We start from the raw sequence: 57671 nt of genomic DNA, 5'->3' as shown, positions 1-57671 counted from the left end.
GATAGCCTCGCTTATAAATATGTAGGAGGCGCCAATGCCTGGGCCGGCTTCAGCATGGATGAAAAAAGAGGCATCGTCTATGTGCCAACCGGATCTGCAGTGTATGATTTCTATGGAGGAAAACGATTGGGTAATAATCTCTATGCCAATAGTATCATCGCCCTGGATGCAGGAACCGGCAAACGCCTCTGGCATTACCAGACTGTTCACCATGATGTATGGGACCGGGATCTGCCAACTGCTCCGGTGCTATTAACCATTGAAAAAGATGGGAAAAAAATTGGTGCCCTGGCACAAGTCACCAAAACTGGTTATACCTTCCTGTTAGATCGTGTAACCGGGGAACCGATTTACCCTATTGAAGAAGCTGCCGTTCCGGTTGATTCCGATTTAAAAGGAGAAGTCCTCTCTCATACCCAACCGAAACCGGTTTTCCCGGAACCCTTTGTACGGCAAGGAATAACCGAAAACGATTTGAATAGCATAGTACCACCCGCCTCACAAGATAGTATCCGCAAACGATTTCTTTCCACTAGGCATGATCATATGTATGCTCCGCCATCCAAACAGGGAACGATTATTTTCCCCGGCTTTGATGGAGGTGCTGAGTGGGGCGGACCAGCCTATGATCCAACATCCGGATTGCTCTATGTGAATGCGAATGAAATGCCCTGGATCCTGACACTGATAGATAAAAAGGCGGAGTCGGAGAAAAAGGAAACGCTTTGGGAGGCGGGTAACCGAATTTACAATGGCGCCTGTATTGCCTGTCATGGTGCCGAGCGAAAGGGCGCGGGTAATTATCCTTCCTTATTGGGTATTGAAAACCACTACAAGCAATCTGATTTGATAGCACTCCTGCATGCCGGCCGGCGTATGATGCCTTCGTTTGCACATCTCAGTGAGTCGGAGAAAAAAGCAGTAGCGGTTTATGTGCTGGGAGATAAGCAGGCAGGCAGCACTGCATTTGAAAGACCTTCCCAACCAGGCGATCCCTATTTTAATCTCCCCTATGTTGGAACCGGTTATCATAAGTTGCTGACGCCGGAAGGGTATCCCGCCGTATCACCACCCTGGGGCACGTTGAATGCGATTGATCTCAACACCGGCAAAATTGCCTGGAAGAAAACACTGGGCAGCTATCCCGAGCTAAAAGCAAAAGGCATTGAAACAGGTACTGAGAATTATGGTGGTCCGGTTGTAACAGCAGGCGGACTCGTATTCATAGCAGCCAGTAGTGATAGCAAGATCCGCGGATACAATAAAAGAACAGGAGCGATTTTATGGGAAGCTGATTTACCGGCACCTGGCTTTGCCACTCCATCTGTTTACATGGTTGATGGCAAACAATACCTTGTCATCGCCTGCGGTGGTGGCAAACTCGGCAAGAAAGGACATGATGCGTATGTCGCCTTTGCGCTCCCCTAGCCCCACCGGACGGGTGAGGTTAAGACACTTTCATTCTTCTCCGGATACGGCTGAGTGATTCAGGCGTAACACCCAGGTAACTGGCAATATGATACAACGGCACCAGCTGAAACAACTCAGGTTTGGTTTCAATCAGGTTTTCATAGCGTTCTTCCGGACTTGAATCCAGGAACTGATGCAGTGATTTTTTATAACTGGAATATTGCTTTTCGGTTTCCATCCGGCATAAGGATTCCAACCGGGGGAAACGACGATACATTTCCTTTTCCACTTCATGCGTAAATACCGATACAATACATTCGGAAACGGTTTCCCAATTCACGGAACTGGCCTCCTGGTTCAGTTTATCACCACCATCGAACAAACTGTCGCCGGCAGTGTGAAAGCCGATTGTTTTTTCTTCCCCGTCTTTGTTATAATATTCGCGGACGCAGCCTTTGAAAAGATGATAGGAACAAAACAGCCGCTGTCCCTGACGTATCAGGAACTCTCCTTTTGGAACGCGCCGGACTTCAATATTTTCCGCAAAAAAATCTTTCTCTTCCGGCAGGTTATAAGGTGATTGCAGCAGCGATTGCTGAATTGCTAATACCTCTTCATCTACCTGATTGGCGGCGCTTGATCTGGATGAAAAATTTACAGGTTGCATGGTTCATGACTGATACTGTAAAATTAATCAAAGCGAATGATAACATTTCCTTTCTTCTGGCCGCTCATCACATAGTTAAAGGCGGCTGAAATATCTTCCAACAAATAGTTTCGGTCAATCAATGGCGTAAAAGCCCCTTTTTCAATCAGTTCATGGATAAACTGCATGCTTTTGTTAATAGAAAAAGGCAATGGAAACCGTACTTTTTTTCCAGGCATCAGAGGAGCTGCCAGTGCTAAGAAAGGATTCTGCCAATACGGCCCCAATTCTGAGGACACATACACACCAATCGGTTTAAGCAGCCGTTTGCACTTGCCAAAACTGCTTTTCCCAACAGCATCAAAAACTGCATCAAATTGTTCATCGAATTGAGTGAAATCTTCCTGCGTATAATCAATAACATAGTCAGCTCCCTGTTTATAGAGATAATCCACAAAAGCTGTTTCACAAGTAACAACTACACGTAGCTTTTTGTGTTTCAGAAACTGAAGCGCTGCATTCCCAATTGCTCCGGTACCTCCATTCACCAGCACAGCGTCACCTTCTTTGAGCTTGAGTTTATCAAGAAAATAATAAGCATAATGAGCTCCTTCCAAACTGGCTGCCGCCTGTTCAAACGTTATATGCTCCGGTTTTTTTAAGATGGCTTTTGATACCGGCACTGCAACATATTCAGCATGTGTTGCCAGGCCTACGTCAAAAAACCCATATACCATATCCCCAATCTGAAATTGTTCCACCTGCTCACCACAGGCTACTACAATCCCCGAAAAATCAGTACCTGTTATGGGTTTGCGGGGTTTGAATAAACCTGCAAACAGGCGAATCGCATAAGGCTTTCCGGTTAGTACCCCACAATCAGATCGGTTCACGGTGGTGGCTTTGACTTTTACCAACACTTCATCCGAACGTATTGAAGGAATTGGTACTTCACGCAGCGTTAGTTCATTAGGCGAGCAGTAATTGTATCGTACAGCAGCTTTCATTCAAAATATTTCATCAAGTTAAAAATAAATACGGTAGAGCAGATTAGGAAAGGCAGAGGACTGGCGCATATAACCAACTGAACCCGGCTCCGAAGGATCATAAAACTCCGTTAAGCGGGCCCTGTTATTGGTGATATTATCAATGTTGAGAAAGATTTCGTGGGTAGTCCGGCGAATATCAATTTTATAACTGAACGATACAGTCAGGTGGTACAGATCATCCAGCCCATTTTTATACGCCCTGGAATAATCAAAAAATTGATTGTTAGCAGGATCCACTACAAGATTACCAGATGCATCGCGAAGCAGTGGGATATGTTTCTTACCCCCACCAAAGAATAAGCGGCTGTTAATAGCAAAAGTTTTATTCTGCTTTTTTCCCAGTTTCGGAAATTCCTTTCCGAACAAAGCATTCACCAGGTAGTTGCCATTGAAACGCGTATTGCGCTCTATGCCATCCAGCGCTTTATAGGTAGAATTATAAACGGAGGCATTGATCAGGTAATAGTAATTGCGATTGAAAAATCGTTCCAGGGTAAGTTCAATACCGTAGTTGCTTCCTTTTCCTTTGTTAACCAGATCAACGTATTGAAAATCGAGCCCTTCATTGATGGTGCTGAAAATATTGGTATCGGCATTCGCAACCGGCAGGTTATACAACTGCTGATAATAAGCTTCCATTTTGACCAGCAGATTTTTACCGAGTTTTCTTTCATAACCCACAACAAAATGATTGGCTTTCAATAAACCAAGGTCTTTATTGGGTTCAGTAACCTGCCCGATTTGGTTTTCAATCCGCGTGAAATAATGATGAATGCTTTCCAACGCACTATGATTGCCATAACCCAGGCTCCAGGTGGAACTGCGATTGGGTTTATAGTTCATGGCAAAACGTGGCTCAATCGTTGATTTTTTATTCAGCAATACGTTCATGTTGTGAACACCGGCAACCATGCTGAAAGCCTCATTGATTCGAAACTTCCAGTTGATAAAGTTCCGTATCGTGGATAGGTTATCAGTAAAATCAACCAGGGTGGTACGGACGGAACTACTGTCTTTCAACATCGACTGGTTGAAATCATACTGCTGCAATCCGTATTTGGTGCCCAGTTGAATTTTATGACGGGCATTGAATTTGTGGTTATAGGTCATCTCTGCCCGGTAGGTTGATTTTTTTATTCCTCCGTCAAAATTCAGCTGGTTCTTTCGTGTGGAATCTTTGACATAGTTTCCATTATCATCGTAGACCTTAAACAGAAAGCTTTCATAAACGGCATCATCAATTCCTTCGCTTGAATACGTGAGGGCAGTGAACAAATGACTGTTTCGGTTAAGGGTAAGCGTATGGTTGATGCCCAGGTTGAGCAGATGTGATTTCTTTTTAAAATCCTCTCCTGTTTTATTCCGGATAAAACGATTGCCGGGTGTTTGCCAGAGTGCTGGAGTGACATCATTAAACCGAAAATTACTGATACCGCCCAATCCATAAATTGAAAAGGTACCGAGTTTATTGGTGGGCAGCACTACTTTGAAAGCAGCATCCTGAAAATTCAGCACACCATCTATATCATCGAAGAGACCAAGGTTGTCCAGCAACGATACAGTGGAGTAACGATAGTTCACCAGGAAAGAACCTTTGTACCCTTTTTTAAATGGTCCTTCGAAGGTCAGGTCTGTTCCGATTATACCAATACTGGCGATGGATTCAAATTTCTCATTGTTTCCCGCCCGGAGTTTTACATCGTACACACCGGAGAGCGCATCGCCAAATTCAGCAGAGAAAGCACCGGTATAGAAATCGGAATTGGCGAGCAGGTTATTATTGAGGGTACTGATGGAACCACCAACTGAGCTCTGATCCGCAAAATGGTTGGGGTTGGTGATTTGTACACCTTCCAGTCGCCATTGCAGGTATTTGGGAGAATTACCCCGTACAATAATATCATTGCTACCGTCCTGCGTGTTGTTAACACCAGCGAAGTTGGAAAGAATGCGAGAGGGATCATTGAAGCCTCCTGCATATCGGTTGGTTTGTTCGGGTGAAACGGACCGGCTGCTGACCAGCGACATCTCATTGGATGCCTGTCCCTTGTTTTTGTCGATGGTTACAAGTACTTCTTTTAAGCTCGTTGCTGCTTCCTGAAGACTGAGCGACAGCACTAGTTCTTTACCTGCTGTCAATACCAGGTTAGGTAGCACCAGTTTATCGTATCCAATGGAACTGGCGGATAAGGTATAACGGCCAATGGTTAGTGCTTCAAACCGGAAATTACCCTGGGCATCTGTGATGGTACTTAACCTATTGTTGTTTAGTTCAATTTGTATGGTTACTCCCTGCACGGGTAATTTGCTATCCGTATCGACTATGGTACCACGGATTGTTTGTTGGGTTTTTTGTGCAAAACTGTTGCCGGCCAACAGTAAAAGAAAAAGAAACAGCGATGAAAAATATTTCATGAAAAAAAGGTTTAAGAATTTGTAGCACAAAACAAGTTCTTAAACCTTGGCTATTCCTTGACCTTGGGTAAGTTCGAGCCGGAGAGAAAACGATTTATTTGTTCATCCTTTGTGAGAATTCAATAAACTGGTGCAGGAACTTATCAAGCCGTTTGGAATAGGATTCGTCGATCAGAATTCCATCTGCATCAAACAGCGATTGAACTTTTGGCGTAATAAGAAAAGCCGGCATCAGCAGTCCGCCTACTTTAAGGCAAAAATGTTGCAAGGCCATAGCTGCATTGGTACCACCCAGGGCTCCTGCCGAAACTGCGATAATACCCATCGGTTTATTATTATATTCTTCAAAGAAATGATCGAGTGTGTTTTTTAGCGCACCTGAATAGCTGCCGTTGTGTTCGGGAGAAACGATAATAAAAGCATCCGCCTGATCAAATTCTTTTTTCCAATGATGCATGTTTTCAGTGGGATTGGGATGATTGCGATAAATAGATTCGAGCAAGGGCAGGGGCTTTTCACGAACATCCAGCAATGCAGGTTGGATATTTTCTAGAGGCTCCAGTCGCTTCAGAACTTCCAATGCTATTTTATGCGATTGCCGATTAGGGCGGGCACTGCCCGAGATTATAATAATTTTCATACTTGTGTTTTACATATTTCGTACCAACAGAATTGTCGTAAACTACCTTTCAAATGGCAGTTTTACCCCTCTTGAAAGATACAATCAACCTGTAAGTTTGTAATCAAACCTTTTATCCATGATCGAATTACAACCAACTAATGCACCCAAAGCCACCCGCAAAGAATGGCTGGGATTGCTGGTGATTGCCCTTCCATGTATGGTCTACTCGATGGACCTGACAGTGCTGAATTTAGCCATCCCGGAACTGAGTGCGGATCTGCATCCCAGCAGCGAACAACTCCTCTGGATCATGGATATCTATGGTTTCCTGGTAGCCGGTTTCCTTATTACCATGGGAAACCTGGGAGATCGTATCGGCAGAAGAAAACTCCTGCTGATTGGCGCCGCTTTTTTTGGCGCGGCCTCTTTACTGGCTGCCTTTGCCAACAGCGCCGAAACCCTGATTGCCGCCCGCGCTGTTTTAGGTATTGCAGGTGCTACCATTGCGCCTTCTACCCTTTCTTTAATCAGCAATATGTTCCAGGTGCCGGAAGAAAGAACCAAAGCGATTGGACTCTGGGCCTTGGGATATGCTGCCGGTGGTGCGCTCGGTCCGCTTGCCGGAGGGTTGCTCCTGCAATATTTCTGGTGGGGATCTGTTTTTCTCATTGCGATTCCCGTGATGCTTTTGCTCTTGATTACCGGTCCGATTTTGCTTCCTGAATTCAAAGATCCACAGGCGCGTAAACTTGATTTACGCAGCGCCTTTTTATCCTTAGCTGCTGTACTGCTGATCATTTTTGGCCTGAAGGAAATTGCAACCTATGGCATCAGTGGGGTTGCCATCGCATCCATACTGGCGGGTGCAGGTATTGGTCTTCTCTTTATCCAACGACAGGCTAAACTCGCAGATCCATTAATTGATATCGCCCTTTTTCGCATTCCCAGTTTCAGTAGTTCACTCACGTTATATGGCGTGGGTTGCTTTGTGATGTTTGGTTCCTTTTTTTACACCTATCAGTATATGCAACTGGTACTCGGACTCACACCCCTGGTTGCCGGCTTATGGGCACTGCCTTCTTTTGCAGGATTTATGTTGGGCGCCACACAGGGACCAAACCTCTTGAAACGATTATCACACGCACAACTAATGGCGCTTTGTTTGTTGTTGGCTACCATTGGCTTTAGCATCATTGCGCGACTCGATGCACAGAGCTCCGTACTATGGACAGTTGTGGCGATGTTCTTCACTTCCATCGGCTTTGCACCTGTTGTTACCATGGCTACGGATCTCGTTATTGGGTCCGCCCCACCTGAACGCGCAGGTGCTGCAAGCGCCATATCAGAAACCAGTGCCGAGTTCGGAGGCGCCACCGGCATGGCTGTTCTCGGCAGTTTGGGAACCGCGGTCTACCGGCAATACATGTTCAGTAAATCTTTTGAAGGAATACCAGCAACATCTGTGCAACAGGCCAGACAAACACTGGGTGCTGCCGTGAATGAAGCAAACAAGTTAGGAGCAGACGGAGCCAGTTTATTAACCGCCGCACAAAATGCTTTCATCAATGCCATGCATGTAAGCGCCTGGGTTAGTATTGGGATTTTATTTCTCCTGATTTGGCTGGCGCTGAGAACCTTGCCTGGCCGCGTTGCGCAGGTGAATCAAACCGTGTAAATTTTTTTGCTGCCAATTCCCCCTGCAACCAGATCTGTTCAATTTTGAGGATATTCCGCAGGGTCGGAAACAAGTGCATCAGTACAAGCAGGTAGGCTACTACATCCCCTGCTGTCAGGCTGCTTTTTGCCGCATCCCAACGTAGTATCAGCATTACAATTGCCAGCATTACATATAGCAGCAGCGGATTGAGTGCACGTAAAAAGCTTTTATGAAAATGATACGAACGCAGGATGTTCAGCAGTTTCGTTTCTTTCGCGCGATATTTTTTTTGAGACTCCCCGCTTGCTTCGGCTTCCTCCTCCAGCAGCGACCTGCTAACCTGATTGAATAAACTGCCCTGGCGTTTTCGTTTCTCCTCCCACACGTTTTTATAAGAATGATGGTACTGCCGTTGTATTAGATAAAACACGATTACCGATAAGAGGACAGTAATCGTCAGCACTGCATTCAGTGAATACAACACATACAATGCCATCGCGAAAAACAAAAGGTCCTTGGTCAGGCCAATCACCCCTTTCACCAGCCATTGCTGCATGTTCTTAGCTTCATTGCTATAAGCCAATAAAGCAGCTGAATGAGGTTGCTGTCCCGCTTGCTTTTGTGACAGGTGCTGCTCAAAGAGCTGCGACCGGAGTTGACTCACGAATCGTTCACCCAGGAGCGCAGCCTGGTATTGATGCAGCCAGCTAAAAACAAACCGTATCAGCAACAAACAAAAAAAGAAGATAAAAAAGGAAACCAGGTTTTCCGGCAGTCTGATCCCCAGGAGTTGAAGCGCTTTTGTTTTACCCCCTCCCGCTGAAAACACGATTTCCAGGTATTTTCCTATACTGAGCGGAACAATCAGCGCGAAATAGCTGGCAAGTAAACTGCATACCAGCAATGCGATGGTTTCCTTTTTGTGCTGCTTTATAAAAGCCCACCAAACGGGATTGGTTTGCATCTTGTTGTTGGATTAAGCGATGCTGCCAAGAGGTTCTTTAATCAACTGCAACAGTTCTCCTGCAGCCAGCTGGTCGATGGTGAAGATGGGCAGGTTGAGCTTGCTTTTTACTTCTTTGATGAGCAGCGGACTGGCTGTAAAGAGTCCACTCAGGGCGGCCGGATGTATATTCATTTCCTGCAAGGTTTTTACTCCCTGTACCGCAGAGAGGCTATCACCCGCGGAGAATACAACAGCATCTACCCCACTCATAAACCTGGATTGCGTGAGCAGCATTTCTGTTTCCCGCTGAAAGAGTCCGTCTGCAATTTCAATGACCACATAATCCAGCTCCCTGGCATTGATTTTCATGAGCAGGGTTTCATGAAGATCCAGTAATTCATCCAGCTCACATAAATACGTGGAAGGAAAGCCCATAGCGCTGAAATCAGTCACTACATCCGCACCGTTATCATAGTTAAGATCACAATCCTTCGTATATACAGTACCGGTGAGTTTAATAAATCCTGTTTTTAAGCCGTTTTTCTTCAGGCCACGTACCAGGTGTGCGGCGGTGGTTGTTTTACCACTATCCATCGACGAACCAATGGAGAGGATGATATTGGTCAGCGTTTGTGCAACACCGGTATACGGTAGCAGCTCTGGTTTCCTTACTTTTTTAGTATTGAGAATTTCTCCCCGGGCATCTACTGCATACCCGATTAGTTTCAATTGAGTAGGCCCGATGCTGGTGAATTTTTGATGCATGCTGTGAATAATCCCTACGGTTCCACCGGCTCCGAGTACCTGGTACTCCTGAAAATGATTCATTTCTACATACCCTTCAAATTGTCCGGTGGCATACCGGGTTCCAAAAGCGGCCATGATATGATCACCCGGATAAATCGCAGCATTTCGTTTATCTGCTCCCTGGATGGTTTTGTGTTTGCCAATACTGACTACTTCAAATACTGCTATGTCGCCAACAGTGGGATTATGAAAATGAACCAGGTCCTGATCTACGAGGTACTTATTTACATCGCGACAGATATAGGATTTTTTTATTCTCTTTTCCATATAGAGGCTTTTTTAAGGTGAAGATTTTTATTAGTTGAAGAGTGGATTTAAATTGATCTGTGCACTTAATCCGATGGTGTTGAAATTGTCAAAGGGTCTGAGGGTTCGGTTGCGTACCGGATCATAGACATTCATCTTTCTCGTGTCCGCACTCATAAAATTGAATTCCTGTTGCCGCATGTAGTAAAGGCTAAGATTGAGGTACTTATTCAGTTTTGAATTCAGGTTCAGGATGAGCCGGCTGCGATGTAACCCATCAGGAGGTTGCCTCGCAATCAGCTGTTTGGAATCATTGTAATACCGGATGGGATTACCGCCTATATTATAAAACAACTGATAGGTTACCGATGGCGAAAGGTTCAGAAAATCCAATCGCTTTCTTAGTCCCAGGCGCGTGGCGAAACCAATCCTGTGACGAAACCTGTTTTCATTTTGTGAATTGGTTTCCAGGCGGATGGAATTGGTCCAGTTTATTTTCTTCGTTAAGCGATACGTATGTGCTGCGCGAATGAATGCTCTTGTTCTTGTTTCTGCTGACGCCCCTCCTGTGAGAAATTGCAGGTTGCCGTATACATCCCAGCGTTTGCTTAGTTCGTATCTTAACTGCAACCCCGACTGGTAAAAGATATTGTTGAACTTGTTGTTCAAATCATAGGCACGCAGATGACTCGCCGTCAGATCCAATTTATCTGAAAGAGAAACAGCCACACTTATAGCATTTCTACTTTGCCACTGTGCTTGAGTTTGTAACCATGCGAAAGAAAAAAGCAGTGCTAATAGCAGCAGTATTGATTTCCTGGGTTTTGATCCGTATAACATAGGCTGTTTTGAATTGGTTGCCAAAACGGATCAGCATGTAACCGGGAAAGAAAAATTTAGATCAAATCGATTCATTCAGTCGATTCAACGACCTGTTTAAAGTTCTGACTGTAATGCCCAGGTAATTAGCGAGGTCATTTTTTGGTAGACGGATTTGTTCCTGTTTCAGTAATAAAAGCAATCGTTGTAGTGTTACCTCCGTTGTATTAGTTTGCTGAAAGGCTGCTTTCAGTGCAGTGTTTATCAATCGGATGGCTAAGGAGGCGACTACCAGTTCATTGAATTCCGGATCCTGTCTCATCAATTGTTGAAAATAGGTTTTATCTAATTTAAATAAAGCAACAGTCGACATTGTCTGAACCTCTGCTAAACTATAGCTATCCAGGATTGCTTCGATTTCACCTATTATCTCTCCCCTTCCAAGGAACTCCAATAAGTATGATTTTTGATTCGTTTGTTTTATTGAACATCGGCAAATTCCATCCTTTATAATATAAACAGCGTGTACCGCTTTATCCTGGTTAAGTAAGAAAAGATCTTTATTAAGTTCAAGATAGGACAGCCGCTTACTTTCTTCTCCGGTATTTAATAACCTGGAGATATAAGCCAATAGCTTATCGTTCTGCAGAATCATATGTGGGACAAATGTCCCGAAATATAGCATTCGTTCCATCTAATTTTGTAAGCAACTGGTAAATGAAAAAGATAAGCTTCCTGATATTAACAACCTTTTTGTTTCAAGGACCTGTTGTAGTGGGACAATCTTCCCTTGCCCTGATGCCCAAAGTAGAGTTACATCTTCACCTGGACTGCTCCCTAAGTTATGAGGTGGTAAAAATCCTCCAACCCGGTATTTCGTTCGACGACTATACGGCAAACTTTATCGCACCTTCAAAGTGTACCGATTTGGCGGATTATATCAAACGGGCTGTAAGTGGAGTTGAACTGATGCAGACCAAAGAATCACTTCAACTTGTTACCCTCGACCTGTTTAAACAGCTCAAGGCGGACAATATAGTATATGCTGAAATACGATTTGCTCCTTTACTGCATACAAACAAAGGCCTGTCTCCTGTTGAAGTGGTGGAGACAGTTTTATCCGCTATGAGAGAAGGAATACAAACCTATAATATAGAAGCAGGTTTGATTTTGTGTACACTACGCCATTTTTCAGAAAGTCAGAGTTTGGAAACAGCCAACCTGGTTCATAAATACCGAAATAAAGGTGTAGTGGGATTTGATATTGCGGCAGATGAAGCAGGCTTCCCTATAGATAATCATATACAAGCATTTCAATTAGTTAATAAGGCCGGTATACCCTGTACTGCTCATGCCGGAGAGGCTAAGGGTGCTGCAAGTGTTTGGGAAACCATGAAAAATTTGCGTCCAAAAAGAATTGGTCATGGTGTTAGAAGCATCGAAGATCCTAAGCTGATTGAGTATCTAAAGAAACAGGATATTCATTTAGAAATCTGTCCCACCAGTAATGTACAAACCAATATCTACCCACGCATACAGGATCATGTTGTGGACCAACTTTACGATAAGGGAGTATCTATCAGTATCAACACGGATGCGCGTACGATTTCTAATATTAGCCTTACTGAAGAATATACTACCCTTGCCAGGCAGTTCAATTGGGGATCGAAAGAATTTTTGAAGACTAACCTGGAAGCCATTCGTCACTCCTTTGCTTCTAAAGAAATTAAAGAAAGGATTGAAAACAAATTAAAAAATACAAAGTAATTTATTTTCTTAACTCATACATAAGTCCTGCCCTTTTCATCCGGATAAAAACTAAAAGCGGGATCAGATTGAATCACCTGTTTGGAATGCACTTCAACAGCAGATAAAGGCCCCCTGAATCCGGCACCGGTATCCACATTCCAGAGATTGGCTTTGTTCACCGGAGTACTGATATTATAATTGGTAGTGGGCGTATGACCGATATAAATTTCACTGAATAGTTTCAATCGCTTGGGATAAAAGATAGAATCTTTGGGGAGTTGCGGATCCAGCGCAAGCGCCAGTTCCCACAAGGTGCGATCCCAGGAATAATTACTGGAATAGGTTTCTTTAATCGGCCCGTGCATGGAAGCAAAGCCCGCGTGTATGTACAGTCGGTTATCTTCATCAATCCAGTACATGATGGTGCTGTTATAAAAGGATTGATGTTGTACTAATCTTTCCTTTGATATGTTTTTATAACTGTTAACTGTAGCTGCACCTTCGCCATCTATCCAGTCCTGTTTGGAAAGATTTCCATTCAACCATTCACTGCACCAGGTATCATGATTGCCCCGGATAAAAATGCAGTTGATGCTTGATTTGAGTTGAAGCAGATAATCCACCACTTCCGCAGATTGCGACCAGCCATCAACATAATCACCGAGAAAAATCAGCGTATCTTTTTCAGTAGGTTGTATGCGATCAATGAGTTGAACCAATGCTTTGTAGGCACCATGAATATCACCGATAACAAATGTCCTGTTCATACGAGTCATAAATTTTTTTAAAAAAAGTTTACCGCGTTATTGGTAATATCGAAAAAACTATACCATCTTTGCACTACAAATAAAATTACATGCAATCACGGAAACAACATATTGAAATACTAAACGGATTTACTCCAAGTGAGTATCGTACCGTTGCCGGGGCATGTATTGCTGTACACTTATAACAAGTTATAAAAATACTGAAATAGAAGCCCCGCCTGGATTGCGGGGCTTTTTTATTGGAAAAAAATGAAACGGGAGAAACAACATAGAAAATTTATCAGCTGGCAGAGTTGGCAGGATGCGAATAGCAATTGCCTCCGCATGCCAGTAGAAATAAATCGCAACCGATGGAGAGACTGTTGTATGAAGTAGATACTATCCATACAGGAGTAGAGAACCCGGTCGCGATAAACGACCGGGTTTTTTATTATGATTTAAACCAAAATGAAATGGAACAGTTATGGAGAAAATTAGACGGAACACGGATCCGCCTGCCGATAGAGGAAGAGATCCGAATGATGATCCTTCGTGAGCAAGCAGCGGGACATGAATTGAAATTATGCATCGGAACCGATAGCCAGGTAAAAGGTAAACACACGCAGTTTGCTACTGTGATTGCTGTGATCCGAAAAGGAAAAGGAGGGTTTATGTATATACTGCCCGAAAGCACGCAATGGAAGATGAGCATCAAACAAAGAATGTTACTGGAAGTATCCAAAAGCATTGATGCGGCGTATAGAATATGTGGTGTTTGCACGAAGTACAAGGTGGATATGGAATTGCATGCAGATATCAATACCAATCCGGGATTTAAAAGCAACGATGCTTTAAAAGAAGCGATGGGTTATATCATGGGGATGGGATTCGCATTCCGTGCAAAACCCCATGCGTTCGCAAGCTCCAGTTGTGCCAACAAACTGGTTCAATAAATAGGGTTCCCAAAGGGAAGAGGGGATCATCTGTTGCAAACAAACCAGGTGAGGGTATTTAGAGCCCCACAGTGCAGCCGTAGTAACGCGCTGTATGCTGTTGTTGTAATGGTGTTCATTCCCTTTTCGCTAAGTGTCGAAGGTTCGATTCCTTCCCCTCAAACGGTAGCTCAGTGGTAGAGCTTTAGCCCTTTTGCGCAGGTTCGAATCCTGCTCACGATTCAGATCGTGATAGTTCAGTGGTAGAACACAACACTTCGGATGTTGGAAAAAAGAAGTCCATCGCTTCTATAAAAAGATGACCATTTAAAAATCAGGAGAACAGCCGCTGGTTGGTAAAACAACTATCCGGTGTAGGCCAGCAGTGCTGGTCATTCCTTTCAGCAGTAGTTCACTTCAGTTGTTGCGAAGCATCCGACCTGCCGGATGATAGCAGCAAGCGAACTGTTCATACCTAAGAAAGGAATTACCAAACTCCGCTAAGCCGGATGGCTGTTCCCTGGTTTTTATCAACCAAAACAAAAAACCAAAACAATGAAACAAGTAAAAGTAAATGCCTACGAAGTAGGATTGGTATTCCGGAAAGGAGCTTTGCAAAAAGTATTGGAGCAAGGTACCTACTGGTTCTGGAAAGGAGAACAGGTATATGTATACGATACTACCAGGGAGTTCATCGCACCTGTTGAGTTGAACATTCTGTTAGCGAATGAACAACTGGCAGCGATGCTGGAATTGGTGGAAGTAAAAGATACGGAGCTGGTGTTGCAATATGTGAACGGCATCCTGAAGGCGGTATTAAAGGCCGGAAGATATACCTTCTGGAAAGGGCCCGTGAACTATGCTTTCGTAAAAGTGGATATCAGCAAAGTTGCTATCGATCCTGGTTTCGACCGGATGGTGTTAAACCACGCGTTGCTGGCGCCTTATGTGCGGACCTACACCATCGAGAACTATGAAAAAGGAGTCTTGTTCATGGATGGAAAGTTCGAAGGTTTCCTGGAAAGCGGGATCTATCATTGGTGGAAAAACCCTGTGGTGATCCAGGTGGCGAAAGTGGATACCAGGCAATTGCAGGTGGAGATCAACGGACAGGAAATTCTGACAAAGGATAAAGCTGCGTTGCGGTTAAACGCCTGGGCGCAATACAAAGTGCTTGATATCGAAAAAGCCTTGTTGCAGAACAAGGAATACGAACGGCAATTGTATATCAGCATCCAGCTGGTATTGCGGGAATATGTGGCAGGCTTCGGCTTCGATGAGTTGCTGGAGAAAAAAGAAGCCATCGCACCCTATATGCTGGAACGGATCAAAGACAAGGCGGAAGCACTGGGTGTGGAAGTCGTTGGATTCGGGATCCGGGATATCATCTTACCTGGCGATGTGAAAGAAATCATGAACCAGGTATTGGTGGCCGAAAAAAGGGCGCAGGCCAATACCATCATGAGACGGGAAGAAACCGCGAGCACCCGATCCTTGTTGAACACCGCGAAGCTGATGGAAGAAAACGCGATGTTATGGAAGCTGAAGGAGATGGAATACGTAGAAAAGATCGCGGAAAAAATCAGCACCATCACCGTGAATGGCAATGGCAAGCTGGTGGAACAGTTGAAAGAATTGTTCACGCCTAAATAAACAAAACCGGGACTGGCAGGATCAGTTCCGGTTTTTGATTATAATATTCTGAAAATGATTAAATAATTCAATCTCAGTATTTTTGTCCACCTTTTAAAAAGGTTAACTTTATCTATATGGAAAAGAAAATTCATCAGGGGAAAAACATTTCCCGGTTCCGTCAAATGCTTGGAATGAAACAAGATTTGCTGGCGTCAATAATGGGTGATGATTGGACCCAGTTGAAGATTTCCAGGTTAGAGGCAAAGAATGAAATTGAAGAAGGAATTTTGGATGAAGTGGCAAGAGCATTAAAGATACCGGTTGAAGCAATAAAGAACTTTGATGAAGAAACTGCCATAAGCATTGTTGCAAATACTTTTACAGATTTTAAAGACAATGCAGTTGCTTCCGCAATGAATTATTATCCTTCATTTAATCCAGTCGATAAAATTGTTGAGATATTAGAGCAGGCAAATAAAGAGAAGAACGAAGAAATTGCTTTTTTAAGAAAGGAAATAGAGGAACTAAAAAAAGCAAAAAAGTAAACCCACCTGGGCTGGGATCTGTATCACTTGTAGTTCAAAAGAAAGTGAATCTTTCAAAGCCGATCTCCCAACTAAAGAACTGATTTTAAAACTCCCTCCGTGAGCCGATTGAGCCGATTGAGCCGATTCAAGTGAATCGTAAGTGGATGATTATCTATTCATTAGCAGTTCAATACTGTAGGAAGCTCGAAGGAAGGTCGTAGGATCTCTGTAGGAAATGAAGAAATAAGAGGTCGTCATAACTTTTCGAATAAACGAATTCAAGCTTCAAAAATGTATATAAATCATTTAAAATCAATATATTAAGTTTTATTTTTGATTCTTCTCACACTTTTAAAAATGTTCCAATGAAAGGAAGTAGATCAGCTCAAATCCTCCAAAAATCAGCTCATCCCCGCAAATAATCGGCTCATCGGCTCAATCAATCGGCTCAGAAATCCGGACTTTCGCATTACTGAGGCCTGAATTAAGGGGTTTGAATTATGCTGGAAAACAAACTGGGTTAGAGGGTCTTGTAAAAATAAAGCAGCGCTTTAGATTTTATAAAGTTGAATTTTACTTTGCAACATATTAATAATCAGAATCATATCGAACAAGATAAGTTTAAGAGCGCGTTTGACGTTAGGATGAGGTTTGGATGAGGTTTCTATGAGGTAAGGAAGAGCTACCCCCTTTTTCAACTATTGTCCCTTTTGGTGAAAAGCTGTGGGCCTTTCCCTTTCCTATTCTATGGCAGTAAATAATTACTGATCGGAAAACAGTTGATATTATCTATCTGCTTGTAAGAGTCTGTACAATAGATCGCATCAATTCCTTCCAAAACAGGACCCTTGCTAAAGATCCCATGGCTGACAACAAGAATTACCTTGTTTGCTCCCAATGATTTCAACAGTTTGGCAGTACCAATAAAAGTTCCTCCTCCATCGCAGAGATCATCCACAATAAAGCAGAAGAAACCTTGCAGATTGGATGCGGTGGTTGTGAAGTTGGTAAGCGTTCCTGTTTTCACGTCTCTTTCTTTCATACACTCTACTACCTGATCGATACCGAGGTAATTAGCCAGCGAATGAATTTTTTTCAAGGCACCGGCATCCGGAGAAACGATACAATGTTTTTCAGCCGGATTAGTTTTCCAGTAATGTGCCAGAGCATCTTTTACAAAGGAGTGATTGTTCACAGCATAGGATCGGTTAAGCAGGGCCGTGCTCACTTCCGAATGCGGATCAAAAATCCGGATCTTCTTAAAATTGGCAGTGTTCAGCATACCGGCGATTACTTTTAATGTAAACGGTTCGCCATCTGTCATCACCCGATCCATCCTGGCTGCAAGCAGGTAACTGATATGCAATTCTATCTTTTCAAATTCATGATAATCCAGGATGTTTTTTATCAATAACACCAGCAACAGTTCATTAGCAGAGCTAATGCGCGAATAAATCGCAATAGGTGCTGCTTTATCCAGGGAATCAAGGGCAACCGGATTGATTTTTATATGAGGTTGGCCATCCGGAAAAACAATGCGTTCAAAGGGTACGGATGATTTTTCCGGATAGATAAGATTGATGGTATTCATGACAATTAGTTGTACAGTTGATCCAATAATTTTTTCCTGATATCAGCCAGCGATTGGTGAGCCACTAGTTTTCCATCTTTAAAGACAGTTTTTAACTCGCCGGTCTTTTCTTCTTCCCAGGAGCATTCATCTTTGACTTCAAGTTTGCCGGTGCTAGCATTGCGATACACTTGAAGTAAGCCCTTTGCTGATTTTTTAGTTCCATCATCTGTTTTGGGATCTTTAAAGATGGCTCTTCCTTCACCATTTACTTCCCCATACGTCGCCTTCATGGCAAAACCAAAGGTGTCGCGGGTCACGTATTCATAGGTAAAAGAGCCGATGCCAAGCACCACATTGTAGCTTGCAAAGCCTTTTTCCTTTAATCCATTTAGTATGCTGACTTGTCGGTCGGGTGTAATACTATCACCATAGATCAAACCGATATGCGGGTCGAGCAGACGATATCCCTTTTCAGTTATCGTACCACCAAATGTTTCCCAGAGACATTCAATTGCGCCTTTGAAAGCCGGACTGCCAGCTGGTGCATCCGGATCGCCAACAATAATTTTGACCGGGTCGCCGCTATCGGGACGAATAACCACTTTACCCTCGCGGGATAAAATAAGTTCTTTTAATGCTGGCAGAAAGGAGTTGATGACCTGCCAGAAATCCCAGGTATCACTAACAATAGAAACGATTCCGGTTGGATAGACCTCTTCAATTAGTCGCCGGAACGTGCCCAGTTCATCACCTTGTGTTCCCATACACATCACACTGTGTTCGGTAGCTGCAACTGAACCACCAATTAGCTCCTGCTCTGCGTTTGCACCGTAGTACTCTTCCAGGAAATCAATAGCAGGAATGGTATCGGTTCCGGAGAAAGACAAAAGGTGTGCAGCTCCGCTAAGTACTGCATCTTCAATACCACTCATACCCCTGAAAGAGAAATCGTGCCCTTGCCAGGGAATAAAACCTTTGTCAGCACCAATCGTTTCATCTGCGAAACGGGTAAAGGTTTTTAAATATTGATAGGCAGTAGTTGCAGAAGTGCAGGGTTTCCAGAGAACAGCACTCATAACGGTTTCCAACATATTGGTAAGCCAGAAAAATTCAGGTTGGGTGTTTCGGATCGTGAAAACCGGAACGCGCATGGGTACCAGGCTACCTTCAGGAACGGCTTTGATTTCCAGCGGCAGATAACCAAGGTCATGCAGGGCTTCAATATGATCATAGCTAATGCAATCCTTACCCAGGTAGTTATCAATTCTTCTTTTGTAGCTATTGACGATTTCGGATTTGGGTTGATTGAAGAAGCCATCATTGAACTGCCGAACCAGGTATTCCAGAATGAAATATTGAAGTCCGAAGAATACGATTTCCTGGATTTCGCTGTTCCTGGATTTACGGGGCGTGAGGTTGGAATATACCAGTGTAGTTCCTTCAGGGTACTGAAATTTGTGCCCCACTTTGTAGCCATCTTTAAGGATAAGGGGAGAGTAGTTCATGCTTTTGAATTGGGAGTGATGGATAGGTTAAATTGATTGGGATGAATTGCTTTATTAAAAATGTAGAGATCGGGATGTCGGTTTTGTGCGCCGGTTTTCTTTTGTCCGGTTGGAAGAATGATATGGGAGTCCAGGATCTTTCTTCTGAAATTTCTTCTGTCCAGTTTGGTATCCAGGACAGCTTCAAAGAGATGATGCAATTCCGGCAGGGTAAAGTCCTGGTCGAGCAGTTCAAATCCAACGGGGTGGTATAAAATCTTTGCCCGCAGGCGCTCTACTGATTTCCGGACAATGGCGGCGTGATCAAATCCGAGGGAAGGCAGGTCGGCAAGCGGAAACCATTTCACATCATTAGCCATTTTGCCGGCAGTGAGCTGGTAGTTTTCAGGATTGACGAGCGCAAAATAGGCTACGGAAATAACCCTGCCCCGGGGATCGCGGTCGGGTTCATCAAAGGAGTAGAGTTGTTCCAGGTAAATATTCGTGAGACCGAGTTTGGTTTCCAGGATACGCTGGCAGGTTTCCAGGAAACGTTCCTCGAGTTGGAGGAATGCTCCGGGCAGGGTCCATTGGTTTTTGAAAGGAGCTTCCTTCCGGTTCAGCAGCAATACCGAAAGGGCCTCCTTATCATAGCCAAATACCACCAGGTCTACGGCCAGCGACGGATTTTGGTAAGACGAAAATGCGGCGGTCACTGTATGCGTTATTATGACGCAAACAAAACACAATTAATTGGAATTGGCAAGTTTTGGGGAGGAATATTTATAAATGCGGGGAAAATTGGCAGTATTCACCGCAAATCATGCGGCGAATGGCTATTTACCTTGTTACTGGCATCCGAGGCCAGCAGGGTAGACTGCTGGGCCGGGCCCATTGAGTCCAGCAGTTAACTCTGGCCAGTGTATTGAAGAAAGCCAGCTTCTGAGAAAAACATGCCATTACCAGTTTGAATCCGCGCCAGCGATTGATGCTGAATAAACTCCTGGATGGTTTCGAAGGAATACAAAACAGCTCCAAATGGTCGAAGATTTAATAATCTAGGTGAATCCGCTATATTCATTGATCCAAATGCTAAGAAGTAAGAATGCTGAATTATTATTTTAAAGACTCCATTCAAAGCTTTCTAAAAAAAAGTACGGAAAAAATTATTGGTGCGATTACGATTTCAAATCAATTTGATTCCACTCAACTTCAAAATAAATCCTGGGAGCAACAAATTCCAATTCTAAAAAAAGCCCTTAGTGATTTTGATGGCTCTGTTTTCTTCGAATTTTCCATTCCCAGAATGGGTAAAAGAGTTGATTCAATAGTGATTATTGAAGGTGTAATTTTTGTAATTGAGTTTAAAGTGGGAGAACAAAAATACCTTCAACACCAAATTGAGCAGGTTTGGGATTATGCGCTTGATCTAAAGAACTTTCATAAGCCTAGTCATACTGCTGTCATTCTACCCATATTAGTTGCAACAGAAGCAAAAACATCATTTATTGAAACGGGATTCACTTCCCATAACGATAATCTTTTGCGTCCTGTAAAAACAAATATAGAAGGATTAAGAGATGCTATTTCTAATACTTTACATTCTTATAAATCATCAATTCAATTATCCAGTGATGATTTTGCAAATGGAACCTATTCACCAACTCCAACAATAATCGAAGCGGCTGTTTCACTTTATAATAATCATTCCGTTGACAATATAACAAGGAGTGATGCAGAAGTTAAAAATCTAACGTCTACTACGAATACTATTTCAACAATTATTGAGCTTGCAAAAAAGAATCACCAGAAAATAATTTGTTTTGTAACAGGTGTTCCCGGAGCAGGTAAGACACTGGTGGGATTGAATGTGGCTACTCAACATTTAGATAAAGAGAAAGGAAACTCTAGTGTTTATCTTTCAGGAAATGCCCCACTGGTTGCTATTCTTCAAGAGGCACTAGCAAGAGATCAGGTAATTAGAGAGCTGGATATAGGGAAAAGAATTACCAAAAAGGAAGCAAGGCAAGCTGTAAAATCATTTATTCAAATCATCCACCACTACCGGGATGAATACTTGAGAGATGCTAAAGCCCCCTTTGATCATGTTGCGATCTTTGATGAAGCACAAAGAGCTTGGGATAAGGAACAAACTGTCAAGTTTATGCGGCAGAAAAAGAACCAACATGATTTTGACTATTCTGAGCCAGAGTTTCTGATTTCCTGTTTGGATAGACATCCAGATTGGGCTGTTGTAATTTGTTTGGTTGGCGGAGGACAAGAAATCAATACTGGAGAAGCAGGAATATCAGAGTGGTTGAACGCTATAAAAAATACGTTTTCTAACTGGCAAGTATACATTTCTGATAAACTAACTGATTCTGAATATGCAGCTGAAACGGCAATAACACAACTTCAACATAACTGCTCGGTGACATTTAACCATGATTTACATCTTAGTGTATCCATGCGTTCTTTTAGGTCTGAAAATCTTTCTTTGTTTGTAAAAAATATCCTGGATTTGAATCATCAAGATGCTAAAGAGATACATGAAAAAATTCAGGATAAATATCCAATTGTGCTGACTCGAGATTTGTCGAAAGCAAAAAAATGGCTGAAGGAAAAAGCGCGGGGTAGTGAGCGCTATGGAATAATTGTTTCATCGCAAGCGCAAAGACTAAAACCCCTAGCTATTGATGTAAAGTCTCAAATCAATCCGGTGAATTGGTTTTTGGATGGAAAGGACGATGTTCGATCCTCCTACTATCTGGAAGATGTGGCTACGGAATTTCATGTACAGGGACTTGAATTGGATTGGGCTTGTGTTACTTGGGATGGAGATCTAAGATATGCGCATGACGGCTGGAAAACATTTGCATTTAAGGGAAGTAAGTGGCAAAACATTCACAACATTGAAAGAAAAAAATACCTGATTAATGCGTATCGTGTTTTACTTACAAGGGCAAGACAGGGCATGGTGATCGTAGTGCCGGAAGGAAATACTGAGGATCCAACCCGCAAAGCAGAATATTATGATGCTACTTTCAATTATTTGAAAAGTATTGGCATTAGATACCTTGAAAACTAGATTTAGGATATTTTAAGGCATAAAAAAAACCCAGCATTTGCTGGGCATTTTCCGTGGTGTGGGCCGGAATCGAACCGGCGACACAAGGATTTTCAGTCCTTTGCTCTACCAACTGAGCTACCGCACCATACTGACTGATTTATCATCAATCGGGACGCAAAAATAGGGGGATTTCAACAAAATACCTCGGGTTATCAACATTTTTTTTGGGAAGGAGGTTTTTATCGCTTGATCCACAGCTTCATCGTATGCGGCGCCGGCTCATCTCCACCAAAATATGGATACAACAAATACCCATTGATAGAACTGCTCGTTAGCCCCCGGCTCATGATGGTAGATACTCCCTTATACTGAAACTCATAGCCAACCGGACTCAACTTAATCAGCATCCTTGCCGTATCGCCAATCGCCACCTCCCCCAGCTTCACAAAACTGCGCTTGCCTTCCGCATAACAATAGGCAAACAACTCAATCTTCTCCTTCTTCCACCTCCAGCCCACCCGCGCACTGTTCTGATGATGCTTCACCCCATTGTCGCTGAAGCCCATCAGCTTGTTGATATCATCCTGGTTCCTGGGATTTTTGGTCTGGTACCGGCAGGTACTGTCGAATCGTACAGAAAAGGCAATAGAATCTCCTGTTACCTTTTCTATGGGATTCTCTGTTGCATAATGCGCGCCTGCCAATATGGTATAGGTTTTAAATCCGGCACCAACTGTTGCCCCTGTATTGGGTAGGGTTTCTTCGGATTCCTGCGTGGGGTTCTCCCCGGTTTTGCTGCAGGCAGTCCAACCAACCACCAGCAGCAAGAACCAAAGGGATTTTCTTATCTGTGTCATAAACGATATAGGGTACCGGCTCTTAACGCCATCCATTTTATGGATGGTATTCACAACCCCCAACATGGCCGCTTTCACGACTCATTTTTTACAGGATTCTACCTATACATGCAATACCAAAACCCGCTATCTTCATTGCCTAAACCAGCTCCGTGAATTTTTCTGAAGACCAGGTCCTTGCCCTTGCCCCCGATGATGCCTCACGTAAAGCCGGCAGCGCACTTGCGAGTCCGGGTAAATGGGTCTCCAAAGGCAAAAATGATCTCGCCCTCTGGGGTGAATGCCAGGGTAGTGGCAGCAAACCCTACCAGACCCAAATCGATCTGCAATCCATCGCCTTCAAATGCTCCTGCCCCAGCCGAAAATTTCCCTGCAAACATGGGATCGGCCTCCTCTTATTGAACAGCAGACAACCTGCGCTCTTCACCGACTCCGCCACCCCCGATTGGGTATCAGACTGGATTGGTAAACGCCAGGAAAAAGCAGTCCAGAAAGAAGCCGCCCCCGCCAAACCGGTTGATGAAGCGGCCCAGGCCAAACGCCAGCAGGCCCGCGAAGAAAGTATTGAACAGGGTATCGATGAACTGCTGACCTGGATGAAAGACCTGGTTCGAAACGGCATGCTTTCCCTGCCTGAAAAAGGTCCCGCTTTTATGGAAGAAATCAGTCGCAGGATGATTGATGCCAAAGCTCCCGGTCTCGCCAACCAGCTTCGCCAACTCAGCCAGATCAATCTCTACCAGGAGGGATGGCAATCCCGCTTCCTCGAACAACTTGCCCGGATCTACCTGATCGCCAAAGGTTTTCAACACCGGGAGGCTATCAACCCCTTGCTCAAAGAGGACCTCAGTACTGCTGTCGGGATCTCGATTTCACAGGAAGAACTAAAACAACAGTCCGGCATTACCGACCAGTGGCTGGTGATCGGCAAGCAGCTTCAGGAAGAAGATCAGTTCACCACCGATCGCAGCTGGTTATATGGCCTCCAGTCGGGTAAGTATGCCCTGGTGCTGCAGTTTATTGTACGCGGACAAGGACTTCAATTCTCTCTTTCAACCGGCATGCTGCTCCAGGCTGAACTGGTTTATTTCCCCTCCGCAGCTCCCCTGCGGGCGCTTATAAAATCACAGCAACCCATCAAAGAAAGGCCACCCATCAAGGGTTTCAGCGGATGGCAGGAACAACTGCAACACCGGGCAAACTCCTTTGCAAGGCTGCCTTTTCAGTTGGAGATGCCAGCCCTGGTACACCAGCTTCGCCCGGTTCAATACCAGGGTGCCTGGTGCCTGCAGGACCAGGAAAATCGCCTGATGTCCCTGCCCGATGGCTATCCTGCGCTCTGGAAATTACTGGCCCTGAGTGGAGGGGCGCCCCTGGACCTGGCCATTGTGCAGAAAGAAGACAGGGTAGAACCTCTTAGCGCTTTTTATCAACAGGAATTCATTGCTCTATAAATCCGTCGCATGAACAGCTGGAATCAATTGCTTCAAAACGCCCTGATCGGCACAGAAAAAAAACCGCCTGAACCGGCTGCCCTTAGCACCGATGAGGAGCTGGTCCCTGCCCTGCAATCCATTGCTGGAAATACTGACCTGGATGCGGAAGAACAATTGCTGCAGGCTACGGCCCTGCTGTTTAATTTTCGGCAAGCCGGACAAACAGCCCAGGAACTCAAAGAAATGGAGTACTCCATCGCGGAAGCAGAAACCCTTCCGTATTGTTCGGCTGCTGCAAAGGATACCCTGCGCGAATTGTTTGAATACCAGGCACTGGGACTTTTTTATTATTGGATAAGGCATTGCGCTGCAGCTAAACGGATTGCTCCCCCGGAGCTGGTACCCCTGCTGCTGCAACTGGCTGCTAAAAATCCGGAACTGCGTGATCCCATTCGGGTGATCACCGGTAAGCGGGGTGAATGGCTGGCGCAACTCAATCCCGATTGGCAGGAGAGCAAAAGCCTGAGTCTGGAAGAGAGCTGGGAACAGGGTACTACCGACCAACGCGTAGCAGCACTCCGGCAACAACGAATGGAAAATCCAGAGATCTCCCGTTTATGGTTAACCGAAAGCTGGAGCAAGGAAGCCGCCGCCGTAAAACAAAAACTACTTGAAGCCTTTGATACTGCCTTAAGCGATGCGGATCTGCCTTTCCTGGAATCCTGTCTGAAAGATAAAAGCCAGAAAGTGCAGCAACAGGTGCTGGAACTGATCAGACAAATTCCGGAATCGGAGCTGGTTAGTGCCTATGCGCAGGTGGTTCGTTCTTCTCTGGTTATCCGAAAAGAAAAAACCCTGCTGGGCTTGTCTTCAAAACTTAGCTGGGAAGTTAAAACGCCGGTTGAGATCCACCCGGACTGGCGCAAGCAGGGACTCGAAACCGTTAGTAATTCCAAAGAGTTTACAGATGAGGAATACATCCTGTTTCAACTGCTGCACTGGGTGCCTCCTACCCTGCTGAATGAACTATCCGGATTGGGTACGATTGAGCTGATACAGGCACTACAAAAGGAGAAACTCAAACAATGGCTGCCGGCCATCGCGTCAGCAGCTGTGCGGTTTCGAAACCAGGACTGGATCAACACCCTGGCCGAGCAGTCCGATAGTTTTTTACCGGTACTCATTGTCGCATTGCCGCCTGCTAAACAGGATGCCTATGCGAAAACCTGGTTTACAGGAAAGGAGGAGTTCTTTATTCCGGTGTTTGTAAACAGGGAAACCGAATGGCCGGCTCCTTTGGCCCGCCAACTCATGAATTATACTGCTGCTAACCCCTATCAATACACGAAATCTTTTTACCAGCAGCTCATGCACCTGCTTCCTCTCGAAGGAGCCTCCTGGTTGGATCAGTTCGATCCCCCGGAAGGATATCAACGACACTACTGGCAATCGATTAAAGAAGAAATCCAACCTCTTTTTGACCTTAAAAAACGCATTCAACAATCATTTAACGCCTAACTATATGTCCACCATTTTACGTCAACATGCTGAACAGCTTTTCGCCGAAGAACTGGAAGCCCTGCAAAAAACAGATAGCGGTAAACGTCCGGCTAACTGGAAACTGAGTCCACAGGCCGTGGTTACCTACCTGATGGGAGGCAAACTCTCCAATGGTTTTGAAGTGAGTCCGAAGTACATCGGGCAACGCCGCCTGATGGAAATTGCAGTTGCCACCTTAACAACAGATCGCGCCTTGCTGCTCTATGGATTACCGGGCACGGCGAAAAGCTGGGTCAGTGAACACCTGGCTGCTGCTATCAGTGGCGATAGTACCCTGATCATCCAGGGCACAGCAGGTACCAGTGAGGAATCCATCCGCTATGGTTGGAACTACGCAAAGTTGCTGGCGGAAGGACCATCTGAGAGAGCCCTGGTGGAAACACCAGTGATCCGGGGCATGAAAGATGGTAAGCTGGTGCGCATGGAGGAACTTACACGTATCGGCGCTGATGTACAGGATACCCTGATCACGATTCTCTCAGAGAAATCCTTGCCGATTCCGGAATTGAATACTGAAGTGCAGGCCGTGCGTGGTTTTAATATCATCGCGACAGCCAACAACCGCGATAAAGGCGTGAATGATTTATCAAGTGCGCTCAAACGAAGATTCAATACAGTGATTCTTCCGGTACCCGATAGCATGGAAGAGGAAATTGATATCGTGCGCAGAAGAGTGGAAAGCTTTGAGAAGATCATGGAACTGCCGGCGGAAAAACCTGCCCTGCAGGAGATTCGTAGAATCGTAACCATCTTCCGCGAATTGAGAAATGGGCTTACCCTCGATGGAAAAACCAAACTGAAATCACCCAGTGGTACCCTTAGTACCGCGGAGGCTATTTCGGTGGTGAACAATGGCCTCGCGATGGCGGGTTATTTTGGTGATGGCCAGCTTAAGGCGGCCGACCTGGCTGCCGGTATCCAGGGGGCAGTGGTGAAAGATCCCGTGCAGGATCAGTTGGTTTGGCGGGAATACCTGGAGACCGTCATTAAAACCCGCGAGGACTGGAAAGATGTGTATCGTGCTTGCAGAGATTTATCCTGATCAACATGGCAGTACATTTATTAGGCATACGACATCATGGTCCGGGTTCCGCGCGTAATGTGCAGCAATACCTGGAGGCACTGAAACCGGATATTGTGCTTGTGGAAGGTCCGCCTGAAGCGGATGAGTTGCTCCGTTATACTGATCATGCTGAATTGAAACCTCCTGTTGCCATACTGGTTTATCAAACGGATGCATTGCAACAGGCGGTGTATTATCCTTTTGCTGAATTCTCCCCGGAATGGCAGGCCATTCACTATGCGAAAAAAGCGGGTATACCTGTCCGTTTTATGGACCTGCCCCTGACGCATGTGATGGCAATCAAGGAAGATGAAGTGGAGCGCAAAACCAGGAGCCCGCTGCAGGAATTGGCTGCTGCAGCTGGCTTTGAGCAGGAAGATCGCTGGTGGGAGATCCTGATCGAACACCGGCAGGAGCATGATTCGGTTTTTGAAGCTGTGCAGGAAGCGATGACAGCTCTTCGGGAGGAGCAGCCTACGCCCTCCGAAAAAATGGAACAATTGCGGGAAGCGTGGATGCGTAAACTCATCCGCCAGGCAGAGAAGGAAATGTATACCGAAATTGCGGTGATCTGTGGTGCCTGGCATGTGCCGGCCCTGGCCAATATGCCGAAACAGAAAGAGGACAATGAATTGCTGAAAGGATTGCCGAAAGTGAAAGTGGAAACCACCTGGATTCCCTGGACCTACGATCGCTTGAGCCTCTATTCCGGTTATGGCGCAGGGATTGAATCACCGGGCTGGTATGATCATGTCTGGAATCATCCCACCGATGATGGAACCTTGTGGTTATCCAAAGTGGCGCGCCTCTTCAGAGAACACCAGCGCGATGTATCTGTAGCGCATGTGATTGAATCAGTGCGACTGGCAACTACCCTGGCTTCCCTGCGCAACCTGTCTAAAGCAGGATTAACCGAATTGAATGAAGCCACGCTCAGTGTCTTCTGTAATGGGGAGGAAATACTGATGCAATTGATCCGGGAACAGTTAACCGTGAGTAACCGAATTGGTACGGTTCCGGATGAGATACCCAAGCCACCCCTGCAGGTAGATATTGAAAAGATCCAAAAGCGATTGCGCCTGCCCGCGAGTGCCGACTGGAAAGATTATATGCTGGATCTCCGCAAGGAAAATGACCTGGAGCGGAGTATCTTTTTGCATCGGCTGGAATTGCTGGGCATACCATGGGGACAAAAAAGCCTGGTTAGCGGAAAGGGAACCTTTAAAGAACAGTGGCGCCTGCAATGGGATCCCTCTTTCATTCTTTACATTATTGAAAAAGGCGTTTGGGGCAATACGTTAGAGGAAGCCTGTAATGCCTGGCTCGTTCATCGCTGTAAGGAGGAAAAATCACTGCAGGCCATTGCCGGATTGATGGAGCAGGTGATACCTGCAGACCTGAGTGGCGCTGCGAATGCCATCGCGGAGCGTATTCAAAACCTGGCTGCTGCCACCAATGATATCATTGAACTGGTAGCTGTTTTACCCGGATTGGCGCGTATCATCCGGTATGGAAATGTACGTAAGACAGATGCAGCACTGGTAAGGTATATTGTAGAGAGTATGATCACCAGGATCTGTATCGGCTTGCCCCTTGCCTGCGCGGGAATTGATGAAGAGACCACGCGCAAACTCACGGACGATTGCAACAGCATCAATCACAGCATTCATTTATTACAGGAACCGGAATATGTGCAGGAATGGCATGTCTGCCTGGAAAAGATCACCTGGATGCAGCAGGCCGCCCCCATGATGCGGGGATTTTCCACCCGGCAATTGATGGATGCGAAAAAACTGGAAAAGGAAACCCTGAACCGCTTGTTCTATAGTAGTTTGAGTCGCGCCTTGCCGGTTGCCGATACGGCCGCCTGGCTGGAAGGGTTTTTACAGGGAAGTGGCACCTTGTTATTGCTGGATGAAAATCTCTGGGGCATTGTACACGAATGGGTGCAGCAGATTCCGGAAGAAGATTTCGTTCAGGCCTTGCCGTTACTACGAAGAACATTTAGTCAGTTTACCCCTGCGGAAAGAAGAAAACTGGGAGAGAAACTGAAGCAGGGAGGAAAGCCCGGTGTTTTGATGAAGGAAGCAGTTGCAGGAATCAATCGCGAAGCCGGTAAACAGGCTATACCGGTGGTGATGGAATTATTGGGATATCCTAAAACAAGTTAAGATGGAGGAAGCAATTAGAAGGTGGCGCCTGATACTGGGCGGAGATCAAAATGATGGTACCGGTTTTTCATTAACCGGTGTCGATCTTCAAATGGATAAAACACTGAGCGCCCTGTATGATAGTGAACGCAGTGCGGGACTAGGACCTTCTTCACCCAATGTGAACCGATGGCTGGGTGATATCCGGACTTTTTTTCCAAGTTCAGTAGTACAGGTAATGCAGCGGGACGCCTTGCAACGCCTCAACCTTACGCAACTCTTGTTTGAGAAGGAAATGCTGGAGAATGTGGAGGCGGATGTACACCTGGTGGCCACCTTGTTAACACTGAGCAGGGTGATTCCGGATAAAACAAAAGACACCGCGCGCCAGGTTGTAAGAAAAGTAGTGGAAGAATTATTGCGCAAGCTCTCGAGTCCGATGCAACAGGCGATCCAGGGGAGTTTGAACAGAAGTATCCGAAATACGAGACCCAGGCATGCTGAAATCAACTGGCATGCCACTATTCAAAAGAACCTGAAGCATTATCAGCCCGAGTATAAAACCATCATCCCGGAGCAGCGTATCGGGTATGGCCGCAAACGATCTGCGTTGAAAGATGTAGTGCTTTGCCTGGATCAATCCGGTTCCATGGGTACCTCAGTTGTTTACTCCGGAATTTTTGGATCTGTGATGGCCTCGATTCCTGCTATCAAAACAAAGATGGTGGTGTTTGATACGGCGGTGGTGGATCTGACTGAAGAGCTGGAGGATCCGGTGGATCTGTTGTTTGGTGTGCAGTTGGGAGGAGGTACGGATATCCAGCTGGCATTGGGTTATTGTCAGCAAATCATAACGCGCCCCCTGGATACGGTGCTGGTACTGATAACCGATTTGTATGAAGGGGGATCAGATGAACCCATGCGCAAAAAAGCTGCCGAGCTGGTGGCGGCAGGGGTGCAGGTGATTGTATTATTGGCATTGAATGATGATGGCGCTCCCGGTTATGATCATGCGAATGCGGCTTACCTGGCTTCATTGGGCATTCCGGTTTTTGCCTGTACGCCGGATAAATTTCCGGATCTGATGGCACAGGCCCTGAGCAAGCAGGACATTGGTCAATGGGCTGCGAAAGAAGACTTAGTACTAAAGCGATAACAATTCCAGGATACTCACTGTAAGGGCGTGAATGCCACCTTTCAAGGTTGGCTCCAGATCAGGTGCAAAGCGGGGAGAATGCAGGGAGGGTAATTCCAGTTTTCCTTCTGAGGCAGCCTGCTTTCTGGCAGGTGCTACCGTACCCATCCATAAAATATAGGACGGGATTTTTGATGCCTGCTGGCCATAGACGCCAAAATCCTCACCAATCATAACAGGAGCAACACTGGTGAATGAGCTTTCTCCCAGTTTGCGTTTCAGGTTGGTGCGAAGGCGCTCTCCTAGAGCAGGATCATTATAAACAGAGGGAATCGACATATCCAGTAAATCGTATACGGGTAAACGTGAGCTGTCGAGTCCGGCTGCAAGGGCCAGGTTATTTCCAATTGTTTTGATGCGGTCAAAGATGAGATGGCGCGATTCGCTACTAAAAGAACGGATAGTCAGCCTGAGCTCCACCTTATCCGGGATGATATTTCCTACAGTACCACCCTGGATGGCACCTACTGTTACAACTGCATTTTCAGTAGTGGGCAGGTTCCTGCTGACAACAGTTTGTAGTGCCAGCACATATTGAGCCGCCAACACTACCGGATCGATGGCTTTGTTGGGCACAGCTCCATGTCCGCCTTTTCCAAACACCGTGATGTTCAGCATATCCACTGCCGCCATGGAATAACCATCGCAGAAGCCTGCTTGTCCAGCTACCAGCTCTGCATGATCATGTATCGCTAATTGGGCCGTGGGTTTTGGCAGTTTTGCAAAATTGGGTGCGGCAACTACTTTTTTAGCACCCTGACCGGTTTCCTCGGCAGATTGTGCCAGAAAGACCAGGGTACCCGACCATTGGGAACGCATCGCACTAAGAACTTTTGCAATACCCAGCCAGCTGGTCATATGCAGATCATGCCCACATGCATGCATAGCCGAAGAGGTACTTGCAAAAGGCAGGTTGGTTAATTCTTTGAGGGGCAATCCGTCCATATCGGTGCGGTAAAGAATAACCGGACCTTTTCCATTTTTCAACACTGCAGCGAAACTGTGATAACCCAGTGAGTCGATGATTTCCCAGCCCATTGTTTTCATTTCCTGTTTGAGAAAGGCGGCCGTGTTAACTTCCTGTGTGCTGAGCTCCGGATTGGCATGCAGGTGTTGATAGGTTTTGGTTAGCCAGGGGAGTTGCTCCTGAATCAGTGCGGGTATAGTTGTTTTTTGAGCAGTTGCGTTTATGTTGTAACTGCAGATCAGCAGTAGTAGGAGGAGAATTCGATTCATAGTTTCTGTGCTCTTTCAAAAATACGCCCTCAGGATTTCTTAAAAGAATCAAAATAAGTTGGTGAGCTGAGCAAAATCAGGCTGTTTTAATTGTTATTAGAGGGCACATGAAGTAGTTTGCAAGGAACCAAAAGCATTGGATATGAAAATCAGAATTGAGTCTCCATCGCACAAAATCAGCCCGTCGCTGAAGACTTTTATTACTGAGAAAACCACTGCACTGGAGCGTTTTTACAAAGACATCCAGGAAGTGGAAGTGACCCTGGTTAATGAGGTGAAGGGTTCCAAAGAAGTGGTGCTGTGTACCCTGAACATTCGGGTACCGGGTAAAGATGAATATGTGAAAGGCAAATCATCCATTTTTGAAGATGCGGTATTGAAGGCACTGGATGCTGCCAAGCGTCGTTTGCGTATTCGCAAGACACAATTGCAGAATGCCAGAAAGAAAAAGGTGCCGAATCGTACCTTGAATAAGGCCTGATGGACACGGCCGTTTGGTCATGCCATGGGTGTCGTATCAACAGTAACCTGGTTATCGAGTGGGTGGCTTTGGCAAAGAAGTACAAAGCCATCCTTAACCATGTCTTCGCTCAGGATGAAATTGTTTTTCATGTATACCTGTCCTTCCAGTAATTTGGCTGTACAAATGCCGCAGGTTCCATTTTTACAGGAATAAGGAAGTGGTATTCTGTCTTCAAGAGCAGCCTCCAGTATTGTTTTGCCGGGAATCACATCCAGTAGATTGGTTTGTTCATAGTGATGAAGCAGTACTTCTAACGGACTCTCCGGTAAGGTTATAGAACTATTCACCATTTCAGTGGGATTAAAATACTCCATATAGATGGAACGTTGAGGGATTTGTAGGGATAGCAAGGTAGCATCTGCCAGGCGAATGAACTCAATGGGGCCACAAATGTAGAAGGCTGCTTGTAATAGATGCGTTCCAATTTGATTTTTAAGGAGTTTCTTTAACGTGAGTTTATTCAGCCGTTCAAAAATTGTTTTTTGCTGTGGCTGATTGGCAGCTTTTTCTCCGGTAATAACATGCCAGATTACCAACCGGTCTTGGTGTGCTGCTTCCAATCTCTCCAATTGCTGGCTAAAAATGGTACCCTGTTTTGTTTTATTGCTATATATGAGAAGGATGCGTAAGCCGGTAGTTTTCAGCAGGTGCGTCAGTATTGAAAACAGGGGACTAATTCCACTACCTGCACCAATCAGAACAATGTACTCCTGGTTAAGGGCATGCTCATCCAAACAGAACGTACCAAATGGGCCGGATACCTGCCAACTGCTTATTTTTTCTGCATGCTCAACCAGGTATTTACTGACAAATCCATTTGGAACTTCTTTTACAGTAATGGCAGGGTAGGGATCAGTTGTCTGGGAATTATTAAATGAATACGAGCGAACAACCGGTACTCCATGTACGGTAAGATGAATATTGATAAACTGACCTGGCAGAAAGCTAAAATTCGTATCGTTCGGATTAAACCGGATCGTTATACTTTGACTTGTTTCTCTAATGATACCTGCCGTCATCCAGGTATAGGTTGGAATAACACTTGACATAAGAAAGATTTAATGGTGGATAGTTATAAAAATGGTTAGGCATTTTGATAACCTAACCATTACTTCAACAACCATAACCACTCATCCAGTTTTAACTCAGCGATTCTGCTTTGTATCCGGCATCATAAACAGCCTTGATCACATCTTCTTTTGCAATATTCTTTTCATTCACGATTGTTAATACTTTTCTGGTATCGGTAACATCTACCTCCCAATTGTCTTCACCAACTGCTTCATTCAAAAACGGAGTAGCTTTTTCAATACATCCGGAACATTTGATGGTTGTTTTGAATTTCAACGTTTCCATGGTTTTTCTATTTAAATCTTTTAGTGAGTATAATTCTCTTAAATGTCTGACACAAAGGTAGGATGGCCTTGTAAGGCGATTGTTATACAATTACTACTATAAAGTGTAATATTTTATGATAGACCGAATTGGAGGAAGTTGATTGAAATAGTATAAATAATATATGCTTGGATATAAAAAAGGGCAGTTGTATCCGGTCTAAGTTTGCCTGCTTAAATATTTCAAAGTGAATAATAGGAATATATATGTTTTCAAAATTGGAAGGTTCGGATTGTTGACTCTTTTCCTTTTATCCAGTAATATTTCTACAGGATACCTGCCCAATTTTAAAGCAAAACAGTATTCACCTCCTTCAGCACACCCGGTAAATCATAAAATAGAATATGGTTACTCATCAGATGATATTGGGTTTTTGCAATATTTAAACCTTATCCTTTAAAAAAAGCCTCACCATCATGTGAGGCTTTTTTATGCTTTGAATAATATAACTAAGAAAGGATATAGTATAATATGAAAGGGTTCCGCCAATGATAGCTTTGTATTATAAAAAATGATCAAATGCACAAGCTAAATGTAATACAAACCTTCACTGTAATAGGTATCTTATTTACAGTAATTGGATGTGGTTCTGGAACATCAGCAAATAAGCAAGAGGAGACACCAGCCCCTGTTCCGGCTTCCTCGCTTCCGGTAGATGTAACTATTGCCAAAAAATTGCAGTTAAACGAAGTAGAAACCATTGCAGGTTCAATCGTTCCTAACCGGACAGTTGACATCATGAGTGAGTTGTCCAGAAAAGTTACACAGGTTTATTTTAAAGATGGGTCGAGTGTAAATAGGGGACAACTACTTTATAAGCTGGATGATGCAGACATACTTGCGAGAATGGGTCAGGTAAAGGCGGAGTTGAATCTGGCAAGAATCAGCGAAAACCGGCTGAGGGAATTATTGAAAACTGAAACAGTACGTCAGGAAGAATACGATATAGCATTATCAAAGCTTCAGTCACTTGAAGCTGCTATGAATATAGTACAGGTAGAGTTATCAAAAACAGTCATTCATGCGCCATTTGATGGCATAGTAGGCATTTCCAAAGTATTTAAAGGAACATTGGTAAGTCCGGGAATGCCAATGGTTACTTTGGTTGAAAGGGCCAATACAAAAATAGAGTTTACTGTTCCAGAAAAGTACATATCCCTTGTAAAAAATGGCAAACGCATACGTTTTCAAACAGAAACAAGTGCCAAGCCAATTCATGCAATTATTACTTCAGCTGAAGCAAATCTGAATGAATCATCCAGGACTATAAAAGTTCTGGCGCTTATTGAATCAAACAAAGAGGACATCAGGGCAGGAATGTCTGCTAAAATATTCTTTACTACATCGGAAGAACATGAAAGGGCAATTTTAATTCCTACTGAAGCATTAATTCCGGGGGGAACAGGTTATAATGTTTTCCTGGTTAAGGAGGGTAAGACAAAATTGAGTCCGGTTAAAGTTGAGAACCGTACAGACCAGGAGGTAAGAATTACGGATGGAATTGCGGAAGGTGATACCGTGATGATCAGTAATATGCTTCGTGCAGGAGACAATATGCCTGTTTCAATTGCAGGCATTAAATAATTCCAAGTAAAATATAATTTTATGAGTTTACCTTCTTTAAGTATTAAGAAGCCGGTACTTGCTGCAGTATTTTCTGCACTTATAGTGATAGCAGGTATCGTTGGTTGGAGATTTCTTGGAGTCAGGGAATTTCCATTAACAGAACCACCGGTCATTTCTGTAGTAACGTTTTATCCAGGTGCCAGTCCGGATGTTATTGCCTCAAAAATCACCAAACCAATTGAAGAGGCAATTGCAGAGGCAAATGGAGTAAGAACTATTTCATCTGAATCAAGGGAACAGGTAAGTGTAATTTCTGTTGAGTTTACCAGGGATATAGATTTGGAGGATGCGTTAAATGATGTACGTGATAAGGTTTCAAAATCAAAGAACCAAATTCCGGCGGATGTAGATCCTCCTATTGTGGAAAAGTCAACCTCTCCTGATAACCTGGTAGCTTTTCTGGAAGTGGAAAGTGATACGAAGGATATCAAAGAGGTTAGCCACCTTGCCTCTACGGTAATTAAGGATCGTATGCAATCTATTCCTGGTATTCAACGGGTAGCTATTGTTGGAGAACATAAATATGCCATGCGTCTTCGATTTGATCCTGTAAAATTATCAGCGTATCAGTTAACGCCTGAAGATATTCGGATTGCTCTGGCCAAGGAGAATATTGATTTACCTTCTGGAAGAATCGAAGGTGCTGCCAACGAATTAAGTGTACGCACATTGGGCAGACTAAGCACAGCTGCGGATTTTAATGAAATGATTATTAAAGAAGTCAATGGCTCAGTGATCAGGTTAAAAGATATTGGCTTTGCTGAATTGGGAGAGCTTAATGAAAGGAATGCAATTATCAATGAAACTGGGGGCAAGAATACTACTGGAGTTGGGGTAGCCATTCAGATTCAACGCGGCGCAAATGCCATCGAAGTTGTTGATGAGTTCTATAAAAGACTGGACCAGCTAAAAAAGGAAATATCTTCTGAATACCGGTTGATTGTTGGATTTGATTTTACCAAGCCGGTAAGAGAGTCTATCAAAGAAGTAGAAGAAACCCTGCTTATTGCATTCGGGCTGGTTGTAATAATCATCTTTCTGTTTTTAAGGGACTGGAGATCTACCATAATACCAGTAATTGCGATCCCGGTTTCAATATTATCGGCCTTCTTCATTATGTACATAGCAGGGTTTTCTATTAATGTACTGACGCTACTGGGTTTGGTACTGGCGATAGGATTAGTAGTTGATGATGCCATTGTTGTATTGGAGAACATCTATAAGAAAGTGGAGGAAGGGATGAATCCGATCCAGGCTGCATTTGCAGGAAGCAAGGAAATTTATTTTGCGGTTATTTCTACCACCATCACCTTGGCGGCAGTATTTATGCCGATCATTTTTATGGGTGGAATAAGTGGACAACTGTTTAAAGAATTTGCAATAGTAGTATCAGGCTCAGTGCTTGTATCAGCATTTGTTGCCCTGACCCTATCACCCATGCTTAGTGCTTATTTGCTTAAAAAACAGGAAAATCACAATTGGCTATACAGAACTACAGAGCCATTTTTTCTCTGGTTGAATCAGGGCTATGCTAACTGGTTAAAAGCTTTTATGCGGTACCGCTGGTTGGCATTTGTTTTTCTGATCGGAACCGCGGCTTTGATATATTTTGTTGGTAAAAAATTACCCTCTGAACTGGCTCCAATTGAAGACCGGAGTAATATGAGTTTGATTGCTATCGCGCCTGAAGGTGTTTCTTTCGAGAAAATGAAACAAAACATGATCCAGGTCGGCAAGTATGTAAATGATTCAACGGATGGGCTTTATCAAACCTATTCCATGGTGGCCATTTCTTTTATTCCTGCACCAGCTCCAACAAGTTTTGCAGTTCAATCAATCTATTTGAAAGATCCGAAGGAAAGAAAGAAAAGCATACAGGAATTATACAATCAATATGGAATGGCCTCCGCAAATTTCAGAGATATATTGTTATTCCCTTATCTACCCCCAACAATCGGTACCAGATATGGTGGTGGTATGCCGGTTCAGTTTGTTTTACAGGCACCTGGTCTTGATAGTTTATCAGCGGTTTTGCCAGCTTTTCTGAATGCTGCAAGACAGAGTAAAAAGCTAATGTTCGTAGATGCTGACCTCAAGATTAACAAACCAGAAATAAAAATCAACATAGATCGTAAAAAGGCTGCCTTGATGGGGGTATCAATACAAGAAGTGGCAAGAGCCCTCCAATTGTCCTTTTCAGGTCAGCGGTATGGATATTTTTTATTAAACGATCGGCAATACGAAGTAATTGGTCAGGTTGAAAAAAACAAGAGAGATGATATCAGTGATCTTAGGTCTGTTTATGTGCGTTCATCAAATGGACAAATGATATCGGTAGATAATCTTGTTACAGTTGATGAAGGAATTAGTCCGGCTGCTATCTATAGGTATGACCAGTACACTTCTGCCACCATTTCCGCTGGTTTGGCTCCGGGAGTAAGTTTAGCGGATGGTATTCAGGAGATGAATAGAATCAAAGAAGAAGTATTGGGTAAAAATTTTAAAACAAGTTTGGCTGGCCAATCGAGAGACTACGAAGAAAGCCAGGGGAATATCAGTTTTACGCTGATACTGGCCTTGCTGCTGATTTATATGATCCTGGCTGCTCAATTTGAAAGCCTGCGGGACCCACTGATCATTATGTTAACAGTACCAATGGCCATCACTGGAGCCTTGCTCAGCCTGTATTGGTTTGATCAGAGCCTGAATGTCTTTAGTCAGATTGGAATTATTACGTTGATAGGTCTTATAACAAAAAATGGAATTCTGATTGTTGAATTTGCCAATCATTTAAAACAAACGGGAATGTCTAGAATTGAAGCAGCTACCCATGCTGCAGAACAACGTTTCCGACCAATTTTAATGACTTCCCTGGCTATGATATTTGGTGCGCTTCCCATTGCTCTAACAAATAATAGCAGACAATCACTTGGAATTGTAATTACAGGAGGACTTGTATTTGCTGGAATACTTACTCTGTTTATTATTCCTGCCATTTATTCCTATTTCTCTGCAGTAAAAACGAAAGTAGCTGTTGAAGAAATTGATTCCAATCTTACCACCGACATCTCTTAAAATATATTTTTATGAAATACGCTTATTATATAATAAGTTCCCTCTTCCTTTTGATTTTAAACGGACCTGGTTTAAATGCTCAGGTAAGAACGCTCAGTTTACAGGAATCCTTGAATTTAGCAGCCAAGGGAAATCGCCAGCTACAAATTAAAGTGCTGGAAAGTAAAAAAGCGGCCGAATTTAAAATGGAAGCAGAAAGTAATACTAAACTTTCAGTAACCCTCAATAGTAGTTACCAGGTTTATACTGAACGCCCGGTAATTTATCTCCGGAATGAATCACTTGATCCTAAGATTCAGGATACTAGGTTTGGAGGTCGGTATGCATTTGACGCAACTGTATTGGCACATCTGCCAATTTATAATCCGGCTGTTCAGAATAATATACGATTGGCTGAAATCAACTATGATTTAAGTAAGTTAAACAGCAAAGTAGCCGAGGAGGAAATTGCCTTTGAAATTGCTACCACCTATTTTATCATACTTTATCAGAAAGAACAGATTAATGTGTTGAAGCAAAGCCTGCATCGAAATGAAATGGCGTTAAAGGACTCCCGTTCCTTATTTTTTCAGGGAAAAAATTTAAAAACAGATACACTGAGTAATTTTATCTCCATACAGAGTATTTTAGCTTCTATTTCATCGTTACAGAACAACATTCAGGTGTTATCGATTCAAATGAAGAATCTTATGGGTTTGGATGACAGTTTACAGATCGAGTGTATTGACAGCCTTCTTTTAGTTGAAATTCCTACTACAAAAACTGAAATGGATAATGTAATAGCAATCGAAAACAGAAAGGATTTCCAGGTTCAGACTAAATTAATTGAAAAGAGTAAACAGGAATTAAAATTTTCACGGTCACTATTTAAACCTCAGATTTCATTTATCGGCCAATACCAGGTACAAAATCAGGCAGATAATTTAAAATTTTGGAATTACAGCTTACCGAGAACATCTTTTGCTGGGGTTCGTTTAAGTGTTCCTGTTTATTCGGGTGGCAAAATGAAAAGTAAAGAAAGACAGGGTTTAATCAGTATAAATCAACATGAATTGGCGCTTGAGGATTTGAAGAATAAAATAAGCACTGAAGTAGTTTCTCTTAAGTTGAACTTGAAAGAGGCGTATACACAATTGTCTATTCAAAAACAAAGAACAGAAGCTGCCCAAATTAACTATTCTATGATGAACGATCGATACCGAAACGGGCTAGGAAATCGGCTTGAGTTGACGGATGCTGAGTTAGGAATTACAAATGCAAAACTTCAGGAGCTATTGTGGAAGTATAATATAAGACTGGTAGATCTTCGTATTAGAAAAGCAGTTGGTTTGCTGGAATTAAAGTGAGTAACTTTTGAATGATTGTTGAGGGTAGGTTTTATTAAAAACCTGCCCTTTTTTACTGCTTGCAACTGTATAAATCTTTCATGCTTTAGTATAAGTAACCAGGCTCCTGCCAAATTTAGTTTCGTGTAAAAAAACATGAACACATCAATTAAAACGGATACCTATTATAAGAATAGGTGGTCTTCTCTATTTTTACTATGCGCAGCACAATTTCTCGTTATTATGGATACCTCTATTATAGGGGTTGCATTACCTGCCATAAAAGAGGAGCTTAATTATACACAAAATGGCTTACAATGGATTTTTAATTCCTATGTAGTTGCATTTGGATCCCTTTTATTATTAGGCGGCAAGCTGTCAGATATTTATGGTGCACGCAGAATCTTTATTATTGGCTTTTGGATCCTGTTGATTGCTTCTATGATTGCTGGAATCTCCTCCACTTCTACTCATTTGAATATTTCAAGATTTCTGCAGGGTGTTGGTTCTGCGCTTATTGCACCATCGGCTATGACTTTGCTTATGTCTACGTTTACAGATCCGAAAGAACTTGGTAAAGCTTTTGGATTTTGGGGCGCATCTGCTGCAGCAGGGGGATCAGCGGGCGTTTTCTTAGGTGGAATAATTACTGAATGGCTTGATTGGCGATGGGTTTTCTTTGTGAACATCCCAATTGCAGCCTTTGTGTTGTTTTTCTCTAAGCGCTATTTGCAATCGGGTCGTACAGCTATCGGCAATGTTGATTGGGTGGGTGCTGTACTATCTACCGGTGGGTTGATTAGTTTGGTATATGCAATTGTTTCTGCTGAATCCAATGGTTGGACTTCTCTTGCCACTGTAGGAACTTTTGTACTCTCAGTTTTACTTTTTATGATATTCGTGAGGGTGCAGAAAAATACGAAGGAGCCATTATTACCGTTGCCTATTTTTAAAACAACCAATCTTACTGCCGGAAACCTGATTACCGGATTACTTGCTGGAGCCTGGATTCCACTCTGGTTTTTTGTAAATCTATATTTACAACAAATTTTAGGTTTAAATCCATTTTATAGCGGTATTGCCTTATTACCTATGACCATTACAATTATGATAATAATGGTCGGATTAAGTGGAAAACTGATTCAGAAATTTGGGTTTAAGCAGAATTTGTTTGTTGGATTAGTAGTTCTAACCATTTCACTACTGTTGTTTAGCACGGCTACTACATCTGGAAAATTTATGACCGATGTATTACCGGCTTCTATTTTAGGTGCTCTGGGTATGTCTTTGGCCTATATTCCGGCAACTATGGCATCCATATCAGGTGCAAAACAGGAGGATGCTGGACTTGCATCTGGAATAGTGAATACCAGCTACCAGGTAGGATCTGCCTTAGGGTTAGCGCTGGCTGTTGTTTTATCAGGATATAAAACAAATAGTGCTTTAATGCAAGGTGTAAATGAGACAGAAGCATTAAATGCAGGTTTTAGTTATGCATTTTTGTTTGCTGCTTTACTTAGTGCAATTGGTGGAGTACTTTCTATTATGAAAATAAAAACAGCTAAGTAAAAGTCCTGCCCATTTGATTTAATCCAGATATAAAAAAGGAAAGCTGCCCTTATTGGACAGCTTTCCTTTTTTATACCTGCCAGTTACTACTACAATGATGAATATTTCAACCTCAGACTGTTTGCGACTACACTTACTGAACTAAGTGCCATGGCTGCTCCTGCTATCATCGGATCCAGTAAAAAGCCGTTAACCGGATAAAGAACACCTGCAGCAATAGGAATCCCAATTACATTGTAAATAAATGCCCAGAACAGATTCTGACGGATGGCCCTTACCGTTTTACCAGAAAGTTTGAGGGCTTTCGGAATGCTGTTTAGGTCAGAACTGATCAGGGTAATTTTGGCCACATCCATCGCAATATCAGAACCTTTACCCATGGCAATACTTACATCCGCAGTAGCCAACGCATGACTGTCGTTGATGCCATCTCCAACCATTGCCACCACAGTGCCTTTTTTCTGTAGTTCTTTTACAAAAGCCGCTTTATCCGCTGGCATTACCTCTGCTTTGTAATTTTTAATGCCTACTTCCCTTGCTATCGCAGCAGCAGTATGAATGTTATCCCCTGTTAACATGTACACCTCAATGCCGGCTGTTTGAAGTTTTTTGATCGCCAGTGCAGAGCTTTCTTTGATTTTGTCCGTTATGGAAACAATCGCAAGAAGGTCCTGCTGATTGGTAAAGAGAATGACGGTTTTGGCAGCTTCCTGCATGCGGCTGATTTCAGCCTTTAAAGCATTGGGTAGTGTTATCCCATTCTTTTCCAGTAATCGAAGATTTCCGACATAATAAGTTTCACCTTGGTAAGTTGCTTGTATACCCAGACCAGTTAGACTTTCCACCTTCTCAACTGCCACGGGTGTTATTCCCTGTTCTTCCATATGTCGAACTACGGCATCTGCAAGAGGATGTTCTGAGGATTTTTCTATTGATAAAAGAATTTGCTCAAGCATTTTTTGATTCGCCCTGTTTTCAGCAAATAGTAACTGCTCCACCGTTGGTTTTCCTTCTGTAATGGTTCCGGTTTTATCCAGCACCACAGCATTCACTTTATGCGCCAGTTCCAGGCTTTCCGCATCCTTTATAAGAATGTTATTTTCAGCTCCTTTGCCAACTCCAACCATAATGGCCGTTGGGGTTGCTAATCCTAATGCACATGGACAGGCAATTACCAGTACGGTTACAGCAGTTAATAGCGCATGTGTCAATGCATTTTCACCTCCCAAAACCATCCAGGAAAGAAATGTGAGAAGTGCGATCCCAATAACTATTGGTACAAATATGCCGGCTATTTTATCCACCAGTTTTTGTACGGGTGCTTTTGAACCCTGCGCTTCCTGTACCATTCTGATAATCTGTGCCAGTATGGTGTCCGCACCTACTTTTTGGGCTTCAAACTGGAAGGAGCCCTTCTGATTGATAGTACCAGCAAATACTTTTTCACGGGCTGATTTTAAAACAGGAACCGGTTCACCACTAATCATACTTTCATCAACATAGGATTCTCCGGTTACTACCTCCCCATCCACAGGAATTTTTTCACCTGGTTTAACCAATACTTTTTCTCCGACTTTTAATTGCAGGATAGGTATTTCAGTAAAGGATCCATCGCTTTTAACGAGCGTTACTGTTTTTGGTTGCAATCCCATTAATTTTTTCAGTGCAGAAGAAGTGTTTGATTTGGCTTTCTCTTCCAGCAGTTTACCGAGTGAAATGAAGGCGATTACTACCGCCGCTGCTTCAAAGTATACATGTGCATGTAAGCCCTGGTTATGCCAGAATTGAGGATAGATGGTTGTAAATGTGCTGAATATCCAGGCAACCCCGGTACTTAATGCAACCAGGGTATCCATATTGGCTTTCTTGTTTCTTGCCTGCTTCCAGGCGTTCACGAAGAAATGACCACCAAAATAGAAAACCACTGGCGTAGAAAGAACCATCATGATCCAGTTACCATAGGGCATATCCATAAAAAACATACCGATGATTACAATTGGCAACGATAGAACAGAAGACCAAAGGGTTCTTTTTTTAACCCGCTGATAGTGTTTTTGCTGAGCAGCTTCTTTGATATCATCCTGGTTTTCTGTATCGATTACCAGGTCATATCCAATGGACCGAACGGTCTGTTGAAATTGATCGGGACCAGTTAATGCCGGGTTATAGGAAACCCAGGCAGACTGATTGGCAAAATTTACGCCCGCATCTGCTACGCCCTCTACAGATTTCAACATGGATTCTACACTTACTGCACAGGCAGCACAAGTCATTTCCAGGACTGGAAAACTGGCTTTTACTATTTTTTTATCTTGTTTGCTGTCGGTGGATTTAATTGCTATCGTGTTCATAATAATTCTGTTGGAATGAAGGAATGATTACCGACTTTTTTTTCTCTGAAAAAAGAAGGGTTCAATCCGGTGGTATCTTTAAATTGTTTGGATAAATGTGCCGTGCTACTATAACCAAGCCGAAATGCAATATCAGAGAGACTGTTTTTGCTATATGCCATCAACTCTTTGATTTTATCAATCCGGTATTGTTTGATGTAGTTTTCAATGGTTGTATTCTCCAGGGAGGAAAAAAGTTTGCTGACCTGATCATATGGTTTGCCAACATTAGTTTCCACCAAATCAGAGAACCTGAAATTGTAAGGGAAATGAAAATCACCTGAATATACTTCCGCTACCAACTGCTTCACTTTTCGGACCAATAGATCCTGCTTATCATCCAGCACGAACAATCCTACCTGGTCCAACCGCTTTTTAAGTGAAAGCATTTCTGCCGGATGAATTGGGTTCTCCATATGAACGACACCCAACTCTACGACTTTTGGCTCAATATGTAATGAGCTTAACTGGTCACGAACAGTGCTAATGCACCGCTGGCAAACCATCCCTTTTATAATAAGTTGTTGTTTCATGTCCTGAACAATTTGATAGAGCAAAGTTCAGGACTGTAGAATCAGTAATTGTTATACAATAAGTAGAGCGGCTTATAAAATTATCTGCCTACCTGATCGAGGGGTTTACGCTTATTTTCTTTCAGTTTTTTGAAATGGCTGGGTGTTAATCCGGTAACTTTTTTAAACTGCAAGGAGAGATGCTGTACACTGCTATATCCCAGGTTATCAGCAATTTCACTTAAGGAAAGTTCGTCGTACAATAACAATTCCTTTACTCTTTCTATGCGTTGCGCAATGATATATTTTTCAATGGTGATTCCTTCAATACTTGAAAAGAGTGAGGACAGGTAATGATACTCCAAATTGAGACGCTCTGATAGCAGGACGGAGAGTTTGGTGTTCAGCTCAACCTGATCTTTTCCTCTGATAAGTTGAAGAATAATCGTTTTGATTTTTGTAACGATGGCTGATTTTCGGTCGTCCAGTATTTCGAATCCTAATTTTTCGATCGAACTGCGGAAGGCATCCAGGTTGGCTTTATCTGGTTCAGATTTTAAATGGACCTCACCCAGTTGAATATGATTGTAAGGAATCTGATATCTATCCAACTCCTGCCGGATCGCCATCACGCATCGGTCACAAACCATATTTTTAATAAATAGGTGCTTTTCCATAGTTACAAATGTAAATCATAGTATTTTAGAATCATGCTTAAGATCGATGCACATCATCATATATGGGAGTACGACCCGGTTCAACATGCCTGGATTGATGACTCTATGGCTGTAATTCAACGAAGTTTTACTCCTGCAGATATGGAACCATTGTTGCAGGAAGCCGGGATCGATGGAACGGTTTTGGTGCAGGTAAACCAGAACCTGCGGGAGAATATGGTGTTCACTTCTGCCGCTGAAGCAAATCCTTTTATCAAAGGTGTTGTAGGATGGGTGGATTTACTGGCGGCTGATCTGGAAGACCAGTTGGATGAATTGAGAGACTTACCCAAGCTGAAAGGATTCCGGCATATTGCCCAGGCCGAGCCTGCTGATTACTTATCGCGTTCGGAAGTAGTCAGAGGCATTCGGCAATTGGGCAAGTATGGGTTTACGTATGATATACTGATCAAACCTCACCAAATGGAAGCGGCTGTTGAGTTGGTAAAAATCTGTCCGGCGCAGCCCTTCGTGCTTGATCATATCGCAAAGCCTTATATCAAATCAGGTGAGATCGATGCCTGGCGCAAGCTGATGTATACGCTGGGCGCGATGGACAACTGCTACTGCAAAATCTCCGGTATAATTACAGAAGCCGACTGGCATAGCTGGACACCAGAACAGATTCGTCCCTACCTGGATGTGGCGCTGGAGGCATTCGGATCGCGGCGACTGATGTTTGGCAGCGACTGGCCGGTATGTCTGGTTGCAGGATCCTATCGGGATGTAGTGAATCTGGCTGCTGATTATGTACAGAACTTGAGTGTACAGGAGCAGCAGGATTTCTGGGGTGGTAATGCTACTCGCTTTTACGGACTCTAATCGCGAATCAGTAATTCCTTTATTTTATTGGATAAGAAATGCGCAAAGGGTGGGTCGACATCTGATAGGATGATGACATTGTAGCCGGATTGCAGGTAGATATTGAGTTCGGTACAAACTTTTATGAAGCCACCACTATGACCGATAATATGTTCTTTCCCGATCTGAGCATGTTCAGAGCCTAAGCCGTATTCTTCGTTAAAGGTGAAGGTTAATAATTCTGTGTTACTCTTTTTACTGAGCAGTTTTTCTGTGCGCAAGGCATCAGCAAATTTGTTGAGATCATCAACGGTGGATACACCGCCGCCGGAACCATTTGGCACATTGGTATGGTTCATTTGAGCGGGAGTAAAAATTGCCTGCTTAAGATATTCTTCATAGGGTTGTTTGGTGATTGTGCTGATCAGGATACCGAGCCATGCAAAACCGTTATTGCTATACTGCCATTGTGTACCGGGTGTAAAACGCAGTTTATCTGCTTCCAGAATGGGCAGGAAATCCAGATCTGTTTTCAATGTGGATTTAAGCTGATGATATTCCGGTTGTTCAAAAAAATCACCCAACCCGCTACTATGGGTAAGCAGTTGCCGGATAGTGAGAAGACGGATTGCCGGATTTTTAATGAAGGGCAGGTGTTTGGCGAGGCTGTCATCCAGCGAAAGTTTACCCTGGTCGCGCAATTGGAGAATGGCAGTAGCAGCGAAGATTTTGCTGAGAGAGGCGAGGCCATAGCTGGTTGTGTTGCCAATCTTTTTATGATAGATAGTTGCTGGTCCCTTTGTGATAAGTATTTCCCCGGAAAAGGGTTGCAGTTTTTGACTAAGATAGTTATCAAGTTGTTCCTGGATGGATTCATTGGTCAGCTTGCCTTTTTGAATCAGTTCGGTACTGAAGCGATGCGGCTGCAGGGTTCTGTCTTTGAATTGCCCAGTTGAGTTGGCATAGATCCTTATTTTCCACCAGGCATCAAATTGCTGGTCTTTAACAAGAAGTTGTATACTACTGTCGGAAAGGGATTGTGAATGCATAGCTTGCACAGGACCAACCATTCTGCAACCATTTTTGAAGCCCTGTATTTTTCGGGACTTTGCGGCTGCATCCAACTGTGTCCCTGTCATCCATTGCTGGTACTGCAGGGTATCGGTATTGTTATGAGCTGTTATATACGATTGAGCCAGGTTTTCCAATGAGCTTTCAGTGGTTGCCGTTTGAGCGAAACTGTTGATGAGGGTACAAAGGCATAGAGCCAGAGCCAGGATCTTTTTCATGATAAGATTTGAGTATGATAAAAATTTCTGACTGGTATGACTACAATCAGTTGGATTGGGTTACGCATCAAGTTATCATGCCATAAAAAAATCGTAACTTTTTATTTCACAAAATCAGCGGTATGAAAAAGAAAACAACGAATTGTTTACAGTATGCCATCTGGATTGATTTACAAAAAGCGGTGATCGCCTGTAAAGATGAAGAAGGAAAAGTAAGTACGGAATCAGTCCAGTCTGAAATTGATACCCGGGTTCGGTTTGATGGGGAAGGATCCAATAAGAACCGATTGTTTGGGGCAACCTTGAACCAGGAGAAACATGCGCAGAATAAATTGCAGCAACAGCGCAAAGCGTTTTTGAAATCGGTAGTGGGAAAAATGAATAAAGTGGAGTCGGTGATCATATTAGGGCCGGCGGATACCAAATATGAATTGCATAAGGAGATGGAAAAGAAGAAAGCGTTTTCCAGTATTCCGGTGCAGGTAAAATCAGCGGATAAGATGAAGATACATGAGATCAAGGCAGTATTAAATCCCGCTCCTCCTCCCCGTTCCATTGCCCGAATGCCAAGAGCAAAGTAATTCTTTTGATACGGGTACAATATGTACCAGTTCTTCATTCACAGCCTGGTAACCGAAATCGTAACAGATATAAAACGGTGCCGGGCTGTTTGCATGTTGTACTTCGGTATGGTATTGAAACTGAAATCCTTTATATAGTAAAACAGCAGCAGGGAAGGTTGCTGTTTCGCCTGCCATTTCAAACAGTTCAGCCAGGATCGCCCGGTTTTTTCTTAATACGTAATTGATCGTTTTGATCAGGTGAGCGGTGGAATGATCCTGTTGGTTGTTGAAAGCATTTCGACAGCTGGTATCGCAGAATTTTTTATCGGATCTGCCACGAAGAGGATCCTTGCACCACAAGCAATAGCGGGTTGGTTCTGTAAAACTCATACGTTTTTTTGAACAAGATAACCGCTCGCTTTTTGCACCACAAGCGTTTAATAACGGTTTTCTTTTGTTTTAATCACTTACCATTCTTTTGCTGGCATTTCTTTCATCCATATTTACAGAGTTAACGGCGCCGAAAATTTTAATTGAATAACCAGGCGGATGAAACATCCGCATAAACAATGAGTCATGAGTGAAAAGAACAATCGTGTATTCCTGATCGGTCATTTGGGAGCTGATCCGGAAATGAAGGAAACGACTACAGGCAAGAAAGTTGCGCATATGAAATTGGCAACCAATGATACGTATCAGACGACCCAAGGGGAAAAAGTTACTGAAACGCAGTGGCATAACCTGGTTGCCTGGGGCAAGCTGGCGGATAAAGTGGAGCAGGAGCTGCAGAAAGGATCAGAAGTATCCATTGAGGGCAAGATTTCCTATCGCAGTTATGTAGATAAGGAAGGGCTGAAGCGCTATGTTACAGAGATAACCGTGCTGGAACTGAGTCTGATTCGCCAGGCGAAAAAGGCGGAGGTCTGATTGGTGGTGATACTATGTCTGAATGCGTGAGCTATTCAGACATAGTATCTTATCTGTAGATTTACAGCGATGACTACGAGGGATCTGACAAACAAGCCATTGGATTTGGCCTTGCGCTTTATACTGCATACCAACCGATCTGTATTTCTAACGGGACGGGCAGGCACAGGAAAGACAAGTTTTCTGAAGACCATCCGGGAACAATGCACAAAAAAAATGGCCGTGGTTGCACCAACCGGTGTGGCTGCCATCAATGCTGGTGGAGTAACTATGCATACTTTTTTCCAGCTGCCGTTGGGTGCCTATGTTCCGGTGGGTCCTATTCCCGATACAGGCGAACAGTTATTTAATAACAGGGCCAGTATGTTGCGGAATCTTCGGATTGCACACTCAAAAAAAGAATTATTCCAGGAGCTGGAATTGCTGGTAATTGATGAAGTAAGTATGGTCCGTTCAGATCTGCTGGATGCAGTGGATGCGGTTTTGCGATTTATTCGAAAAAAACCACAACAGCCATTTGGGGGTGTGCAGGTTTTGTTTATTGGTGATCTCTGGCAGTTACCACCAGTAGTTTCTGAAAAGGAATGGGTTCACCTGAAAGAACATTATAACAGTCCGTTTTTCTTTGATGCACAGGTTATAAAAGAGGCCAATCCTTTTCTGATAGAGTTAAAGAAGATTTATCGTCAGACAGACCAGGAGTTTATTGAATTGCTGAATAAGATTCGAAATAACCTGATGGATCAGATTGCATGGCATGCCCTTCATGCGCATTACCAGCCAGGGTTTCAACCTGAACCTGGCAAATATTATATAACACTGAGTACCCATAACAGTCGCGCGGATGCAATTAACCAGCAGGAACTAAACCGCCTGAGTGGAGAAGTCTTTCGATACGAAGCAGAGATTACCGGTGATTTTGGTGAGAAGGCGTATCCGGCGGAAGAAGTATTGGAATTGAAGCTGGGTGCGCAGGTAATGTTCATTAAAAATGACAAAGGTGAATTCCGTCGTTTTTACAATGGGAAAATTGGAGTGATTGAATCATTGGAAGATGAGCAGATCGAAGTGCGCTTCCCTGAAGAAGACTATTCCATCATCCTTGAAAAGGAGACCTGGAGAAATATTCGGTATAAGCTGGATAAGGCAAAAGATAAAATTGATGAAGAAGAATTAGGGACGTTCTCTCAGTATCCAATTAGGCTGGCCTGGGCGATTACGATTCATAAAAGCCAGGGACTGACATTTGACAGGGCAATTGTAGATGCGGGAGCAGCCTTTGCACCGGGGCAGGTATATGTTGCACTCAGCAGGTTAACCGGCCTGGAGGGACTGGTATTAAAGACCCGTATTCCGATGGCAGCAATCCAGACAGATGAACGGGTGGTTACCTATACCAAGGTGGAATTTCCTGAAGATGAGTTGGAGCAGGCATTGAAAGAGGCTGAAGCTGCTTATGTGAACGACTACTTTTTGCGCTGCTTTAAATTGGAAGGATTGGAAGCATTAACGGATGACTGGTTCCAGGAGATTGAAAAGAAAAACAGTGTATCCAAATACAAGATGCTGGAGGCTTATCAGCAACTTAATGGAAAACTGCAGATTGTGCAGCAGGTAGCCAATAAAACAGCGCATCATTTTTCCCTTCAGTTTGAAAAGGGAGCCGCCATGGATCGGGATTATTTACTTCAAAGAACCAAAGATGCGGTTCATTATTTCAATGGATTGTTTGGAGAACTGGAGCTCTTGGTGGAAGCACATGCAACTGCAATGAAAAAAGAACCGCGACTCACCAAATACCAGCGGGAATTGAGAAATCTGTCAGAAGCGATCCGGATAAGATATCAAAAATTGAAGCAGTCTGTAGATATTGCTACCGCTCTCCAGCAGGGTTTAGCTACTTCGACAATAAGTGAGCTCATTCAACAATTGAATCTGCAAAAAGCAGAATTGGAGGATACCATGGTTCCAGCTAATCAACTTGCTGATGAGGGACCGAAAGTTTCTTCAAAAGTGGAAACCAAAAGAAACACTAATCCCGGTCAAAAGAAGGAAACAGGCAGTTCTTACCGTGAGAGTATTTCATTGTGTAAGGAGGGTAGGTCAATCACAGAAATTGCAGCGGAGCGACATCTTGCTTATTCTACTATAGAAGGCCACCTGGTAAGAGGAATCCAGGAAGGTGAATTGGAGCCGGATTTACTGGTAAAAGAGCAGGTAAGATCTTTGGTGCTGGCAGGAAAGGAAGCACTGGGTTCAAGCCAGTTAGGACCACTTAAGGAATACTTGGGTGAGTCGATTTCATATACTGAAATCAAGGCGGCGCTGGCGTATGGAAGAAGGGGGGAAGGGAAGAAAGTAGGAATGGAAGAGGAGACAAAGGAGACCGGAGACAAAGGATACGGGAGAATGCCAGATGGAGAAAGGGAAGAAAGGAAATAGGAAGAATGGAAACAAAGGAAACAAAGGAGACGGAAGAAAGGGAGAATGGAAGATGGAGAAAGCACGGCGGAAAAATAATTTTGGAATGTTATTCTAAATCGTATATTTGCGATATACTTTGATAATGAAAGGAGGCCTATGGCCTTTTTCTTTCCCTTGATTCATCGTATAAAAACGATAAAGTATGGCGATCAATAAAAAAGAAGCGTTTTCACAGGAAGAACAGGCACTGGCTACGATGGCTAAAGCACTGGCTCACCCCGCCCGGATTGCAATTTTAAAAGAACTGGCTAAACGCAATGAATGTATCTGCGGAGAACTGGTAGATGTGCTGCCTTTGGCACAAAGCACTGTTTCTCAACATCTCCGGGAACTCAAGGAGGCTGGATTAATCGCGGGAACAATCGACGGACCAAAGAGTTGCTATTGCATCAATGAATCCGCCTTTAGAAAAGCAATTGATTCCTTCTCCTCCTTTTTTAAAGACATCGAAACCCGCCAGAAAACAGCCGGCTGCTGCAGTTAGTACAGTTGCGATTTATGCGTAATAATTCAATCAAGCATATCTATAAACAATTAAAACTTTCATCATATGCAAACAGAAAACGAGTTGAAATCCCTGGTTCGCGAACGCTATAGCGCCATCGCAGAACAGTCCACTCTTGAAAATGCTTCCTCCTGCTGCGGCGCTACCAGTTCCTGCTGCGGAGACGAAGTTTACTCTATCATGGCCGATGATTATACACAACTAAAAGGTTATGCACCGGATGCCGACCTGGGTTTAGGTTGCGGCTTACCTACCGCTTTCGCTCAGATCAAAGAAGGCGATACTGTGATCGACCTGGGAAGTGGGGCCGGTAACGATTGTTTTGTCGCCCGCTCGGCTGTTGGAGAAAAAGGCAAAGTGATCGGTATCGATTTCACTGAAAAAATGATTGAAAAAGCGCGTGCAAATGCTGATAAATTAGGTTTCAATAATGTTGAATTCAGACTGGGTGATATTGAGCAAATGCCGGTTGCAGGCAATACGGCCGATGTTGTTGTCAGCAATTGTGTGCTGAACCTTGTTCCCAACAAACCAGCAGTCTTTAAAGAAATCTTCCGCGTTTTAAAACCCGGTGCTCATTTCTCTATTTCGGATATCGTACTCGACGGACAGCTCCCTGAAAAATGGAAAGCTATTGCTGAGCTGTATGCTGGTTGTGTGAGTGGTTCCATCCAGCAATCCGATTACCTGAACCATATTCAAGAAGCAGGTTTTAAAAACATCAAGCTTCAAAAAGAAAAGCTGATCACCATTCCGGAAGAGATTCTGAAAAACTACCTGAGTGAGGAAGAAATCATCGAATACAAGACCGGAAAAGTTGCCATTAAAAGTATTACGGTCTATGCAGAAAAACCAGCCGCCTGCTGTGAACCAGGCAGTGGTTGTTGTTAATCTCATCGCGCAAAACAAGGATTGCAAACATGAATCAGGATATTAAAATCAACAAGGCGGAGCCAGAAGCGTATGCAACTGTGGTCGCATTATTGAGAGCTGCCGGATTGCCAACTGAAGATCTTAAAAGAGACCTGGAAAATTTCTGGATCGCGGATGCAACAGGTATTGCAATCGGAGTAATTGGCATGGATCTGTATACTCCTTATGGATTACTGCGCTCTATGACGGTTTTACCGGAATACAGAAATAAGGGAATTGCAAGTCGCCTGGTGGATCAGGTAGAGCAACTGGCAAAAAAGCTATTATTGTCTGAGCTCTACCTGATTACCAATACTGCCGAATCCTATTTCAGTAAAAAAGGTTTTCAACTAATTACGAAAGCCGAATTACCGGATTCCGTAGCCAGCTCAGAAGAGATGAATGGTTTATGTCCGGCAAGTTCCGTGATTATGCGAAAAACAATTACCCAGTAATCAATATGGAAAAAAAGAAACTGCTGTTTGTTTGTGTAGAAAATGCCAATCGAAGCCAGATGAGCCAGGCCTTTGCCAGGATGCTTGGTGGAGAAAAAGTGGAAGCGTACAGTGCCGGCAGTCGCCCCAGCGGAGTGGTAAATCCAAAAGCTATCGCCGCCATGAAAGAACTGGGCTACGATCTGACCACACATGATTCAAAGTCGCTCCAGGAAGTTGAACAATTTGCACCCTTTGATGTAGTTGTTACCATGGGATGCGGTGATGCCTGTCCCTGGATGCCTGCCAAAGAATTCATCGACTGGCAGATTCCTGACCCCAAACATATGGAGCCGGCTCAATTCAATGAAGTTCGTGATTATATTCGCGAGCAGGTGAAAGCCCTCCTGACGAAGCTTGCCGTAGCTTAACTGAAAACGAAACAAATGATGACACACATGAATGAACTGGTCATTGACCAGGCTGTATCCTATAGCACCTACCGGAAAACTTTAAATGACCTTGTTGAATCCGGAAAAACAACTGGTCCCAACCAGGAAGAATGGCTGGTCGATTATACGCGCCTCAATGTACAACGTATGAATCGCTGGGATAAAACCTGGACGGTTCCGGAAGAATTGGAACAACAGCTCCTGAATATAGAAACCCCTATGATCTGGCTTACCATTACAGAAGGTTGGTGTGGAGATGCTGCACAGGTGGTTCCCATTGTTGAAAAATTAGCCGCGGTTAATCCTTTAATTCAACACCGGCTTATTTTAAGAGATGAAAACCTCGACATAATGGATCAGTTCCTGACGAATGGAACCCGCTCTATTCCCAAAATCATCCTGATGAGAGAGGAAGACCTAAGTGTAGTTGGAACATGGGGACCAAGACCCACATCTGCACAAAAGCTTCTTGATGAGCTAAAGCAGAATGGTACACTTCCCAAAGAAGAACTCTATAATCAGCTCCACGCCTGGTATGCTAAGAATAAGGGTATGGAGGTGGCGGAGGAGTTTATGGAAGAAGTGAGATGTCAGATGTGAGACGTGAGAAGTCAGGAGGCGATGGTGTAAACCAGCCAGCTCATGACATAAGCCAATGCGGTCATATAAGCCAGCTGAATCATCGGCCATTTCCAGGAACGGGTTTCACGCTTTACCACAGCCAGCGTACTCATACACTGCATTGCCAATAAATAAAATACCATCAGGGATAATCCGGTGGCCAGACTGTAAACCGGACTGCCATCGGATTTTTTTTCCTGCTGCATTTTTTCCCTCAGGAGCAAACCGCTTTCATCATCCGAATCACCCACACTGTAGAGGGTTGCCATCGTTCCTACAAACACTTCACGTGCTGCAAAAGAAGTGATAAGCGCGATACCAATTTTCCAGTCGTAGCCCAATGGTTCTATAGCCGGCTCAATGGCTTTACCCAGGATGCCGGCATAGGAATTAGCCAGTTTAGCGGAAGCTTCAGCTTTTTCCAGTTCTTCCAACGCCTCCGGTTGTGCAGCTTTTAGCGCCGCAAACTCTGCTTCTACTTGTGCCATGCGCTCTCCCGGCCCATAAGAACTCATCGCCCATAAAAGCAAACTGATTACCATGATTACTTTACCGGCCTCAAACACGAAAATCTGTGCCTTCTGTATCATCGTGGTGAAAATATTTTTCCATCTTGGTGCACGATACATGGGCAGTTCCAGGATGAAAAAACTTTTATCCTTATTCTGAATAAACCATTTTGCAATCCAGGAGATCGCCATCGCCAGTACGATTCCCAACAGATAAAGTCCCATCATTACCAAACCCTGCAAACTCACAATACCTCCAATCATTTTTTGCGGAATCACCAATGCAATCAGGATGGTATAAACAGGTAACCGGGCGCTGCAACTCATGAGGGGTGTTACCAGGATGGTAAGCAATCGCTCCTTTTTATTTTCAATATTGCGGGCACTCATGATGGCCGGTACTGCACAGGCAAAGGCACTGATCATCGGCATAACCGATTTTCCATTCAGTCCCACTTTTCGCATGAGCTTATCGGTTAAAAAACTGATTCGCGCCATATAACCGGTGTCTTCCAGGATAGTGATCAATCCAAACAGAATCATGATCTGGGGTACAAATATTACGATGCCCCCTAGCCCAGCAACAATTCCATTGATCAGCAAATCACTCCACCAGGTTGCGGGCAATACTTCACCCAGCCAGGAGCCCAGTGCACCAAAGCCGGTTTCAATCGCATCCATTGGGTATTGAGCAATTAGGAAAACACTTTGAAAGAGCAGGAACAACACACCCAGCAGGATCAGGTAACCCCAAACCCGGTGTAAGAGAATTGAATCCAGTTTATCCGTGAGTATGGTTTTGTGTAAGGGATCAGGTTCTGCAACTGTTTGGCCCATGATGGTTTTGATCCGGGCGTATCGCTGCAGAATTTCTTCCGCCTGGGTTTTGGTAGGATTGAATGCATGATTTTTTTCCGCGGTTTCGATCTTTTCCTGCAACCCAGCCCCCAACTCAAAACTTTCATGATTGATCAGGTAATGTATGGCCTTGTAATCACTGAGCCCGGGTACCAGTTGCTTCACTTCCGAAACCGGACCGGCAGCCAGTTCGTGATTGGCAATAAAATCAAAGGCAGGTGCTTTGTACTGACCCTTTGCGGTGGCGGCCATGATTTTTTTAAGCTGGGGAATACCTTTTGATTTGCGGGGGTTTACAGCTACAACCGGAACCCCAAGTTCCCTCTCCAGTCCTTCCAGATCGACCTCAATGCCTTTACTTCGGGCAAGGTCCATCATGGTCAGGGCTACAATTACCGGGATCTTCAGGTCAATGATCTGCGAAACAAAGAGCAGGTTTCTTTTGAGGTTGCTGGCATCGGCCAGTAGAATCAGCATATCGAGTTTCACTTCTTTGTCCTGGCCCATCAGTACCTGGTAGGTTACCCATTCATCACCCCGTTTTGGATAGAGGCTGTAGGTGCCGGGAAGGTCGATCAGGGTTGCTTTTTGCTGCTCTCCCAAATCACAGATACCGGTTTTTTTATCAACCGTTACGCCAGGAAAATTGCCCACCTTCTGGTTCAAGCCCGTCAATGCATTAAAAAGAGAACTCTTTCCACTGTTCGGGTTGCCTACTAATCCAATTTGAATCATGCCGTCAGATCTGTTAAGTGTGCAAAAATACCGATCCGCGCACCATTACGCTTACGAATTCGGGAAAGGTCAGGGATATTTGCAGTATGAATCTGTTACAATGTTCTCTTTTGCTCACCAGTAACTTCAGTGATGATCCCCTTTTTCGGTATAGTTTCCAGGGCACCGACCAGCAGCGGAACAGGGGGATGGAAGCTTATTTCAATGCAGCATTGGATTATTGCCTCACAGAAGGAGAAATCATCCTGGCTCCGGGCAATGCCGGGGTGCTCGCCTGGATTCCGGGAACCGTATTTCCTCCTCAACTTGATCCTTTTAAGATGACCGGCCAACCAGCTTATGTGCTGGATGCATGGGAGCGTTTCAATCTGCATGAGCAGACGCCAGAGGCCTTGATCTCCCAGCTCGCTAAGAATTTTGCCTATATCTGGCTGCTGGCGGTGGATTTCAGTGTCAGAGGCAGGGGTTATGGAAAATGGCTGCTGGATAGCTGCGCTGAACAGGCCCGGGAAGCGGGTTTGCAGGAATTATGGCTGAGCAGTGAAAACGAAAACAGCCTGGGCTTTTATGAAACAGCAGGGTTTACCGTAGCTGCTTCTGCTGAAGCGGCATCCGGACTCACCACCTATGTGCTCAAGAAACCGCTTGGTTAACTACTAGTCGGCCATCAATATAAATGGGTAAAACATTGGCGCCATCTGCAGTAAGGCAATAACGAATATCTTTTTCCAATCCGTAGCCTGTCAAGCGATGATAATGAGATGCGTCCTTTTTCTTCATGAATTCATAAAGGTCCTCCCGCGCTTCCTGGTAAAGAGTGGCCGCCATTTGAGAGGAATCGCAGTTAATTTCAAAATGCTCCCGGATGCGGTCAATCACAGCTCCGGCAAAAAGGGTGTCTTCCAGGTTGAACCGATCTTTCCAGGCTGCGCAGCCCAGTATTACGTTACGCTTTTCGGTTACCAGGTAGTCGCAAACTGCTGTGAGGTTGGGAAAAGAACCAGTTATCACGGTCGGAGCACCATTGTTTAAAGCCATGTGCAGCAACTTAGTTCCATTGGTGGTGGTCAGCACCAGTGTCTTGTTCTCCACAAAACTGCGGGGGTATTCAAAAGGGGAATTGCCATAGGCTAGTCCGGGTGCCACTTTTCCATCCCGCTCTCCGGCAGTGATAGCGCCTATTTGTCCGCCCAGTTCAATACAACGCTGCACAGAATCCACCGGTATCACGGAGCTTGCGCCATTGTAGAGGGCGGTTGCGATGGTGGAGGTGGCCCTCAACACATCAATTATTACAACAATACTTTCGCGAACATCATAGAGATGTAAAAGGGCGGGAGACAGGGATGTAAAGAGGCTGGGACGATTGTTCATGGGCTGCAAAGATAAGGGTGGCTCACAAAAATTGCCGCCATCTCTCTGATTCAGCCGTTTGTTTAATATATAAGTTTCTGGCTTCCATCATTTTTACCAGGTGCCGGAAAAGATAAAACCGGTCTACCAGCCGGCCAATCACCCCATACGGCACTTCATAATTGAGCAGGTCGATCATGATGGTGCCATTTTCAATTTTCATAAAATGATGGGCATGTTCAAAGGACCTGAAATCCCCTTCCACCA

Annotated in this window: 52 protein-coding genes and 2 tRNA genes (2 of these 54 only partly in view); 28 read left to right on the top strand and 26 right to left on the bottom strand. The window is 44.0% G+C overall.

The window, feature by feature from the left end; translation table 11 throughout:
- Positions 1-1428, top strand: partial view of an outer membrane protein assembly factor BamB family protein gene (locus MD536_RS11115; RefSeq protein WP_239599050.1) — the 3' portion only. 726 nt of this gene lie to the left of the window's left edge; 1428 of the gene's 2154 nt are visible here — the last part of the coding sequence; the start codon falls outside the window, past its left edge; it ends in the stop codon at positions 1426-1428.
- Between the two features lie 19 nt (positions 1429-1447).
- On the opposite strand, the gene MD536_RS11110 is transcribed toward MD536_RS11115, so the two are convergent.
- From MD536_RS11110 to MD536_RS11095, 4 genes are all read right to left on the bottom strand, one after another.
- Positions 1448-2077 (bottom strand): Crp/Fnr family transcriptional regulator, encoded by a 630-nt coding sequence (locus MD536_RS11110; RefSeq protein ID WP_239599048.1) that lies wholly within the window; start codon positions 2075-2077, stop codon positions 1448-1450.
- A 23-nt stretch (positions 2078-2100) separates the two neighbouring features.
- Positions 2101-3063: an NAD(P)-dependent alcohol dehydrogenase gene (locus tag MD536_RS11105; protein ID WP_239599041.1), complete on the bottom strand. Its 963-nt coding sequence runs from the start codon at positions 3061-3063 to the stop codon at positions 2101-2103.
- A gap of 18 nt (positions 3064-3081) precedes the next feature.
- Positions 3082-5520: a TonB-dependent receptor gene (locus MD536_RS11100; RefSeq protein ID WP_239599039.1), complete on the bottom strand. Its 2439-nt coding sequence runs from the start codon at positions 5518-5520 to the stop codon at positions 3082-3084.
- Positions 5521-5614: 94 nt separating this feature from the next.
- On the bottom strand, positions 5615-6160 hold the full coding sequence (locus tag MD536_RS11095) for an NADPH-dependent FMN reductase (protein ID WP_239599037.1): 546 nt from the start codon (positions 6158-6160) through the stop codon (positions 5615-5617).
- A 118-nt stretch (positions 6161-6278) separates the two neighbouring features.
- Here MD536_RS11095 and MD536_RS11090 point away from each other — a divergent pair, with 118 nt between their 5' ends.
- The gene (locus tag MD536_RS11090; RefSeq protein ID WP_239599036.1) at positions 6279-7817 is read left to right on the top strand and encodes an MFS transporter; all 1539 of its coding nucleotides are present in this window, start codon (positions 6279-6281) and stop codon (positions 7815-7817) included.
- Here the strand turns inward: MD536_RS11090 and MD536_RS11085 are convergent.
- The 4 genes from MD536_RS11085 to MD536_RS11070 all read right to left on the bottom strand — a co-directional run bounded on the left by MD536_RS11085 (position 7732) and on the right by MD536_RS11070 (position 11272).
- Entirely contained in the window at positions 7732-8763 is a 1032-nt protein-coding gene (locus MD536_RS11085) for an ABC transporter transmembrane domain-containing protein (RefSeq protein WP_239599034.1), read from the bottom strand. The genes MD536_RS11090 and MD536_RS11085 overlap by 86 nt on opposite strands.
- A gap of 12 nt (positions 8764-8775) precedes the next feature.
- On the bottom strand, positions 8776-9819 hold the full coding sequence (locus MD536_RS11080) for an N-acetyltransferase DgcN family protein (RefSeq protein ID WP_239599032.1): 1044 nt from the start codon (positions 9817-9819) through the stop codon (positions 8776-8778).
- A 30-nt stretch (positions 9820-9849) separates the two neighbouring features.
- Positions 9850-10527: a DUF2490 domain-containing protein gene (locus MD536_RS11075; protein ID WP_239599030.1), complete on the bottom strand. Its 678-nt coding sequence runs from the start codon at positions 10525-10527 to the stop codon at positions 9850-9852.
- 172 nt (positions 10528-10699) lie between these two features.
- Positions 10700-11272 carry a Crp/Fnr family transcriptional regulator gene (locus MD536_RS11070; protein ID WP_239599029.1) on the bottom strand — a complete coding sequence of 191 codons (573 nt, stop codon included), beginning with the start codon at positions 11270-11272 and terminating at the stop codon, positions 10700-10702.
- Positions 11273-11334: 62 nt separating this feature from the next.
- Here MD536_RS11070 and add point away from each other — a divergent pair, with 62 nt between their 5' ends.
- Positions 11335-12384 (top strand): adenosine deaminase, encoded by a 1050-nt coding sequence (gene add / locus MD536_RS11065; RefSeq protein ID WP_239599027.1) that lies wholly within the window; start codon positions 11335-11337, stop codon positions 12382-12384.
- A gap of 14 nt (positions 12385-12398) precedes the next feature.
- Here add and MD536_RS11060 read toward each other — a convergent pair whose 3' ends face one another.
- A complete protein-coding gene (locus MD536_RS11060; protein WP_239599025.1) occupies positions 12399-13133 on the bottom strand; it encodes a metallophosphoesterase family protein in 735 nt (244 codons plus the stop codon).
- Between the two features lie 452 nt (positions 13134-13585).
- On the opposite strand from MD536_RS11060, the gene MD536_RS11055 reads away from it, so the two are divergent.
- From MD536_RS11055 to MD536_RS11040, 4 genes are all read left to right on the top strand, one after another.
- Positions 13586-14065 carry a ribonuclease H-like YkuK family protein gene (locus MD536_RS11055; protein ID WP_239601166.1) on the top strand — a complete coding sequence of 160 codons (480 nt, stop codon included), beginning with the start codon at positions 13586-13588 and terminating at the stop codon, positions 14063-14065.
- 164 nt (positions 14066-14229) lie between these two features.
- Positions 14230-14286, top strand: a tRNA-OTHER gene (locus MD536_RS11050).
- A 313-nt stretch (positions 14287-14599) separates the two neighbouring features.
- Positions 14600-15697, top strand: coding sequence for a slipin family protein (locus MD536_RS11045; RefSeq protein WP_239599023.1), 1098 nt, complete (start codon positions 14600-14602; stop codon positions 15695-15697).
- Positions 15698-15813: 116 nt separating this feature from the next.
- On the top strand, positions 15814-16224 hold the full coding sequence (locus MD536_RS11040) for an XRE family transcriptional regulator (RefSeq protein WP_239599022.1): 411 nt from the start codon (positions 15814-15816) through the stop codon (positions 16222-16224).
- Between the two features lie 727 nt (positions 16225-16951).
- Here the strand turns inward: MD536_RS11040 and MD536_RS11035 are convergent.
- From MD536_RS11035 to MD536_RS11020, 4 genes are all read right to left on the bottom strand, one after another.
- Positions 16952-17797 carry a phosphoribosyltransferase family protein gene (locus MD536_RS11035; protein WP_239599021.1) on the bottom strand — a complete coding sequence of 282 codons (846 nt, stop codon included), beginning with the start codon at positions 17795-17797 and terminating at the stop codon, positions 16952-16954.
- A 5-nt stretch (positions 17798-17802) separates the two neighbouring features.
- Complete coding sequence (locus tag MD536_RS11030) at positions 17803-19284, bottom strand: nicotinate phosphoribosyltransferase (protein ID WP_239599015.1); 1482 nt, start codon at positions 19282-19284, stop codon at positions 17803-17805.
- Positions 19281-19979: an NUDIX hydrolase gene (locus MD536_RS11025; protein ID WP_239599013.1), complete on the bottom strand. Its 699-nt coding sequence runs from the start codon at positions 19977-19979 to the stop codon at positions 19281-19283. Before MD536_RS11025 ends, MD536_RS11030 begins: the two co-directional genes overlap by 4 nt.
- Positions 19980-20170: 191 nt before the next feature.
- Entirely contained in the window at positions 20171-20344 is a 174-nt protein-coding gene (locus MD536_RS11020; protein ID WP_239599011.1) for a hypothetical protein, read from the bottom strand.
- A gap of 24 nt (positions 20345-20368) precedes the next feature.
- Between MD536_RS11020 and MD536_RS11015 the strand changes: the two genes are divergently transcribed.
- Positions 20369-22351 carry a DUF2075 domain-containing protein gene (locus tag MD536_RS11015; RefSeq protein WP_239599010.1) on the top strand — a complete coding sequence of 661 codons (1983 nt, stop codon included), beginning with the start codon at positions 20369-20371 and terminating at the stop codon, positions 22349-22351.
- Positions 22352-22405: 54 nt separating this feature from the next.
- Here the strand turns inward: MD536_RS11015 and MD536_RS11010 are convergent.
- Positions 22406-22478 (bottom strand) — tRNA-Phe (locus tag MD536_RS11010).
- A gap of 94 nt (positions 22479-22572) precedes the next feature.
- Positions 22573-23268, bottom strand: a complete 696-nt coding sequence (locus tag MD536_RS11005; protein WP_239599008.1) for a hypothetical protein — start codon at positions 23266-23268, stop codon at positions 22573-22575.
- A 74-nt stretch (positions 23269-23342) separates the two neighbouring features.
- Here MD536_RS11005 and MD536_RS11000 point away from each other — a divergent pair, with 74 nt between their 5' ends.
- Genes MD536_RS11000 through MD536_RS10980 form a run of 5 tightly spaced genes read left to right on the top strand, consistent with a single transcriptional unit; the run spans position 23343 to position 30555 of the window.
- Positions 23343-24644, top strand: coding sequence for an SWIM zinc finger family protein (locus tag MD536_RS11000; RefSeq protein WP_239599006.1), 1302 nt, complete (start codon positions 23343-23345; stop codon positions 24642-24644).
- Positions 24645-24653: 9 nt separating this feature from the next.
- On the top strand, positions 24654-26144 hold the full coding sequence (locus MD536_RS10995) for a DUF5691 domain-containing protein (RefSeq protein WP_239599005.1): 1491 nt from the start codon (positions 24654-24656) through the stop codon (positions 26142-26144).
- Positions 26145-26148: 4 nt separating this feature from the next.
- Entirely contained in the window at positions 26149-27228 is a 1080-nt protein-coding gene (locus MD536_RS10990; RefSeq protein ID WP_239599003.1) for an ATP-binding protein, read from the top strand.
- Between the two features lie 5 nt (positions 27229-27233).
- Positions 27234-29420, top strand: coding sequence for a DUF5682 family protein (locus MD536_RS10985; protein ID WP_239599002.1), 2187 nt, complete (start codon positions 27234-27236; stop codon positions 29418-29420).
- A gap of 1 nt (position 29421) precedes the next feature.
- Positions 29422-30555, top strand: a complete 1134-nt coding sequence (locus MD536_RS10980; protein WP_239599000.1) for a VWA domain-containing protein — start codon at positions 29422-29424, stop codon at positions 30553-30555.
- On the opposite strand, the gene MD536_RS10975 is transcribed toward MD536_RS10980, so the two are convergent.
- A complete protein-coding gene (locus MD536_RS10975) occupies positions 30544-31830 on the bottom strand; it encodes a M20 metallopeptidase family protein (RefSeq protein ID WP_239598995.1) in 1287 nt (428 codons plus the stop codon). The two genes, MD536_RS10980 and MD536_RS10975, sit on opposite strands and share 12 nt — an antisense overlap.
- 142 nt (positions 31831-31972) lie before the next feature.
- Between MD536_RS10975 and MD536_RS10970 the strand changes: the two genes are divergently transcribed.
- A complete protein-coding gene (locus MD536_RS10970) occupies positions 31973-32311 on the top strand; it encodes an HPF/RaiA family ribosome-associated protein (RefSeq protein ID WP_239598993.1) in 339 nt (112 codons plus the stop codon).
- Positions 32312-32328: 17 nt separating this feature from the next.
- Here MD536_RS10970 and MD536_RS10965 read toward each other — a convergent pair whose 3' ends face one another.
- Positions 32329-33402, bottom strand: a complete 1074-nt coding sequence (locus MD536_RS10965) for a flavin reductase family protein (RefSeq protein ID WP_239598991.1) — start codon at positions 33400-33402, stop codon at positions 32329-32331.
- Between the two features lie 91 nt (positions 33403-33493).
- The gene (locus MD536_RS10960) at positions 33494-33709 is read right to left on the bottom strand and encodes a heavy-metal-associated domain-containing protein (RefSeq protein WP_239598985.1); all 216 of its coding nucleotides are present in this window, start codon (positions 33707-33709) and stop codon (positions 33494-33496) included.
- A gap of 558 nt (positions 33710-34267) precedes the next feature.
- Between MD536_RS10960 and MD536_RS10955 the strand changes: the two genes are divergently transcribed.
- From MD536_RS10955 to MD536_RS10940, 4 genes are all read left to right on the top strand, one after another.
- The gene (locus MD536_RS10955) at positions 34268-35332 is read left to right on the top strand and encodes an efflux RND transporter periplasmic adaptor subunit (protein ID WP_239598982.1); all 1065 of its coding nucleotides are present in this window, start codon (positions 34268-34270) and stop codon (positions 35330-35332) included.
- Positions 35333-35353: 21 nt separating this feature from the next.
- Positions 35354-38449 (top strand): efflux RND transporter permease subunit, encoded by a 3096-nt coding sequence (locus tag MD536_RS10950; RefSeq protein WP_239598980.1) that lies wholly within the window; start codon positions 35354-35356, stop codon positions 38447-38449.
- 11 nt (positions 38450-38460) lie between these two features.
- On the top strand, positions 38461-39795 hold the full coding sequence (locus MD536_RS10945; RefSeq protein ID WP_239598978.1) for a TolC family protein: 1335 nt from the start codon (positions 38461-38463) through the stop codon (positions 39793-39795).
- A gap of 135 nt (positions 39796-39930) precedes the next feature.
- A complete protein-coding gene (locus MD536_RS10940; RefSeq protein ID WP_239598974.1) occupies positions 39931-41343 on the top strand; it encodes an MFS transporter in 1413 nt (470 codons plus the stop codon).
- Between the two features lie 89 nt (positions 41344-41432).
- Here the strand turns inward: MD536_RS10940 and MD536_RS10935 are convergent, their stop codons facing one another.
- The 3 genes from MD536_RS10935 to MD536_RS10925 form a co-directional block, all read right to left on the bottom strand.
- On the bottom strand, positions 41433-43694 hold the full coding sequence (locus MD536_RS10935; RefSeq protein ID WP_239598972.1) for a heavy metal translocating P-type ATPase: 2262 nt from the start codon (positions 43692-43694) through the stop codon (positions 41433-41435).
- Positions 43691-44266 (bottom strand): helix-turn-helix domain-containing protein, encoded by a 576-nt coding sequence (locus tag MD536_RS10930; RefSeq protein ID WP_239598970.1) that lies wholly within the window; start codon positions 44264-44266, stop codon positions 43691-43693. Before MD536_RS10930 ends, MD536_RS10935 begins: the two co-directional genes overlap by 4 nt.
- Before the next feature lie 80 nt (positions 44267-44346).
- Positions 44347-44922 carry an AraC family transcriptional regulator gene (locus MD536_RS10925; RefSeq protein ID WP_239598969.1) on the bottom strand — a complete coding sequence of 192 codons (576 nt, stop codon included), beginning with the start codon at positions 44920-44922 and terminating at the stop codon, positions 44347-44349.
- A gap of 33 nt (positions 44923-44955) precedes the next feature.
- Here MD536_RS10925 and MD536_RS10920 point away from each other — a divergent pair, with 33 nt between their 5' ends.
- Positions 44956-45783, top strand: coding sequence for an amidohydrolase family protein (locus MD536_RS10920; RefSeq protein WP_239598967.1), 828 nt, complete (start codon positions 44956-44958; stop codon positions 45781-45783).
- Here the strand turns inward: MD536_RS10920 and MD536_RS10915 are convergent.
- The gene (locus tag MD536_RS10915; protein WP_239598965.1) at positions 45780-47051 is read right to left on the bottom strand and encodes a serine hydrolase domain-containing protein; all 1272 of its coding nucleotides are present in this window, start codon (positions 47049-47051) and stop codon (positions 45780-45782) included. The two genes, MD536_RS10920 and MD536_RS10915, sit on opposite strands and share 4 nt — an antisense overlap.
- A 122-nt stretch (positions 47052-47173) precedes the next feature.
- Between MD536_RS10915 and MD536_RS10910 the strand changes: the two genes are divergently transcribed.
- Positions 47174-47632: a hypothetical protein gene (locus MD536_RS10910; RefSeq protein WP_239598963.1), complete on the top strand. Its 459-nt coding sequence runs from the start codon at positions 47174-47176 to the stop codon at positions 47630-47632.
- Here the strand turns inward: MD536_RS10910 and MD536_RS10905 are convergent.
- Positions 47579-48004: a hypothetical protein gene (locus tag MD536_RS10905; protein ID WP_239598961.1), complete on the bottom strand. Its 426-nt coding sequence runs from the start codon at positions 48002-48004 to the stop codon at positions 47579-47581. The two genes, MD536_RS10910 and MD536_RS10905, sit on opposite strands and share 54 nt — an antisense overlap.
- 186 nt (positions 48005-48190) lie before the next feature.
- On the opposite strand from MD536_RS10905, the gene MD536_RS10900 reads away from it, so the two are divergent.
- From MD536_RS10900 to MD536_RS10860, 7 genes are all read left to right on the top strand, one after another.
- Positions 48191-48541: a single-stranded DNA-binding protein gene (locus tag MD536_RS10900; protein WP_239598959.1), complete on the top strand. Its 351-nt coding sequence runs from the start codon at positions 48191-48193 to the stop codon at positions 48539-48541.
- 69 nt (positions 48542-48610) lie between these two features.
- Positions 48611-50983: a helix-turn-helix domain-containing protein gene (locus MD536_RS22080; protein ID WP_317208119.1), complete on the top strand. Its 2373-nt coding sequence runs from the start codon at positions 48611-48613 to the stop codon at positions 50981-50983.
- Positions 50984-51167: 184 nt separating this feature from the next.
- Positions 51168-51509, top strand: coding sequence for an ArsR/SmtB family transcription factor (locus MD536_RS10880; RefSeq protein WP_239598957.1), 342 nt, complete (start codon positions 51168-51170; stop codon positions 51507-51509).
- A 66-nt stretch (positions 51510-51575) separates the two neighbouring features.
- Positions 51576-52421, top strand: coding sequence for an arsenite methyltransferase (locus MD536_RS10875; protein ID WP_239598955.1), 846 nt, complete (start codon positions 51576-51578; stop codon positions 52419-52421).
- A gap of 29 nt (positions 52422-52450) precedes the next feature.
- Complete coding sequence (gene arsN2, locus MD536_RS10870) at positions 52451-52897, top strand: arsenic resistance N-acetyltransferase ArsN2 (RefSeq protein WP_239598949.1); 447 nt, start codon at positions 52451-52453, stop codon at positions 52895-52897.
- Positions 52898-52902: 5 nt separating this feature from the next.
- Positions 52903-53307 carry an arsenate reductase ArsC gene (locus MD536_RS10865; RefSeq protein ID WP_239598947.1) on the top strand — a complete coding sequence of 135 codons (405 nt, stop codon included), beginning with the start codon at positions 52903-52905 and terminating at the stop codon, positions 53305-53307.
- Between the two features lie 15 nt (positions 53308-53322).
- Positions 53323-53928 carry a thioredoxin family protein gene (locus MD536_RS10860; RefSeq protein WP_239598945.1) on the top strand — a complete coding sequence of 202 codons (606 nt, stop codon included), beginning with the start codon at positions 53323-53325 and terminating at the stop codon, positions 53926-53928.
- An 11-nt stretch (positions 53929-53939) separates the two neighbouring features.
- Here MD536_RS10860 and feoB read toward each other — a convergent pair whose 3' ends face one another.
- Positions 53940-56051, bottom strand: a complete 2112-nt coding sequence (gene feoB, locus MD536_RS10855; RefSeq protein WP_239598943.1) for a ferrous iron transport protein B — start codon at positions 56049-56051, stop codon at positions 53940-53942.
- Positions 56052-56137: 86 nt separating this feature from the next.
- Here feoB and MD536_RS10850 point away from each other — a divergent pair, with 86 nt between their 5' ends.
- On the top strand, positions 56138-56704 hold the full coding sequence (locus tag MD536_RS10850) for a GNAT family N-acetyltransferase (RefSeq protein WP_239598942.1): 567 nt from the start codon (positions 56138-56140) through the stop codon (positions 56702-56704).
- On the opposite strand, the gene MD536_RS10845 is transcribed toward MD536_RS10850, so the two are convergent.
- Positions 56685-57425: a 2-phosphosulfolactate phosphatase gene (locus MD536_RS10845; RefSeq protein ID WP_239598941.1), complete on the bottom strand. Its 741-nt coding sequence runs from the start codon at positions 57423-57425 to the stop codon at positions 56685-56687. The genes MD536_RS10850 and MD536_RS10845 overlap by 20 nt on opposite strands.
- Before the next feature lie 22 nt (positions 57426-57447).
- Positions 57448-57671, bottom strand: partial view of an SRPBCC family protein gene (locus tag MD536_RS10840; protein ID WP_239598940.1) — the 3' end only. 247 nt of this gene lie beyond the right edge of the window; the window shows 224 of its 471 coding nt (coding positions 248-471); its start codon lies beyond the right edge, outside the window; the stop codon is at positions 57448-57450.

This window comes from Flavihumibacter cheonanensis (genome assembly GCF_022352215.1).
Taxonomy (GTDB): Bacteria; Bacteroidota; Bacteroidia; order Chitinophagales; family Chitinophagaceae; genus Flavihumibacter; species Flavihumibacter cheonanensis.
Note: the sequence above shows the minus strand (reverse complement) of the source record. Positions and strands in the feature narration are given on the sequence as shown.

What these genes read in the sequence shown, in the direction of transcription:
- MD536_RS10950 (WP_239598980.1), top strand. Translation starts at nt 35,354, where the DNA reads ATGAGTTTACCTTCTTTAAGTATTAAGAAGCCGGTACTTGCTGCAGTA.
- MD536_RS11100 (WP_239599039.1), bottom strand. Translation starts at nt 5,520, where the DNA reads ATGAAATATTTTTCATCGCTGTTTCTTTTTCTTTTACTGTTGGCCGGC.
- MD536_RS11105 (WP_239599041.1), bottom strand. Translation starts at nt 3,063, where the DNA reads ATGAAAGCTGCTGTACGATACAATTACTGCTCGCCTAATGAACTAACG.
- MD536_RS10865 (WP_239598947.1), top strand. Translation starts at nt 52,903, where the DNA reads ATGGAAAAAAAGAAACTGCTGTTTGTTTGTGTAGAAAATGCCAATCGA.
- MD536_RS11080 (WP_239599032.1), bottom strand. Translation starts at nt 9,819, where the DNA reads ATGGAAAAGAGAATAAAAAAATCCTATATCTGTCGCGATGTAAATAAG.
- MD536_RS10930 (WP_239598970.1), bottom strand. Translation starts at nt 44,266, where the DNA reads ATGAAACAACAACTTATTATAAAAGGGATGGTTTGCCAGCGGTGCATT.
- MD536_RS11045 (WP_239599023.1), top strand. Translation starts at nt 14,600, where the DNA reads ATGAAACAAGTAAAAGTAAATGCCTACGAAGTAGGATTGGTATTCCGG.
- MD536_RS10905 (WP_239598961.1), bottom strand. Translation starts at nt 48,004, where the DNA reads ATGAGTTTTACAGAACCAACCCGCTATTGCTTGTGGTGCAAGGATCCT.
- MD536_RS10975 (WP_239598995.1), bottom strand. Translation starts at nt 31,830, where the DNA reads ATGAATCGAATTCTCCTCCTACTACTGCTGATCTGCAGTTACAACATA.
- MD536_RS10910 (WP_239598963.1), top strand. Translation starts at nt 47,174, where the DNA reads ATGAAAAAGAAAACAACGAATTGTTTACAGTATGCCATCTGGATTGAT.
- MD536_RS11040 (WP_239599022.1), top strand. Translation starts at nt 15,814, where the DNA reads ATGGAAAAGAAAATTCATCAGGGGAAAAACATTTCCCGGTTCCGTCAA.
- MD536_RS22080 (WP_317208119.1), top strand. Translation starts at nt 48,611, where the DNA reads ATGACTACGAGGGATCTGACAAACAAGCCATTGGATTTGGCCTTGCGC.
- feoB (WP_239598943.1), bottom strand. Translation starts at nt 56,051, where the DNA reads ATGATTCAAATTGGATTAGTAGGCAACCCGAACAGTGGAAAGAGTTCT.
- MD536_RS10965 (WP_239598991.1), bottom strand. Translation starts at nt 33,402, where the DNA reads ATGTCAAGTGTTATTCCAACCTATACCTGGATGACGGCAGGTATCATT.
- MD536_RS11085 (WP_239599034.1), bottom strand. Translation starts at nt 8,763, where the DNA reads ATGCAAACCAATCCCGTTTGGTGGGCTTTTATAAAGCAGCACAAAAAG.
- MD536_RS11090 (WP_239599036.1), top strand. Translation starts at nt 6,279, where the DNA reads ATGATCGAATTACAACCAACTAATGCACCCAAAGCCACCCGCAAAGAA.
- MD536_RS10880 (WP_239598957.1), top strand. Translation starts at nt 51,168, where the DNA reads ATGGCGATCAATAAAAAAGAAGCGTTTTCACAGGAAGAACAGGCACTG.
- MD536_RS10980 (WP_239599000.1), top strand. Translation starts at nt 29,422, where the DNA reads ATGGAGGAAGCAATTAGAAGGTGGCGCCTGATACTGGGCGGAGATCAA.
- MD536_RS11095 (WP_239599037.1), bottom strand. Translation starts at nt 6,160, where the DNA reads ATGAAAATTATTATAATCTCGGGCAGTGCCCGCCCTAATCGGCAATCG.
- MD536_RS11015 (WP_239599010.1), top strand. Translation starts at nt 20,369, where the DNA reads ATGCTGAATTATTATTTTAAAGACTCCATTCAAAGCTTTCTAAAAAAA.
- MD536_RS10955 (WP_239598982.1), top strand. Translation starts at nt 34,268, where the DNA reads ATGCACAAGCTAAATGTAATACAAACCTTCACTGTAATAGGTATCTTA.
- MD536_RS11055 (WP_239601166.1), top strand. Translation starts at nt 13,586, where the DNA reads ATGGAACAGTTATGGAGAAAATTAGACGGAACACGGATCCGCCTGCCG.
- MD536_RS11110 (WP_239599048.1), bottom strand. Translation starts at nt 2,077, where the DNA reads ATGCAACCTGTAAATTTTTCATCCAGATCAAGCGCCGCCAATCAGGTA.
- MD536_RS10985 (WP_239599002.1), top strand. Translation starts at nt 27,234, where the DNA reads ATGGCAGTACATTTATTAGGCATACGACATCATGGTCCGGGTTCCGCG.
- MD536_RS11035 (WP_239599021.1), bottom strand. Translation starts at nt 17,797, where the DNA reads ATGAATACCATCAATCTTATCTATCCGGAAAAATCATCCGTACCCTTT.
- MD536_RS10995 (WP_239599005.1), top strand. Translation starts at nt 24,654, where the DNA reads ATGAACAGCTGGAATCAATTGCTTCAAAACGCCCTGATCGGCACAGAA.
- MD536_RS11020 (WP_239599011.1), bottom strand. Translation starts at nt 20,344, where the DNA reads ATGAATATAGCGGATTCACCTAGATTATTAAATCTTCGACCATTTGGA.
- MD536_RS10925 (WP_239598969.1), bottom strand. Translation starts at nt 44,922, where the DNA reads ATGGAAAAGCACCTATTTATTAAAAATATGGTTTGTGACCGATGCGTG.
- add (WP_239599027.1), top strand. Translation starts at nt 11,335, where the DNA reads ATGAAAAAGATAAGCTTCCTGATATTAACAACCTTTTTGTTTCAAGGA.
- MD536_RS10875 (WP_239598955.1), top strand. Translation starts at nt 51,576, where the DNA reads ATGCAAACAGAAAACGAGTTGAAATCCCTGGTTCGCGAACGCTATAGC.
- MD536_RS10850 (WP_239598942.1), top strand. Translation starts at nt 56,138, where the DNA reads ATGAATCTGTTACAATGTTCTCTTTTGCTCACCAGTAACTTCAGTGAT.
- arsN2 (WP_239598949.1), top strand. Translation starts at nt 52,451, where the DNA reads ATGAATCAGGATATTAAAATCAACAAGGCGGAGCCAGAAGCGTATGCA.
- MD536_RS10945 (WP_239598978.1), top strand. Translation starts at nt 38,461, where the DNA reads ATGAAATACGCTTATTATATAATAAGTTCCCTCTTCCTTTTGATTTTA.
- MD536_RS10920 (WP_239598967.1), top strand. Translation starts at nt 44,956, where the DNA reads ATGCTTAAGATCGATGCACATCATCATATATGGGAGTACGACCCGGTT.
- MD536_RS10990 (WP_239599003.1), top strand. Translation starts at nt 26,149, where the DNA reads ATGTCCACCATTTTACGTCAACATGCTGAACAGCTTTTCGCCGAAGAA.
- MD536_RS10900 (WP_239598959.1), top strand. Translation starts at nt 48,191, where the DNA reads ATGAGTGAAAAGAACAATCGTGTATTCCTGATCGGTCATTTGGGAGCT.
- MD536_RS10860 (WP_239598945.1), top strand. Translation starts at nt 53,323, where the DNA reads ATGATGACACACATGAATGAACTGGTCATTGACCAGGCTGTATCCTAT.
- MD536_RS11030 (WP_239599015.1), bottom strand. Translation starts at nt 19,284, where the DNA reads ATGAACTACTCTCCCCTTATCCTTAAAGATGGCTACAAAGTGGGGCAC.
- MD536_RS10970 (WP_239598993.1), top strand. Translation starts at nt 31,973, where the DNA reads ATGAAAATCAGAATTGAGTCTCCATCGCACAAAATCAGCCCGTCGCTG.
- MD536_RS10960 (WP_239598985.1), bottom strand. Translation starts at nt 33,709, where the DNA reads ATGGAAACGTTGAAATTCAAAACAACCATCAAATGTTCCGGATGTATT.
- MD536_RS10940 (WP_239598974.1), top strand. Translation starts at nt 39,931, where the DNA reads ATGAACACATCAATTAAAACGGATACCTATTATAAGAATAGGTGGTCT.
- MD536_RS10935 (WP_239598972.1), bottom strand. Translation starts at nt 43,694, where the DNA reads ATGAACACGATAGCAATTAAATCCACCGACAGCAAACAAGATAAAAAA.
- MD536_RS10845 (WP_239598941.1), bottom strand. Translation starts at nt 57,425, where the DNA reads ATGAACAATCGTCCCAGCCTCTTTACATCCCTGTCTCCCGCCCTTTTA.
- MD536_RS11060 (WP_239599025.1), bottom strand. Translation starts at nt 13,133, where the DNA reads ATGAACAGGACATTTGTTATCGGTGATATTCATGGTGCCTACAAAGCA.
- MD536_RS10915 (WP_239598965.1), bottom strand. Translation starts at nt 47,051, where the DNA reads ATGAAAAAGATCCTGGCTCTGGCTCTATGCCTTTGTACCCTCATCAAC.
- MD536_RS11070 (WP_239599029.1), bottom strand. Translation starts at nt 11,272, where the DNA reads ATGATTCTGCAGAACGATAAGCTATTGGCTTATATCTCCAGGTTATTA.